At 72.9% G+C, this 54,768-nt stretch carries 53 protein-coding genes (1 of these 53 only partly in view); 32 read left to right on the top strand and 21 right to left on the bottom strand.

Annotated features, from left to right (window positions below; translation table 11 throughout):
• On the bottom strand, positions 1–371 hold the 5' portion of the coding sequence (locus ACFFIC_RS11125; RefSeq protein ID WP_377050233.1) for a MarR family winged helix-turn-helix transcriptional regulator. It extends 166 nt beyond the left edge of the window; only the first 371 of its 537 coding nucleotides appear in the window; its start codon is at positions 369–371; its stop codon lies beyond the left edge, outside the window.
• 202 nt (positions 372–573) lie between these two features.
• Here ACFFIC_RS11125 and ACFFIC_RS11120 point away from each other — a divergent pair, with 202 nt between their 5' ends.
• From ACFFIC_RS11120 to ACFFIC_RS11105, 4 genes are read left to right on the top strand one after another with little or no spacing between them, the layout of a single operon-like run.
• A complete protein-coding gene (locus ACFFIC_RS11120) occupies positions 574–1,734 on the top strand; it encodes an ATP-grasp domain-containing protein (RefSeq protein WP_377050232.1) in 1,161 nt (386 codons plus the stop codon).
• Positions 1,731–2,609, top strand: a complete 879-nt coding sequence (locus ACFFIC_RS11115) for a CoA-binding protein (RefSeq protein ID WP_377050231.1) — start codon at positions 1,731–1,733, stop codon at positions 2,607–2,609. Before ACFFIC_RS11120 ends, ACFFIC_RS11115 begins: the two co-directional genes overlap by 4 nt.
• Complete coding sequence (locus ACFFIC_RS11110) at positions 2,606–3,535, top strand: hydroxymethylglutaryl-CoA lyase (RefSeq protein ID WP_377050230.1); 930 nt, start codon at positions 2,606–2,608, stop codon at positions 3,533–3,535. Before ACFFIC_RS11115 ends, ACFFIC_RS11110 begins: the two co-directional genes overlap by 4 nt.
• Positions 3,528–4,325 (top strand): enoyl-CoA hydratase/isomerase family protein, encoded by a 798-nt coding sequence (locus tag ACFFIC_RS11105; protein ID WP_377050229.1) that lies wholly within the window; start codon positions 3,528–3,530, stop codon positions 4,323–4,325. The genes ACFFIC_RS11110 and ACFFIC_RS11105 overlap by 8 nt, the downstream gene beginning before the upstream one ends.
• A gap of 4 nt (positions 4,326–4,329) precedes the next feature.
• Here the strand turns inward: ACFFIC_RS11105 and ACFFIC_RS11100 are convergent, their stop codons facing one another.
• On the bottom strand, positions 4,330–5,319 hold the full coding sequence (locus tag ACFFIC_RS11100) for a Bug family tripartite tricarboxylate transporter substrate binding protein (protein ID WP_377050228.1): 990 nt from the start codon (positions 5,317–5,319) through the stop codon (positions 4,330–4,332).
• A gap of 140 nt (positions 5,320–5,459) precedes the next feature.
• Here ACFFIC_RS11100 and ACFFIC_RS11095 point away from each other — a divergent pair, with 140 nt between their 5' ends.
• From ACFFIC_RS11095 to ACFFIC_RS11070, 6 genes are read left to right on the top strand one after another with little or no spacing between them, the layout of a single operon-like run.
• Positions 5,460–6,455, top strand: coding sequence for a Bug family tripartite tricarboxylate transporter substrate binding protein (locus tag ACFFIC_RS11095; RefSeq protein WP_377050227.1), 996 nt, complete (start codon positions 5,460–5,462; stop codon positions 6,453–6,455).
• Positions 6,452–7,435 carry an NAD(P)H-dependent flavin oxidoreductase gene (locus tag ACFFIC_RS11090; protein ID WP_377050226.1) on the top strand — a complete coding sequence of 328 codons (984 nt, stop codon included), beginning with the start codon at positions 6,452–6,454 and terminating at the stop codon, positions 7,433–7,435. The genes ACFFIC_RS11095 and ACFFIC_RS11090 overlap by 4 nt, the downstream gene beginning before the upstream one ends.
• Positions 7,432–8,088, top strand: a complete 657-nt coding sequence (locus ACFFIC_RS11085) for an enoyl-CoA hydratase/isomerase family protein (protein ID WP_377050225.1) — start codon at positions 7,432–7,434, stop codon at positions 8,086–8,088. Before ACFFIC_RS11090 ends, ACFFIC_RS11085 begins: the two co-directional genes overlap by 4 nt.
• A complete protein-coding gene (locus ACFFIC_RS11080; protein WP_377050224.1) occupies positions 8,085–9,281 on the top strand; it encodes a CaiB/BaiF CoA transferase family protein in 1,197 nt (398 codons plus the stop codon). The genes ACFFIC_RS11085 and ACFFIC_RS11080 overlap by 4 nt, the downstream gene beginning before the upstream one ends.
• The gene (locus ACFFIC_RS11075) at positions 9,278–10,027 is read left to right on the top strand and encodes an enoyl-CoA hydratase/isomerase family protein (protein WP_377050223.1); all 750 of its coding nucleotides are present in this window, start codon (positions 9,278–9,280) and stop codon (positions 10,025–10,027) included. The genes ACFFIC_RS11080 and ACFFIC_RS11075 overlap by 4 nt, the downstream gene beginning before the upstream one ends.
• Positions 10,024–11,643: an AMP-binding protein gene (locus ACFFIC_RS11070; RefSeq protein ID WP_377050222.1), complete on the top strand. Its 1,620-nt coding sequence runs from the start codon at positions 10,024–10,026 to the stop codon at positions 11,641–11,643. Before ACFFIC_RS11075 ends, ACFFIC_RS11070 begins: the two co-directional genes overlap by 4 nt.
• A 6-nt stretch (positions 11,644–11,649) precedes the next feature.
• On the opposite strand, the gene ACFFIC_RS11065 is transcribed toward ACFFIC_RS11070, so the two are convergent.
• Together ACFFIC_RS11065 and ACFFIC_RS11060 are read right to left on the bottom strand one after the other, a co-directional pair.
• Positions 11,650–12,870 (bottom strand): NAD(P)/FAD-dependent oxidoreductase, encoded by a 1,221-nt coding sequence (locus ACFFIC_RS11065; protein WP_377050221.1) that lies wholly within the window; start codon positions 12,868–12,870, stop codon positions 11,650–11,652.
• The gene (locus ACFFIC_RS11060) at positions 12,867–13,190 is read right to left on the bottom strand and encodes a 2Fe-2S iron-sulfur cluster-binding protein (protein WP_377050220.1); all 324 of its coding nucleotides are present in this window, start codon (positions 13,188–13,190) and stop codon (positions 12,867–12,869) included. The genes ACFFIC_RS11065 and ACFFIC_RS11060 overlap by 4 nt, the downstream gene beginning before the upstream one ends.
• Positions 13,191–13,314: 124 nt before the next feature.
• Here ACFFIC_RS11060 and ACFFIC_RS11055 point away from each other — a divergent pair, with 124 nt between their 5' ends.
• Positions 13,315–14,094, top strand: a complete 780-nt coding sequence (locus ACFFIC_RS11055; RefSeq protein WP_377050219.1) for an IclR family transcriptional regulator — start codon at positions 13,315–13,317, stop codon at positions 14,092–14,094.
• Between the two features lie 25 nt (positions 14,095–14,119).
• Here ACFFIC_RS11055 and ACFFIC_RS11050 read toward each other — a convergent pair whose 3' ends face one another.
• From ACFFIC_RS11050 to ACFFIC_RS11015, 8 genes are all read right to left on the bottom strand, one after another.
• Entirely contained in the window at positions 14,120–15,076 is a 957-nt protein-coding gene (locus ACFFIC_RS11050) for a tripartite tricarboxylate transporter substrate binding protein (protein WP_377050218.1), read from the bottom strand.
• A 100-nt stretch (positions 15,077–15,176) separates the two neighbouring features.
• On the bottom strand, positions 15,177–16,862 hold the full coding sequence (locus tag ACFFIC_RS11045; RefSeq protein WP_377050217.1) for an FAD-dependent oxidoreductase: 1,686 nt from the start codon (positions 16,860–16,862) through the stop codon (positions 15,177–15,179).
• An 18-nt stretch (positions 16,863–16,880) separates the two neighbouring features.
• Positions 16,881–17,069: a hypothetical protein gene (locus ACFFIC_RS11040; protein ID WP_377050216.1), complete on the bottom strand. Its 189-nt coding sequence runs from the start codon at positions 17,067–17,069 to the stop codon at positions 16,881–16,883.
• 25 nt (positions 17,070–17,094) lie between these two features.
• Positions 17,095–17,661, bottom strand: coding sequence for a 3-phenylpropionate/cinnamic acid dioxygenase subunit beta (locus tag ACFFIC_RS11035; protein WP_377050215.1), 567 nt, complete (start codon positions 17,659–17,661; stop codon positions 17,095–17,097).
• Between the two features lie 16 nt (positions 17,662–17,677).
• Positions 17,678–18,469, bottom strand: coding sequence for an SDR family NAD(P)-dependent oxidoreductase (locus tag ACFFIC_RS11030; protein WP_377050214.1), 792 nt, complete (start codon positions 18,467–18,469; stop codon positions 17,678–17,680).
• Between the two features lie 5 nt (positions 18,470–18,474).
• Positions 18,475–19,821, bottom strand: coding sequence for an aromatic ring-hydroxylating oxygenase subunit alpha (locus ACFFIC_RS11025; protein WP_377050213.1), 1,347 nt, complete (start codon positions 19,819–19,821; stop codon positions 18,475–18,477).
• A 149-nt stretch (positions 19,822–19,970) separates the two neighbouring features.
• The gene (locus tag ACFFIC_RS11020) at positions 19,971–20,384 is read right to left on the bottom strand and encodes a hypothetical protein (protein WP_377050212.1); all 414 of its coding nucleotides are present in this window, start codon (positions 20,382–20,384) and stop codon (positions 19,971–19,973) included.
• A gap of 33 nt (positions 20,385–20,417) precedes the next feature.
• Positions 20,418–21,398, bottom strand: coding sequence for a Bug family tripartite tricarboxylate transporter substrate binding protein (locus tag ACFFIC_RS11015; RefSeq protein ID WP_377050211.1), 981 nt, complete (start codon positions 21,396–21,398; stop codon positions 20,418–20,420).
• A 141-nt stretch (positions 21,399–21,539) separates the two neighbouring features.
• Here ACFFIC_RS11015 and ACFFIC_RS11010 point away from each other — a divergent pair, with 141 nt between their 5' ends.
• The 5 genes from ACFFIC_RS11010 to ACFFIC_RS10990 all read left to right on the top strand — a co-directional run bounded on the left by ACFFIC_RS11010 (position 21,540) and on the right by ACFFIC_RS10990 (position 27,463).
• A complete protein-coding gene (locus tag ACFFIC_RS11010; RefSeq protein WP_377050210.1) occupies positions 21,540–23,321 on the top strand; it encodes a mandelate racemase/muconate lactonizing enzyme family protein in 1,782 nt (593 codons plus the stop codon).
• A gap of 12 nt (positions 23,322–23,333) precedes the next feature.
• Positions 23,334–24,053: a dioxygenase family protein gene (locus tag ACFFIC_RS11005; RefSeq protein ID WP_377050209.1), complete on the top strand. Its 720-nt coding sequence runs from the start codon at positions 23,334–23,336 to the stop codon at positions 24,051–24,053.
• Between the two features lie 9 nt (positions 24,054–24,062).
• The gene (pcaG, locus tag ACFFIC_RS11000; RefSeq protein ID WP_377050208.1) at positions 24,063–24,680 is read left to right on the top strand and encodes a protocatechuate 3,4-dioxygenase subunit alpha; all 618 of its coding nucleotides are present in this window, start codon (positions 24,063–24,065) and stop codon (positions 24,678–24,680) included.
• A 70-nt stretch (positions 24,681–24,750) separates the two neighbouring features.
• Complete coding sequence (locus tag ACFFIC_RS10995; RefSeq protein ID WP_377050207.1) at positions 24,751–25,725, top strand: Bug family tripartite tricarboxylate transporter substrate binding protein; 975 nt, start codon at positions 24,751–24,753, stop codon at positions 25,723–25,725.
• 61 nt (positions 25,726–25,786) lie between these two features.
• Positions 25,787–27,463 (top strand): thiamine pyrophosphate-dependent enzyme, encoded by a 1,677-nt coding sequence (locus ACFFIC_RS10990; protein ID WP_377050206.1) that lies wholly within the window; start codon positions 25,787–25,789, stop codon positions 27,461–27,463.
• A gap of 34 nt (positions 27,464–27,497) precedes the next feature.
• Here the strand turns inward: ACFFIC_RS10990 and ACFFIC_RS10985 are convergent, their stop codons facing one another.
• The 3 genes from ACFFIC_RS10985 to ACFFIC_RS10975 all read right to left on the bottom strand — a co-directional run bounded on the left by ACFFIC_RS10985 (position 27,498) and on the right by ACFFIC_RS10975 (position 30,461).
• Positions 27,498–27,680: a hypothetical protein gene (locus tag ACFFIC_RS10985; protein WP_377050205.1), complete on the bottom strand. Its 183-nt coding sequence runs from the start codon at positions 27,678–27,680 to the stop codon at positions 27,498–27,500.
• A gap of 76 nt (positions 27,681–27,756) precedes the next feature.
• Positions 27,757–29,760 carry a PHA/PHB synthase family protein gene (locus ACFFIC_RS10980; RefSeq protein WP_377050204.1) on the bottom strand — a complete coding sequence of 668 codons (2,004 nt, stop codon included), beginning with the start codon at positions 29,758–29,760 and terminating at the stop codon, positions 27,757–27,759.
• A 260-nt stretch (positions 29,761–30,020) separates the two neighbouring features.
• Positions 30,021–30,461, bottom strand: coding sequence for a hypothetical protein (locus tag ACFFIC_RS10975; RefSeq protein ID WP_377050203.1), 441 nt, complete (start codon positions 30,459–30,461; stop codon positions 30,021–30,023).
• A 141-nt stretch (positions 30,462–30,602) separates the two neighbouring features.
• On the opposite strand from ACFFIC_RS10975, the gene ACFFIC_RS10970 reads away from it, so the two are divergent.
• Complete coding sequence (locus ACFFIC_RS10970; RefSeq protein ID WP_377050202.1) at positions 30,603–30,923, top strand: hypothetical protein; 321 nt, start codon at positions 30,603–30,605, stop codon at positions 30,921–30,923.
• Between the two features lie 42 nt (positions 30,924–30,965).
• Here the strand turns inward: ACFFIC_RS10970 and ACFFIC_RS10965 are convergent, their stop codons facing one another.
• The 3 genes from ACFFIC_RS10965 to ACFFIC_RS10955 all read right to left on the bottom strand — a co-directional run bounded on the left by ACFFIC_RS10965 (position 30,966) and on the right by ACFFIC_RS10955 (position 33,832).
• Positions 30,966–31,943: a phosphoribosylaminoimidazolesuccinocarboxamide synthase gene (locus ACFFIC_RS10965; protein WP_377050201.1), complete on the bottom strand. Its 978-nt coding sequence runs from the start codon at positions 31,941–31,943 to the stop codon at positions 30,966–30,968.
• Between the two features lie 61 nt (positions 31,944–32,004).
• Entirely contained in the window at positions 32,005–32,457 is a 453-nt protein-coding gene (locus ACFFIC_RS10960; protein ID WP_377050200.1) for a secondary thiamine-phosphate synthase enzyme YjbQ, read from the bottom strand.
• Between the two features lie 61 nt (positions 32,458–32,518).
• Positions 32,519–33,832: an O-acetylhomoserine aminocarboxypropyltransferase/cysteine synthase family protein gene (locus tag ACFFIC_RS10955; RefSeq protein WP_377050199.1), complete on the bottom strand. Its 1,314-nt coding sequence runs from the start codon at positions 33,830–33,832 to the stop codon at positions 32,519–32,521.
• A 250-nt stretch (positions 33,833–34,082) separates the two neighbouring features.
• On the opposite strand from ACFFIC_RS10955, the gene ACFFIC_RS10950 reads away from it, so the two are divergent.
• From ACFFIC_RS10950 to ACFFIC_RS10935, 4 genes are all read left to right on the top strand, one after another.
• The gene (locus tag ACFFIC_RS10950; protein ID WP_377050198.1) at positions 34,083–35,684 is read left to right on the top strand and encodes a flavin monoamine oxidase family protein; all 1,602 of its coding nucleotides are present in this window, start codon (positions 34,083–34,085) and stop codon (positions 35,682–35,684) included.
• On the top strand, positions 35,684–36,145 hold the full coding sequence (locus ACFFIC_RS10945; protein WP_377050197.1) for a c-type cytochrome: 462 nt from the start codon (positions 35,684–35,686) through the stop codon (positions 36,143–36,145). Before ACFFIC_RS10950 ends, ACFFIC_RS10945 begins: the two co-directional genes overlap by 1 nt.
• Positions 36,146–36,186: 41 nt before the next feature.
• The gene (locus ACFFIC_RS10940; RefSeq protein WP_377050196.1) at positions 36,187–36,681 is read left to right on the top strand and encodes a RidA family protein; all 495 of its coding nucleotides are present in this window, start codon (positions 36,187–36,189) and stop codon (positions 36,679–36,681) included.
• A 488-nt stretch (positions 36,682–37,169) separates the two neighbouring features.
• Positions 37,170–37,661, top strand: coding sequence for a septal ring lytic transglycosylase RlpA family protein (locus ACFFIC_RS10935; protein WP_377050195.1), 492 nt, complete (start codon positions 37,170–37,172; stop codon positions 37,659–37,661).
• Positions 37,662–37,944: 283 nt separating this feature from the next.
• Here ACFFIC_RS10935 and ACFFIC_RS10930 read toward each other — a convergent pair whose 3' ends face one another.
• Together ACFFIC_RS10930 and ACFFIC_RS10925 are read right to left on the bottom strand one after the other, a co-directional pair.
• Positions 37,945–39,675 carry a PAS-domain containing protein gene (locus tag ACFFIC_RS10930; protein WP_377050194.1) on the bottom strand — a complete coding sequence of 577 codons (1,731 nt, stop codon included), beginning with the start codon at positions 39,673–39,675 and terminating at the stop codon, positions 37,945–37,947.
• Positions 39,676–40,022: 347 nt separating this feature from the next.
• Positions 40,023–41,102: an AI-2E family transporter gene (locus ACFFIC_RS10925; protein ID WP_377050193.1), complete on the bottom strand. Its 1,080-nt coding sequence runs from the start codon at positions 41,100–41,102 to the stop codon at positions 40,023–40,025.
• Positions 41,103–41,188: 86 nt separating this feature from the next.
• Here ACFFIC_RS10925 and ACFFIC_RS10920 point away from each other — a divergent pair, with 86 nt between their 5' ends.
• The 9 genes from ACFFIC_RS10920 (at position 41,189) to ACFFIC_RS10880 (ending at position 50,714) form a co-directional block, all read left to right on the top strand.
• Positions 41,189–42,766 carry a hypothetical protein gene (locus tag ACFFIC_RS10920; RefSeq protein WP_377050192.1) on the top strand — a complete coding sequence of 526 codons (1,578 nt, stop codon included), beginning with the start codon at positions 41,189–41,191 and terminating at the stop codon, positions 42,764–42,766.
• 88 nt (positions 42,767–42,854) lie between these two features.
• Positions 42,855–43,811, top strand: coding sequence for a radical SAM protein (locus tag ACFFIC_RS10915; RefSeq protein WP_377050191.1), 957 nt, complete (start codon positions 42,855–42,857; stop codon positions 43,809–43,811).
• Between the two features lie 11 nt (positions 43,812–43,822).
• Complete coding sequence (locus ACFFIC_RS10910; protein ID WP_377050190.1) at positions 43,823–44,683, top strand: phosphate/phosphite/phosphonate ABC transporter substrate-binding protein; 861 nt, start codon at positions 43,823–43,825, stop codon at positions 44,681–44,683.
• Positions 44,683–45,429: a phosphonate ABC transporter, permease protein PhnE gene (phnE, locus tag ACFFIC_RS10905; RefSeq protein WP_377050189.1), complete on the top strand. Its 747-nt coding sequence runs from the start codon at positions 44,683–44,685 to the stop codon at positions 45,427–45,429. Before ACFFIC_RS10910 ends, phnE begins: the two co-directional genes overlap by 1 nt.
• Positions 45,426–46,061 (top strand): phosphonate ABC transporter ATP-binding protein, encoded by a 636-nt coding sequence (locus tag ACFFIC_RS10900; RefSeq protein ID WP_377050188.1) that lies wholly within the window; start codon positions 45,426–45,428, stop codon positions 46,059–46,061. The genes phnE and ACFFIC_RS10900 overlap by 4 nt, the downstream gene beginning before the upstream one ends.
• Positions 46,058–46,891 (top strand): metallophosphoesterase family protein, encoded by an 834-nt coding sequence (locus tag ACFFIC_RS10895; protein WP_377050187.1) that lies wholly within the window; start codon positions 46,058–46,060, stop codon positions 46,889–46,891. Before ACFFIC_RS10900 ends, ACFFIC_RS10895 begins: the two co-directional genes overlap by 4 nt.
• A gap of 107 nt (positions 46,892–46,998) precedes the next feature.
• Positions 46,999–48,078 (top strand): lytic murein transglycosylase, encoded by a 1,080-nt coding sequence (locus tag ACFFIC_RS10890; protein ID WP_377050186.1) that lies wholly within the window; start codon positions 46,999–47,001, stop codon positions 48,076–48,078.
• A 60-nt stretch (positions 48,079–48,138) separates the two neighbouring features.
• Complete coding sequence (locus ACFFIC_RS10885; protein ID WP_377050185.1) at positions 48,139–49,344, top strand: MFS transporter; 1,206 nt, start codon at positions 48,139–48,141, stop codon at positions 49,342–49,344.
• Between the two features lie 98 nt (positions 49,345–49,442).
• Positions 49,443–50,714 carry a hypothetical protein gene (locus ACFFIC_RS10880; RefSeq protein ID WP_377050184.1) on the top strand — a complete coding sequence of 424 codons (1,272 nt, stop codon included), beginning with the start codon at positions 49,443–49,445 and terminating at the stop codon, positions 50,712–50,714.
• A 6-nt stretch (positions 50,715–50,720) separates the two neighbouring features.
• Here ACFFIC_RS10880 and ACFFIC_RS10875 read toward each other — a convergent pair whose 3' ends face one another.
• The gene (locus ACFFIC_RS10875; protein WP_377050183.1) at positions 50,721–51,428 is read right to left on the bottom strand and encodes a PEP-CTERM sorting domain-containing protein; all 708 of its coding nucleotides are present in this window, start codon (positions 51,426–51,428) and stop codon (positions 50,721–50,723) included.
• Between the two features lie 218 nt (positions 51,429–51,646).
• Between ACFFIC_RS10875 and ACFFIC_RS10870 the strand changes: the two genes are divergently transcribed.
• Positions 51,647–53,674 carry a M3 family metallopeptidase gene (locus tag ACFFIC_RS10870; RefSeq protein WP_377050182.1) on the top strand — a complete coding sequence of 676 codons (2,028 nt, stop codon included), beginning with the start codon at positions 51,647–51,649 and terminating at the stop codon, positions 53,672–53,674.
• Complete coding sequence (locus tag ACFFIC_RS10865) at positions 53,671–54,624, top strand: MYG1 family protein (protein WP_377050181.1); 954 nt, start codon at positions 53,671–53,673, stop codon at positions 54,622–54,624. Before ACFFIC_RS10870 ends, ACFFIC_RS10865 begins: the two co-directional genes overlap by 4 nt.
• The last annotated feature ends 144 nt before the right edge of the window (positions 54,625–54,768 follow it).

Raw genomic sequence — 54,768 nt, 5'->3', positions numbered from 1 at the left:
TCCGCTTCGCCGAGCGCGCCAAGGAATGCCTGGTCGCGTGCCCGTGCCGCCTCCATCAATCCCTCGAAGGTGCGGCGACCGGTGGCGGAGAGGCGCAGGCTCACCTCGCGCGCGTCCTCCCGCCCGGCGGAGCGGGTCACGAGGCCGCGGCTGACAAGGCCGCTCACCGCGCGGCTGGCCAGGCTCTTGTCCAGGCCACTCTGGCGCGCGAGGTCCTTCAGGGTCATCGGCGCGAAATCGCCCAGCAGGGCCAGCACGCGCCATTCCATCAGGCTGACGTTGAACTCCGCCCGGTAGCGGCGCGCGGCGCCCTGGCTCAGCGCGTTGGCCAGGCGGTGGATCCGGTACGACAGCAGGTCCTTGATGGTCATGCCGGGGCCCGGTTCGCCGGCGTCACGAAGAGGGGTCTTGCTGGGCAAACGATGGCACTCCAGGGCAACGGCTTCGCCGGGGCGGGCCAGCCGGCATCGGGTCCGTAATGGTAGCACGGGTCCGGCGCGGGCGCTGCCGGTTGACCCCGGCCGGGAAGATAGTTTACTCAGTCAACCAAATCCAGGCGGGACGGAAGCGTCGATGCGTCTCACGGAGGCGGAGGGCAAGGCATTGCTGCGGCGGCACGGGATCTCCGTGCCCCGTGGCCTGCTCCTCCCGGAGGAGGGCTTGCCCGGGCAAGCCGCCGGCTGGGCCGGACTGGTGCTGAAGGCGCAGGTGGCGGAGGGCGGCCGGGGCAAGCGGGGCCTGGTGCGCCTCGTGGCTCCGGAGGAACTGCATGCCGCGCGCGACGCCATGCGGGCGTTGCTGGGCGCGCAAGGGGCTGCAGTGGGCTTCCTCCTGGAGGAGGCGGCGCCGGTTTCGCGGGAGCTGTTCCTGGCGCTGAGGATCGACGGCACCGCGCAGGGCATCGAGCTTCTCTTTGCCGCCGACGGCGGCGTGGCGGTGGAGGAAGGGGATGCCCCCCTGCGCCTGCTGCTCGACCCCGGCGCGCCCGGCCTGGCGGAGGTGATCCACGCCGCCCTGCGCGGGCACCTGCCGGGCGAACTGGCGGCGCGGGTGGCGCGTCTCGCCGCCCGCCTGGCAGGCGTGATGCGAGCCGAAGACCTGGAGCTGCTGGAGGTCAACCCCCTGGCCGTGCTGGAGGATGGCGGCCTGCTCGCCCTCGACGCCAAGCTGGTGCGCGACGACGCGGCGCTGGGCCGGCACGACGCGGCGGCCACGGAGGCGAGCGCCGCGCTGGAGGAGGCCGCCCTGAGCCCGCTGGAGCGCGAGGCACGGTCGCGTGGCTTCACCCTGGTCGAAATGCCGGGGGATGTTGCCCTGATCAGTGCCGGGGCGGGGCTGGGGATGCTGCTTGTGGACCTGCTGGCGGATCACGGCCTCTCGGCGGCGTCGTTCATGGACAACCGGCGGGGCGGGGCGGCGGAAACCACGGAGGCGCGGCTGGAAGCGGCCTTCGCGCTGGCGGCACGCCCGGGCGTGCGCGCGATCCTGTTCTACACCACCCTGGCCTCGCGCCCGGTGGCGGAGCGGATCGACACCCTGCTGGCCTTCCTGGCGCGCCATCCGGCGCCGAAGCCCCTTTACGTGGGCTTCGCGGCCGCGCCCTCGGCCAGCCGCGGCTTCGACGCGGCGGCGGCGGCGGAGCGCCTGCGCGCGGCCGGGGTGGCCCGGCTGGGGGACGATCCGCTCGCCCTGGTGGGCGCCATGGCCGCCGATCTCGGGGCGCGGGCGGCGTGAGCGTGCCGCCCTTCCTTCTCGCGCCGCCCCGGCGGGTGGTCGTGCTCAACCCCACCGGGCGCTATGCGGCGCGGCAGGTGGCGGAGATGCGGGCGGCCGGCACGCCCATCCTGGCCGGCATCGCGCTCGGGCGCGGCGGCGGGATGCTGGACGGGCTGCCCCTGCTGGACAGCCTGGCGGAGTTGGAGGAGCCCGCGGACGCCGCCGTGCTCTACACGCCGCCCGAGGGAACCGGCGATGCCATCCGCCAGTGCGCGGCGGCGGGGATCGGCACGGTGGTGGCCGCCGCCGAATATGTGCCCGTGCACGACGCGCTGCGCGCCGCCCATGCGGCGCGGGAGGCGGGAAGCTGGCTGCTGGGGCCGAACACGCTGGGCTTCTGCATCCCGGGAGAGGGCGGGACGCTGCTGGGCTCGGTTTCCCCGGCCTTCTGCACGCCCGGCTCGGTCACGCTGCTGGGGCGCAGCGGCACGCTGACACTGGCCACGGCGCGGCTGCTGACGCGGGCGGGCATTGGCCAGCGCGCGGTGATCCACCTGGGCGGCGATGCCGTGATCGGGCGCAACCCGCACGAATGGCTGGCCGCCCTGGCGCAGGATCCGGCCACGCGCGCGGTGCTCTATTGCGGCGAGATCGGCGGCGACAAGGAATATGCCCTGGCAGAGGCGGTCGCGGCCTTCGCGAAGCCGGTGGTCGCGACGATCGTCGGGCGCCACGCGCCGGCAGACCGGCAGATGGGCCATGCCGGCGCGCTGATCGGCGCCGAACGCGAGACGGCGGCCCGCAAGCTCGCGGCGCTGCGCGCGGCGGGCGCCCATGCCGCCGCCACGCCCTACGCCGCCATCGACATTCTGAGGGAGCTTCTCGCGCCATGACCGACGTGCCCGCCGTGATCCTCTGCGAGTGCTTCGCGCGCGACGGCCTGCAGCACGAGCCAGGCGTCGTGCCGGCGGCCGCGAAGGCCGCGATGCTGGAGCGGATCGCCGGTTGCGGCTTCCGGCGGATCGAGATCACCTCCTTCGCGCACCCGAAATACATCCCCCAGTTCGCGGATGCCGAGGCGGTGCTGGCCGCGGTGCGGCCGCGCCCGGGCGTGCTGTTCAAGGCGACCTGCCCCAACCCCGCCGCGGTGAAGCGCGCGCAGGAGGCGCGGGCGCGGGGCCGCGGGCCGGAGGAGATCAGCTTCCTCGTCTCGGCCTCCGAGGGGCACACGCGGAAGAACCTCCGCCGCTCCCGCGCGGAGCAGTGGGAGAACGTCGAGGAAATGGCGCGGCTGGCCGGCGCGGACTTCACGCAGGTCGGCACGGTCTCCGTCGCCTTCGACTGCCCCTTCGACGGGCCGGTGCCGGCAGAGCGCGTGCTGGAGGACGCGCGGCGCTTCCAGTCGCTGGGCGTCACGCGCATCGCGCTGGGCGACACGATCGGCAGCGCCACGCCCCCCCGCGTGCGCGCCCTGGTCGGCCTGCTGCGCGACGCCTTGCCGGAGGCAACCTTTATCGCGCATTTCCACGACAGCCGCGGCACCGGCCTCGCGAACTGCGTGGCCGCCCTGGAGGCGGGGCTGCGGCACTTCGACACGGCGCTGGGCGGCACCGGCGGCCACCCCGCCGGCATCGCCTATGGCGAGGGCTTCACCGGCAATGTCTGCACGGAGGACCTGGCCACGCTGCTGGAGGCGATGGGTGTGGACACCGGGCTGGACCTGGACCGCCTGCGCGCGGCGGGCCTTGCGGCAGAGGCCCTGCTCGGGCGCCCGCTGCACGCCCGCACGCTGCGGATGGGGGAAGCGGCCCATGTCTGACGCACCCCTGCTGGTTTCGCGCGGGGGCGGGGTGGTGCGCGCCACGCTGAACCGCCCGGCCCGGCGCAACGCGCTGAGCCGCGAGATGGTGGCGGCGTTCGACGCGCTGCTGGCGGAACTGCGCGACGACGCCTCGGTGCGCGTGCTGGTGATCACCGGGGCGGGCGGGCATTTCTGTGCCGGCCTCGACCTCGATGAGGCCGGGGGCAGCGGCGCGACGGCGGAGGAGCGGCTGGAGGCCGCCCTGGCGCGCAACCGCCGCACGGGCGAACGCCTGGCCGCCATCGCCGCCCTGCCGCAGGTGGTGGTCGCGCGGATCGAGGGCTCGGCCTTCGCGGGCGGTCTCGGCCTGGTCTGCGCGGCCGACATCGCGCTGGCGAGCGCCGAGGCGCGCTTCGCGGCGCCGGAGGTGCGGCGCGGCCTGGTTCCGGCACAGATCCTGCCCTGGCTGGTCCGGCGCATGGGGCGCAGCGCGGCGGGCCGGCTGGTCCTGCAGGGCGGTGCCATCGACGCGGCCGCCGCGGCGCGCGCCGGGCTGGTGCACGAGGTGGCGCCCGACGCCGCGGCGCTGGACGCGCTGGTGGAGGCGACGCTGCGCGATATCCGCGCCGGCGGCCCCGGCGCGCTGGCCGAGACCAAGGCGCTGCTGGCGGCACTCGGCGAGGTGGCGCCGCCCGCCTATGCGGAAGCGGGCGCGCGCGCCTTCAGCCGTTGCTCGACGGGCCCGGAGGCGGCGGAGGGGATCGCGGCCTTCAAGGCGAAGCGCCAGCCGAACTGGGCCGCAGGCTGAAGGCCTATTCGGGACGGATGCCCGCCGCGGGGAGCACCTGCTTCCACAAGGCCACCTCCCGTGCCAGGCGCTCCGCCAGCGGGGCGGGACCGTCCAGCAGCAGGCGGGCGCCGCCCTCGGCCATGCGTTTCGCCAGCGTGCCGCCGTTGCGGAGCGGCGCGACCTCCCGCGCCAGGAGGTCCACCACCTCGGGCGGGGTGCCGCGCGGCGCCAGCAGGGCGTACCAGATCACCAGTTCGTAGCCCGGAACCGCCTCAGCCAGGGCAGGCACCTCCGGCAGGGCCGGGCTGCGCTGCGCGGAGGTCAGGGCGATGGCGCGCATGCGCCCCTCCCGCACATGGGGGATGGTCTCGATCAGGCCGGTGACGAGAAGGTCGGTGTCCCCGGCCAGCAGGGCGCCGGTTGCCTGCCCGGCGCCGCGATAGGGAACGTGCATGATGTCGATCCCGGCCCGCACCTTCAGCAGTTCTCCCGCCAGGTGCGTCGTGGAGCCCGCGCCGGAGGAAGCGAAGGAGAAAGGGCGCCCACGGGTGCGGGACTGTGCCAGGAAATCCGCGAGGTCGCGCACGGGCCAGTCCGCGCGGGCCAGCAGCGCCATCGGCGCCTCGGAGACAAGCGTCACCGGCACGAGGTCGCGCAGCGGATCGTAGCCAGGGTTGCGCTGCATCGCCGGCAGGGTCGCGACGGAGGACGTGGTGAACAGGAAGCTGTGGCCATCATGGGCTGCCATCACCGCCTGGATGCCCAGCGCGCCGCCGGCCCCGGGGCGGGTTTCCACGATAACGGTCTGGCCCAGGCGCTGCGCCAGGTGCTCGGCGATCAGCCGGGCCGGGATCTCCACGGGGCCGCCGGGTGCGAAGGGAACCACGAAGCGGATGGCGCGGCCGGGCCACCCGCCCGCGCGCGCCGTGCCCTGGGCCCGTGCGGAAGAAGCGGCGCCGAGCAGGGTGGCGGCACCCAGAAAGCCGCGCCGCGACAGCGGGAAAGGGATCATGAACCGTTTCCTCCGCCCTGGCCGGCGGCTTGTTGGTTGACATCATCAACGGATTACGGCATCGCCCATCCGTCCGGGAAAATCAACCGAATTGCTGTGCGGCGGCCTTCGCCGGCCGCGTCTTCGAGGGGAGCGATGTCATGCGGCGACGGAGGTTGCTGGGCGCGGCCGGGGCCCTTGGCCTGCTCGCCGCGCAAGGGCGCGCGAAGGACGCCGCGGCCCAGTCCGCTGCCTGGGCGCCGGACAGGCCGGTACGCCTGATCGTTCCCTTCGCCGCTGGCGGACCCGCCGACATCTTCGGACGCCTCTTCGCGGAGGCGCTGGCGCGGAACCTGGGGCAACCGGTGGTGGTGGAGAACCGCACTGGCGCGGGCGGGGTGATCGGGCACGACGCGGTGGCCAAGGCGGCGCCGGATGGCGCCACCCTCGGCATCACCGGTCCCGGTGCGCTCTCCATCGCGCCCGCCCTTCCGCGCCAGCGCATGCCCTTCGACGTGTACCGCGACCTCGTCCATCTCAGCCTCGTCGTGCGCGTGCCGGAGGTGGTGGTGGTGAACGCGCGCACGGGCCCGCGTGACCTGGCCGGGCTGATCGCCGCGGCGCGCGCCCGGGCGGGGGAGGTGACCTATGGCTCGGCTGGCGTCGGCTCGATCACCCATCTCGCCAGCGCCCTGCTCGCCTCGGAGACGGGGATGGAGGCGACGCATATCCCGTATCGCGGAGCCGCCCCGGCGGCCACGGACCTGCTGGGCGGGCGCTTCACCTTCATGACGGCCGACGTGCCCGTGCTGCGCCCGCATCTCGACAGCGGCGACCTCCGCCCCCTCGCGGTCACCACCGCGCACCGGGTGCCGGCCCTGCCGGAGGTGCCGACAACGGCGGAACTCGGCTTCCCGCGCGTGAACTCCGACAACTGGTACGGCCTGGCCGCGCCCGCGGGCCTGCCGGCACCCATGCGGCGGCGGCTGGAGGCGGCGGCCACCGCCGCGCTGCGCGACCCCGCCCTGGTGCAGGGCTTCGCGGCGCAGGGCGGCGAGGCCGCGCCGATGGAGGGCGAGGAATACCTGACCTTCCTCCGTGCCGAGGGCATGAAGTGGGAGCCGCTCGTGCGCCAGTCCGGGGCGGAGTCGCTGTGAGCGGCGGGATGGGCTTTCCCTCCCGCCTGCCGGCGATGCTGGGGGTGCGGCACCCGATCGTGCAGGGCGGCATGAGCTGGGCTTCGTCATCGGCCCCGCTGGCGCTGGCCGTCTCGCGGGCTGGCGCGCTGGGCGTGATCGCGGCGGGGCCGATGCGGCCCGACGACCTGCTGGCCGCGATTCGCGCGGTGCGCGCCGGCACCGGCACCGGCACCGGCACCGGCCAGCCCTTCGCGGTGAACATCCCGCTCTACAACAAGCGCTCCGCCGAATTCCTCGACATTGCGGAAGCGGAGCGGGTGCCGGTCGTGATCGCCTCGCAGGGCGGGCCCAAGGCGCTGCCGCGCTTCCATGCCTATGGCGCGAAGTGGCTGCACGTCGTCGCTTCGCCCGCGCACGCGGCCAAAGCGGAGGCGGCGGGGGTGGACGGCCTGATCGTGGTGGGCGGCGACGCCGGCGGCCATCCGGCGCCGGACGAGGTGTCCGCCATGGTGCTGGTGCGCGCCGTCGCCCGCGCCTCGGGCATTCCCGTGATCGGCGCGGGCGGCGTGGCCGACGGCGCGGGAATCGCCGCCATGTTCGCGCTGGGGGCGGAGGGCGTGCAGCTCGGCACGCGCTTCCTGATGACCGAGGAGGCGAGCGTGCACCCCGCCTACAAGGAAAGCGTGCGCCGCGCCGGCCTGTCCGACACGGCGCTGGTGGGCCGCGGCGGGCTGCCGGTGCGCCAGATCCGCAACCTCTTCACCGCCGAGGTCGATGCCGCCGAGCGCGCGGGGCGGGGCAAGGAGGAACTGGCCGCCCTCTACATGAGCCGCACCCTGAAGCACGCGGCGCTGGACGGCGACGTGGACTGGGGCAAGGTGGAGGCCGGGCAGAGCGCCGGGCTGATCGACGACATCCTCCCGGCCGGGGAGCTGGTGGCGCGGCTGGTGGCCGAGGCCGAGGCGGTGCGCGCGCGGCTGGCCGGGGCGGCGGCATGACGAACATCCTGACGGAAACGCGGGACAACGTCCGCGTGATCCGGCTCGACCGGCCGGAAAAGCGCAACGCCCTGACCGGGCCGATGATCGAGGCGCTGCTGCGCGCGCTGGAGGCGGCGGCGGCGGAGGAGGGGATCGCCGCCATCCTCCTGGCCGGCAACGGCGCCGGCTTCTGCGCGGGCGCGGACCTGGCCGAGATGAAGGCGCTTCGCGACGACCCGGAGTGGATGGCGGCGCGGCGCGCGCTGAGCGCGCGCCTGCTGGAGGCGCCCGGCCGGATCGGCAAGCCGGTGGCGGCCGCGGTGCACGGCAAGGCGCTCGGCGCCGGCGCCGCGCTGGCGCTCGCCTGCGACGCGACCGTGCTGGCGGAGGAGGCGACGCTCGGCTTTCCCGAGGCGCGGCACGGCATCCTGCCGGCGCTGATGGCGCCCGCGCTGCTGCGCCACCTGCCGCCGCGCCGCGCGCTGGAACTGCTGGCGACCGGCCGCGACATCCCGCCCGGCGAGGCGCTGGCGCTCGGCCTCGCCACCTCGGTGGTGCCGGCCGCGTCGCTGGAAGCGGCGGCGCTGGCGGCGGCGCGCGGCATGGCGCTGCTGCCGCCGGGGGACCTGCTGCGGCTCAAGCGGCTCTGCCGCGGGGAGGACGGCGCATGAGGCCGCTGGAAGGCCTGGTCGTGCTGGACCTGTCGCGCGTGCTCGCCTGTCCCTTCGCCACCATGGTGCTGGCCGAGATGGGCGCCGAGGTCATCAAGGTGGAGCAGCCCGGCAGCGGCGACGAGACGCGGGGCTTCGAGCCCTTCGCCCAGGGGCCGGGCGGCGAGGTCAGCGGCTATTACATGGCCTGCAACCGCTCCAAGCGATCGATCACGGTGAACCTGCGGAGCGAGGAGGGGCGCGAGGTCATCCGCGGGCTGGCGGCGCAGGCGGACGTGCTGGTGGAGAACTTCCCCGTCGGCACGCTCAAGCGCCGCGGGCTGGATTACGGCGCGCTCTCGGCGCTCAACCCGCGCCTGGTCTATGTCTCCTGCACGGGCTTCGGGCAGGACGGTCCCTATGCGCGGCGCAAGGGCTACGACACGGTCTTCCAGGCGATGAGCGGGCTGATGAGCCTGACCGGGGAGCGTGGCGGCGGCCCGGTGAAGCCGGGGCTGCCGGTGGCGGACCTTTCCTCCGGGCTCTGGGTCGCCATCGCCATCCTCTCCGCCCTTCAGGGGCGGGAGCGCACGGGAAAGGGCGGCCATATCGACGTGTCGATGTTCGACGCGCAGGTGGCGCAGCTCACCATCGCGGCCGCGCGCTACTTCGCGCTCGGCGAGGTGCCGTCACGCCTCGGCACGGAGCATCCGGGCCGCGTGCCCTCGGCCAGCTTCCGCTGCCGCGACGACAAATGGCTGCACATCACCGTTTCCGACCAGCACTGGCAGCCCCTGTGCCGGGCGCTGGACATGCCGGCCCTGGGCACTGATCCCGGGCTCGCGACCAATGCCGGGCGGCTGGCGCGGCGGGAGGAGGTGATGCGCGCGATCACCGAAGCCATGGCGCGGCTGACCCGCGCGGAGGCCTTCGCGGCGCTGGACGGCGCCGACGTGCCGGCCGGGCCGCTGCTCTCGCTGGACGAGGTGATGGCGGACGAGCACGTTCGCGCGCGAGGCCTGGTGGAGCGCTTCGCGCACCCCGTGCTCGGCGACTTCCCCGGCCTGCGCGTGCCGCTGCGCTTCGAGGGATGGGAGGATCCACGACTCGGACGCCCTCCCTTGCTGGGCGAGCATACGGATGAGGTGCTGCGGGAGCGGCTCGGAATGAGCGCGGCCGGTATCGCCGCCTTGCGGGAGGGCGGCGCCCTGTGACGGACGAGGTGCTCTGGGACCTTTCGGAGGGTGGCGTCGCGACGCTCACCCTGAACCGGCCGACGGCGCGGAACGCGCTGAACACGGCGCTGGCGGAAGCATTGCTGGCCGGAACCCGCCGCGCCGTGGCCGAGGACGCGCGGCTGGTGGTGATCCGCGCCCAGGGCCCGGTCTTCTGCGCGGGCGCCGACCTGAAGGAGCGCCGCGGCATGAGCGAGGACCAGGTGCGCGCCCGCCGCCTCAAAGGCTTCGCCGCCTATGACGCGATCGAGCGCCTGCCCATGCCCAGCCTTGCCGTGGTGGAGGGACCCGCGATCGGCTCGGGCGTGGAGATCGCCGCGGCCTGCGACTTCGTGGTGGCGACCCCCGCGGCCAGCTTCCGCACGCCCGAAGCCCTCTGGGGCACGGTCGGCGCCACGCAGCGCCTGCCGCGAATCCTCGGCAAGCGGCTGGCGAAGGACCTGATGTTCACCGGCCGCACCCTTTCGGCCGAGGAAGCGCGGGAAGGCGGGCTGGTGGCGCGCATCCTGGCCCCCGACGCGCTGGAAGCCGCGCTGGCGGAGATCGCCGGCACCATCGCCGGCGCGCCGCCGGCCGCCATGCGCTTGGCCAAGCGCTGCGTGGACGAGGGGCTGGAGCGCGACCCGCGCGGGGCGCTGGCGACGGAACTCATGGCCATCGAGGAAAGCCTGGCGGGCGGCGAATGGCGCAAGACCATGTCGGCCTTCGGAAAGGAAGGCGCGTGAGCGGCTTCACCCTGGAAGGCCTCTGCCCGCTGACCACGGCGGAGGCCCTGCGGCGCGCCGCGGCCATCGCGCCGGACGTGGAGGCCGTGGTCGCCTCCTCCGGCCGCATCACCTTCGCGGCGCTGGAGCGCGAGGTGGCCGCGATCCGCGCGGCGCTGGTCGCGGCCGGGGTGCGGCGCGGCGAGCATGTCGGCCTGCTGATGGGCAACGGGCCCCGCTGGGTGTCGATCTTTCTGGCCCTCGGCTCGGTGGGCGCGGTGACGGTGCCGGTGAACACGCGCTTCCGCGCGGAGGAAATGGCCTATGCCCTCCGCCAGTCGCGCGTGCGGCGGCTGTTCATGGCGGACCGCTTCCTGCGCATCAACTTCGTGGCGATGCTGCGCGGCATCATCCCCGCCCTGGATCGTGGCTTGCCCGACGCCGCGCTGCCGGAACTGGCGGATGTGGTGGTGGTGGGCGGCGACGTGCCGGCCGGCGCCCGGTCCTGGGATGCGTTCCTGGCCGGCGGCACGAACCGGGAGGCGCCGCCCTTCTGCGCGCCGGAGGACGTGCTGCTGATGCAGTACACCTCCGGCACCACCTCCTTCCCGAAGGGGGTGATGCTGGCGCACCGCTCCATGTGCGCCAACGCCTTCTTCTCCGGCGGCCGCATGGGCCTGCGGGCCGCGGACCGCTTCCACAGCGCGCGGCCCTTCTTCCATGTCGCGGGCTCCACCCTTTCCGTCCTCTCCTGTCTCCAGCACGCCACGACGCTGGTGACGATGGACCGGTTCGAGCCGGGGGAAGCCTTGCGCCTGATGGAGGAGGAGCGCTGCACGCATTTCTCCGGCAACGACACCATGGCGCTGATGCTGCTGAACCACCCGGATCGTCCGGCGCGGAAGCTGTTCCTGCGTGGTGCATGGGCCGCGGCCTCGCCGAGCATCGTGCAGCGGATCATCGGCGAGATGGGCGCCCGCGACTGCGTGGTGGGCTATGGCCTGTCCGAGGCGGCGCCAAACGTCGCGCAATCCTGCTGGTGGGAACCGGAGGATGTGCGCGTCAGCGGCCGCATGCGCCCGCAGCCGGGCGTCGGGATCCGCATCCGCGACCTGGAGAGCGGCCGGGACCTGCCGCCGGGCAGCACCGGGGAAATCCTGGTGCGCGGCTGGAACGTGATGCGGGGCTACTTCGACAAGCCCCGCGAAACCGCGGAGGCGCTGGACGCCGAGGGATGGCTCGCCACGGGCGACCTGGGCCGGCTGGACGAGGAGGGCCGGCTGGAATTCGCGGGCCGCGCGAAGGACCTCGTGCGCGTGGGCGGCGAGAACGTGTCGCCGCAGGAGATCGAGGACATCCTGCACCGCCACCCCGCCATCCGGCAGGCGGTGGTGGTGGGCGTGCCCGATCCACGCCTGATGGAGGTGCCCTGCGCCTTTGTCATCCTCAACGAGGGCCATTCGCTGGAGCCGGAAGCGCTGATCGCCTGGAGCCGCGAGGCCATGGCCGGCTTCAAGGTGCCGCACTACGTGCAGGTGGTGGAGGGCTTCGAGGAGATCGGCATGACAGCCAGCTCCAAGATCCAGAAGCGGCTGCTGGTGCAGCACGCGGTCAAGCTGCTCGGCCTGCTCTCCTGAGTTCCGTCAGGCGCCTGCCAGCGCGCGCAGGTCGGTGCCCTCGTCCGCCGCGGCCTCGGGGGTAATGCGGCCAGGCGTGGCGACCAGCTTGCGCGCCTGCAGATGCTCGCCGGGCCGGTTCACCGTGTCCACCGCGATCAGCGTGCCGGCGCGGAAGTAGTAGATGGCGAAGCGTCCGTCTTCCATCCGCCCGCGCACCACGTGCCGGTCGTAACCCGTGGGCAGGCCGGCCATCTGAAGCTTCATGTCGTACTGGTCCGACCAGAACCAGGGCACGACCGGCGCCGCCCCGGGCCGGCCCGCGAGCGTGCGCCCCGCCGCGCGGCCGCCGTCGGTCGCGTTCTGGATCGATTCCAGCCGCAGCACCGCCGCGCCCTGGCGAATGCAGGCGCAATCCCCGGCGGCGACCACCTCCGGCTCGTTGGTGCGCCCGCAGGCATCCACGATGATGGCCGCCTGGTCGCAGCCAAGGCCGGCGGACACGGCGATCTCCCCGTTCGGCACGGCGCCGGCCGCGATCAGCACGAGGTCGGCGGGGCGGGACATGCCGTCGGTGCACTCCACCGCCTCCACGCGCCCATCTTGGCCAGCGATGCGCACGGCTTGCACGCCCGTCACGATCTGCGCCCCGCGGGCACGATGGGCCGCCTCCACGAACGCTGCGAGGGGTGGCGCGGCGGCGCGGGACAGCAGGCGGTCGGAGGCCTCCAGCACCGCGACGCGGCAACCGGCGAGAACGAGGCTGGAGGCGACTTCCAGCCCGATATACCCGCCGCCGATGATCACCGCGCGCGCGGCGCCTTCCATGGCGGCGCGCAGGCGCCGGGCATCCGCGAGCGAGCGCAGCGAGAGGACGCCGCCGAGATCGGCGCCCGACAGGGGAATGGCGCGGGCGCGGCTCCCCGTGGCGAAGGCCAGCCGGTCGAAGCGGTGCCGGCTGCCGTCCGCCAGCACCACGGCGCGCCCGCGCCGGTCCACCGCGGCGGCGGGGGTGCCGAGGTGCAGGGCGATGCGCTGCTCCGCATAGAAGCCCGGCGCGCGCAGCGGCAGGGCGTCCTCCTCCACCTTTCCCGCCAGGTAGCCCTTGGAAAGCGGCGGGCGATGGTAGGGGGCATCGGCCTCGTCGCCGATCAGGAGGATCGGTTCCCCGTAGCCGTGCTCCCGCGCACTGACCGCGATCTGCACGCCGGCATAGGAGGCGCCGAGGATGACGAGGCCGTCGCTCACCCCTGGGTTTCCGGCATGGCGACCCGCAACCCGTCGAGATCGGCTTCGACGGTGATCTGGCAGCTCAGCCGGCTGTTGGGGCGCCGCTCGGCCGCTGTGTTCTCCAGCATGTCCTCCTCGTCCTCCCCCGCCGGGGGCAGGCGGTCCAGCCAGGCGGGATCGACATAGACATGGCAGGTGGCGCAGGCGAGGCAGCCGCCGCACTCCGCCTCGATCCCGCGGACGCCGTTCTGGATGGCGCCGAGCATCACGGAGCGTCCCGCCGGCACGTCGACCCGCCGTTCGCTGCCGTCATGGGCCACGTAGATAACGTCAGGCATGTCGCCTCCTTGGGGTGGGGTGATCCGGTGCGGGGCGTTGCGGCAGGGGCGCGGCCTGGCTAAGTGTCCGCCTGACGGACATCGCGCTCGGGCGATGGGCAAGGGGCAGGGAAGCGGCGCAGGCATGGCCAGCGGCACGGCGGAGGCGGGGGAGGGGGACAGCGTGCGGGCCGTGCAGCGCGCCGTCGCGATCCTGCAGGCTTTCACCAGCATCCAGCCGCGCCTGACCGTGCTGGAGCTGCAGCGCGCCACGGGCATCAGCCGCCCCACCCTGTACCGCCTGCTGCAAACCCTTTCGGCCAGCGGGCTTGTGCAGGCGCAGGGGGAGCCGCAGCGCTTCGGACTGGGCCCGGCCGTGATGGGCTTGGCGCATGTGTGGAGCGCCGGCCTCGACGTCGCGCAGCTCGCACGCCCGGTCCTGGAGCGGCTGCGGGACATGACGGGTGAGACGGCCGCACTGTTCGTGCTGCAGGGCGACCGGCGCCTCTGCCTGGTGGAGGTGACGAGCCGCCACGTGCTGATGATCTCCCGCGGCGTGGGCGAAACGGAGCACATCAGCCGTGGCGCGAGCGGCAAGGCGATCCTGGCGCACCTGTCCGGCGAGGCGGCCAGCGCCGCCTGGCGCGGCCTGCCGCCCGAGGTGAACCGCGCCCGCCTGACGGAGGAGCTGGCCCGCTGCCGTGCCGAGGGCATCGCGATCAGCCGAGGCGAGGTGTTCCGCGGCGCCGTCGCGATCGCCGCGCCCTATTTCGGGCCGGGCGGGCAGGTGGCGGGCTCCATCGGCCTTTTCGGTCCCGAGGCGCGGGTGGACGAGGCCCAGGCGCGACATTGCGGCGCTCTGCTGGGCGAAGCGGCGCGCGAGCTGACCGCCGCCCTCGGCGGCACGCCGCCCGCTGCCGCGTGAAGGACGTGGCGCGCCCCGCACGTCGCTACTCCGGATTGAAGCGCGCGGCGCGCAGCAGCGCCGTGCTGCGGCGCAGGTCGGCGTTGATATAGGCCACGAACTCGGCCGGGCTTTCCGTCACCGGTTCGAAGCCGAGCGATGCCAGCCGCTCGATCACCTGCGGTTCGCGCATGGACTGGTTGAGCGCCTCGTTCACCCGCGCGACGACCTCCGCGGGAAGGCCGCGCGGCCCCCAGACGCCGTACCACGACACGATCTCCAGCCCGGGCAGGCCGCTCTCGGCCGCCGTCGGGATCCCGGGCGCGATGGGGCTGCGATGCGGGCTGGTGACGGCGAGCGCCTTCAGCCGGCCGTCGCGCACATGGGGCAGGGCGCCGATGATGGGATCGATCATCAACTGCACCTGCCCGCCCAGCAGGTCCGTCAGCGCCGGAGCGGAGCCGCGATAGGGCACGATGAGAAGGTCGAGGCGCGCGAGCCGGTTGAAGTCCAGCACCGCCAGGTGGTTGGCCGCGCCGAGAGCGGAGAGGCCGAAGGAGAAACTGTTCGGCCGCGCGCGGATCGCCGGCAGGGCCTCCGCGATCGTGCGGCCGGGCACGCCGGGATTGGCCAGGACGAGCAGCGGCCCCTGGCCGAAGCGCGCCACCGGCGTGAAGTCGCCGATCGGATCATAGGGCACGTTGCGCATCACCTGCTGCCCCATGATGTGCACGCTGGGCGCGACGAGCAGGGTGTAGCCATCGGCCGGCGCCACGTGCACGGCTTCCGCCCCCACGGTGCCGCTGGCGCCGGAGCGGTTCTCCACCACGGTTGTGACGCCCAGGCGCTCGCCGATCTTCTGCGCGGCCAGGCGCCCCATGATGTCGGCCGGGCCGCCGGGGGGGTAAGGCACGATCAGGCGGATCAGGCGGTTGGGCCAGGCATCCGCCGCGGCGGCCGGCAGTGCGACGACGAGGCCAAGGAGGAGAGCCAGCCAGCGCATTCCTGTTTCCTTCCCTGCTGCTACGAGGCGCCCCGAGGAGACCCGCCCCGAGGAGACCGGCCCCGAAGAGACCGGCCCCGAGGCCCGTCGTCCTGCCGCGTCACGCGCCCGCCATGGCGGGCACGGGCCGGGGCGCTTCCGCATCCGGCGCGGCACCGCGCAGGAGATCGACCAGCGCGAGCGGATCGGCGGGCAGGCGCTCGCCCCGCCACGCGACATGCTGGTCCGGCCGCGAGAGCACCAGCCCTCGTGCATAGGGGGCCGGCGCATCCGGCAGATCGAGCACCGCGAGCGGCAGCCCACGCCGCGCGGCCGCGTCCACCAGCGGGGAAACATCGATCGCCGGATCGGTGCGCAGCAGGGTGAAGCCGGGCCCGAGCCGGTCGTAGAGGGACACGCCGTCCGCCAGCCAGACATGCGGCGTGCGGCACCCCGGCACGGTGGAGGGCGTGAACCCGGCCATCGTGTATCCCGGAGCGGCCTCCCCGTCATAGGCGATGATCGGCGAGTGGTCGTAGAAATAGCCGAAGTTCAGCCCGCCGCAGCAATACTGGTTGACGTTGAGGTCATAGGCCTCCCGGCCAAGGCGCCGGCGCGCCGCCTCGCCTTCCGCGTCAGGTGCCTCGATGTTGTCGGGCACGCCGCTGCGCTGGCTGCTGAGTGCCTGGGAATGCGCCATGGCGAAGCGCGAAACCTGATCGGTGATCGGCAGCCGCTCCGCCTCATAGGCGTCGAGGATCGCGGGCGCGGCCCAGCCGGACAGCGCGCCGGCGAGAAGCCAGGACAGGTTCATCGCGTCGGCGATGCCGGCATTCATTCCGTAGCCGGCCATCGGCACCCAGATGTGGGAGGCATCGCCGCAAAGGAACACGCGCCGGTCGCGGAAGCGATCGGCCACCAGGCGGCGCCCGATCCAATCCTCCTTGCTGATGACATCGTAGCGGAAGTCCTCGCCCACACCGAGGATGAGGCGGATGCAGCGGTCGCGATCCACTGCCTCGAAGTCGGTCTCATCGGGGCGCAGGTAGTTGTGGATCAGCCAGGTCTCGCGCCCGTCGATCGCGTACATGTTGCCGCTGCGGCGCGGGTTGAGCGAGAAGGTGGCCCAGGCCGGGCGCGCCGGCATGCGCGACAGCAGGTCGGGTGCGCGAATAAAGGTGGACTGCACGCGCTGCACCACCGGATCGCCCTGGAAGGTCGCGCCGATGGCCTTGCGCGTGGGGGAAGCACCGCCGTCGCAGCCGACCAGATAGGCGCAGGCGATGCGCAGCCGCGATCCGTCCTCCAGCCGCTCCGCGGCCGCGCTGACCCCGACCTCGGATTGCTCGAAGCCGAGCACCCGGACGCGGTTCAGAACGCGCAGCCCTGGCATGGCGGTCGCGTGTCGGAACAGGATGGGCTCGAGAAAGATCTGGTTGATGCGGTGCGGCGGCTCGGGCGTCGGCCAGTGTGTGTCGGGCCCCTCCGTGGCCGTATAGCGGTCGGCGCGGCAGGGAATGGGAATGCGCGACAATTCCTCGCCGGTCGCGGTGATGCGGTAGGAGATATCGTTCGGGTAATCCGCGGGCAGCCCCGCGTCGCGCAGCGCGGCCGCGACGCCAAGGCGCCGGAAGATCTCCATGGAGCGCGCCGAGACGTGGTTGCATTTCACGCTCGGTGGCTCGCCCTCGGCGCGAAGCTCCGCCACCGTCACGTTGATGCCGCGCCAGGCAAGGTCCATCGCGAGCGTCAGGCCGACGGGCCCCGCCCCGATAATCAGCACGTCCGTCTCGATCGTCTCCGTCATGGGCCGCCCCTTCCCGCTTCAGCCGGCGTCCGCGACCTGCTCGGCATGGCAAAGTTCCTCCGTGCCGACGAGGTCGGGATCGGCGGGGGACACGATGTAGCGGATCATGATCCACATCCCGTCCTGCGGGTTCTCCACGACCTCGCCGGTGCTGCCGTCCTTGAGTTGAACGGTGTCACCGGGCTTAAGCGCCACCAGGTTGATCATGCTTCTCTCCCGCGATGAGGGCGCATCAGAAGAACACCGTCAGGTTCTTCGCCAGAAGCACGTTCTGGTCGAGAATGATCTCGCGCTTCGCGATCTGCCATCCATCAGCCGTGCGGCGCAGCACGTCCGTCCGCTTGCCGACGAAGAAGTAGGTCTCGTACTCCACCCGGTTCTGGTAGACGAGAAACCGGCTGCGCGCCGTCACCTCGCGTGCCTCCTCCGGCGACGGGGAGACGTCCAGGAGCTGGACATTGGTGACCATGTGGCACACACGGGAAAGCGGTTCCTCGGCGTAATGCACGCCGGTCAGGATCTGCTCCACGCGCTTGGTCAGCGTCCATTTGTCCTCGTCGAACCAGCTGATGCCGGCACCGAGCTTCGTGTTCTCGCGCTCGGCGTGCTGGCCGAACTTCACGTTCCGGCGCATCGGCATGAAATAGGTGATGTCCTCGGCCAGCAGGCCCAGCCATTCCTCGAAGCGCCGGTCGTCCAGCATCTCCGCCTCGGCGTAGAGGAACTCCTCCACCTCCTGCTTCAGCGCGAACCAGGCAAGGCCGCGCTTGGCTTGCCCGGCGGTCATGACGTCGCTCATGGCGTTCCCCTTGGCTTCAGGCCGCGCGCGCGGGCGGCACGGGGCCGCCCTGATGCGCGAAGCAGCCCACATCGATCACGGTGCCGGAGATCACCGCCGCGTCGTCCGACAGCAGGAAGGCGACGGCGCGCGCCAGGTCATCCCCCGTTGCCACGCGGCCGGCGGCGGTGCCGGGCGCGCCGCGGCCGAAGCTTGCGGGATTGCCGTCGGTCCGTCCGAGGCTCATTCCTGTCACGATGCCGCCGCCGCCGGGTATCACGGTGTTGACCCGCACGTGGTCACGGAAGTGATCATAGGCCAGCGCCATGGTCAGCGCGTGCAGCCCGCCCTTGCTGGTGCTGTAGGCCGCCATGTTCGGCTTGCCGTAGCCCGCGCCCGAGCCGACGTTCACGATGACGCCGCCGCCCTGGCGGATCATGTGCGGCAGCACCGCGCGGGCGCAGAGATAGGGGCCGCGCAGGTTCACCGCCATGATGCGGTCCCACAACGCCTCCTCCGTGTCCAGCACGGTGCCGAGCGGCCCGATGGCGGCGTTGTTCACCAGGGCGTCGATGCGGCCGTGGCGCTCCAGCGCGGCTTCCATCACGCGTTGCACGTCGCCGGCCTGGCTGACATCCGCTTCCATCACGTGGGCTTCCAGTCCCCGGCGCTCCAGCTCCTCCCGCAGGGCCGGGATGGCGTTCTCGGCGGTGCTGGACACCTGGCGGGCCTCGATGCCGAAGGCCACGACCTCGTGGCCGCGCCCCGCCAGCTCCAGCGTGATCGACCGGCCGATCCCGAAGGTCCCGCCGGTGACGATGACGACCACCGCCCTTACTCGGCGGCTGCGGGCTGGGCGGCGTCCTGGCCGAGCAGCCTCGGCCAGCCGGCGTCGTGCATGTAGGCGTCCCATGCACCGTAGTAGCCACGCGCCATTTCCTCGGTGATCTGGGTGCTGACCTTGCCAGGCACGTGCTCGTTCATGGTGGAGGCGTGCAGGGACTGCTGGTAGTTGAAGGGGTGACGACGCGCGATGGTGCCCGTGCTGGCCCGCGTGGCGTAGAGCCAGTTCTCCATGTCGTCCTGCTCGGTCATCCCCGCCGGGCCGGAATAGCGCATGTAGTAGTGCCGCAGGTATTCCTTCACCTGCGCGGGCGCGTCGGCGTCCACCAGGAAGAACCGCCAGGCCTCCGTCTCGGTCGGGCTGTGCGGATGCCAGGTGCAGAGCCCGCGCGGCTGGCGCCCGTGGTAGGAGGTGTTGGGAAAGATCGTGCCGGTGAAGGGCAGCAGCCGCGCCTGCTCGCCCATTCGGCGCTTCCTTTCCTCGAAGCAGTGGCGGAAATACTCCTCGATCTCCGGATTGCTCACGAAGGAGTTTACGTACTCGTTGTTCTCGGGCGCGATGGCGCTGTGCACGCCGTGCCCCTGGGGAAAGCTGACCCAGATGTGCTTGGCCTTGGCCAGCTCGTCGTCGCGGCGGCCCTTCACGCCGGCGGCGGCGCTGGGGCCGATGCCGATCAGGTCCACCGAACGGTGGCTCGGATTGTGGTAGGTGTCGCCAAGGAAGTTCTCGGCCGCGAACTTCCAGTTGGCGGGGAACACCCACTTGTGCACGCCGATCACCTCCGACCCGCCCTCGCGCCCGTCGCGGCAGTCCAGCGCCTGGTCGAGGTGCTGCTTGGCATCGCCGAGATAGGTGAAGAAGTCCGGCGCCTCGGCGTCCCAGGATGCCCAGACGGTGCTCTTGTAGATCACCAGCCGCGGCACCTCGATCAGCGAGTGCTCGGAGCGGTCCAGCACGCCGTCATACAACGACTTGTAGAGCGGCACGCCCTGCAGCTTGCCGTCCGTCGCATAGGTCCAGCTGTGATAAGGGCAGGTGAAGAGCGAGGTGTTGCCCTGCTCGTAGCGGCAGACCTTCATGCCGCGGTGCCGGCAGGAATTGAGGAAGACGTGCACCTCGCCCTTCTTGTCGCGGCAGAGAATCACGGATTCCTCCCCCATCCGGGAGGTGAAGAAGTCGCCGGGATTGGGGATCTGGCTTTCATGCCCCACGAAGAGCCAGGCGCGGGTGAAGAGCTTCTCCAGCTCCCGCTGGTACACTGCGGGATCGACGAAGATGTCGCGGCTGATGAAGCCGCGCTTGCTGTCCACCCAGCCGCTCCGCGCACCGTCGCTCATCGCTTGTTCCTCCTGGCCGGGCGGGGCGCACCGTCTGCTCCGGCGCCCCTCCTCCTCCTGACAGCGTGTCCGCTAGACGGACATCATTCTCGTATTTCTTCAGACGTATGGTTGGTGGAACGTGGTGTCAAGCCGTGTCGCGCACCGCCTCAGCGCTCGGAAACAAGGAAGCTGTCGCTGAACTCTCCGCGGGAGGCCTTCACCGGAATTCCCTCGCGCGCGTTCGCGGCATCGGGGCCGAGCATCTCGGAACCCGCCGGGGAATCCGGCGAGGCGAGGGTGTAGAGCTGCTCCGCGAAGGCGCGGGCCTGATCGGGTGAGAGCAGCCATTCGAGCGCCTCTCCCTCCCCGGTCCGGCGCATGCCGGCGCGGTCCGAGGCCGGCCGCAGGAGGATGGTCGTGCCGCCGTCGGGCGTCGCGAAGCCCAGCTCCTCGAAGCGCGCCTCCCGCGGCTCGGCGGCGAAGTGGCGAAGCGTGCCGCCCAGCAGGCGAAGGTCCTCGGCCTCGCCCAGCAGCAGCACCATCGGGTTGTAGTCGCTCGGCAGGAAGCTGTAGCGCAGCATGGCGGATGTCCTTACCTCTGCAATCCCGTTCCTTCAGCGCTCCATCCGGATGTTGGCTTCGCGCGCCACCGTGCGCCAGAGATCGATCTCGCGCGCGATGAGGGCGGAGAACTCCTCCGCGGTGCTGCCGACGGAGGTGAGGGCGAGCATGTCCATACGCTGGCGCGTGTCGGGCTGGCGCATGATCGTGGCCAGGGCTGCCTGAAGCTTCTGCACGATCGGCACGGGCGTCCCGGCGGGCGCGAGCAGGCCGGTGAACAGCTCCACCTCGCTGCCCTGGATGCCCAGTTCGGCCAGGGTCGGCACGTCGGGCAGGGTTGCGAGGCGGGCCGCCGAGGTGACGGCCAGGGCACGCACGCGCCCGCCCTGCACCGCGCCCACCACGCCCGCGGAATCGCCGAGACACATCGTCACCTCCTGCGCCGCGGCGGCATTCACCGCATCGGCCGTGCCGCGATAGGCGACGTAGCGGAAGGTCGCGCCGACCTTCTTGGCGAAGAGCTCGGTGGCCAGCTGGAAGCTGGCGGCGGGGGATCCGTAGGTGGCCCGCCCCGGCTCCTCCCTCGCGTAGGCGACGAGTTCCTGCACGGAGCGGATGGGCGAGGCCGCCGACACGACGAGCACCAGCGGGAACGAGACCAGCAGCGAGACGGGCGCGAAGTCGCGCAGGGTGTCGTAGGGCAGGCGGTCGTAGGTGGCGGGGTTGAAGACCATGGGGCCGCTCGCCCCCATGAGCAGCGTGTAGCCATCGGGTTTGGCGCGGGCCACCGCCTCGGAGCCGACGATGGCCTGCGCGCCGGAGCGGTTCTCGACCACCACGGAGACCTGCCCGAGTTGCTCGCTCAGCTTCGTCGCGACGATCCGCGCCACCAGGTCGTTCGTTGCGCCGGGCGCATAGGGAACGACGATGCGGAGCGGCCGGTCGGGATAGGCTTCGCCCTGCGCGCGCGCCACCGGCGCCCATGCCGACAAGCCGGTGCCGGCGAGCAGCCCCAGGGATTGGCGTCGCGTCATGCCCATCACCGCGTTTCCTCCATCATGCCGTTGCAGGCCCCCTTGCCGGGGGTCTCTCTGAGCGGGCTGACCATGAAATAGATGGTTGACTATGTAAACCATATTCGGCGTGATGGCGGGGCTTGGGGTTCGCCAGTGTCGATGGTTCAGCAAGAAAGCGGGTCGGGTGTCCGCATCGCCGGGGTGGTCCTGCGGGATGGTGCGGTGGTGGTGCGCGCCCTGAACGGCGCCGAGGGCGCCTGCGCCCTGCCGCCGGGGGCCTCCACCCAGGGGCTGGCCGCCCTGGCAGCCGGCATGGCCGGGCAGGCTCTGGCGGACGGCCCCGCCAGCGGTGCCCTGTTGCGCTGGGCAGCGCTGCCCGCGGCCGACCGCCCGCTCTTCGGCGCCGTATGGACCGCCCTGCACGCGCTGCGGGCGAGGGTGGCGGGCGAGGACATGCACGACGCCCGGGGCGGCCCGGCGGCCGATCCCGTGCTGATCGAGACCGGTGCGGCACCGGACACGGAGCCCGTGCAGGCCTGCCTCGATCCCGCGCGGCGGCTGGTGGTGGCGACCCTCGCCACGGGCGGGCCGGAGGGCGTGTCGGAGCTCGCCGCGCTGGCCCGTGCCTGCGGCGTGCAGCTGGCGGTGGCGCCCCTGGCGCCCGGCGCCGTGCCGCTGGAGCAGGCGGCCCGGACCGCCGCAGCGCTCGGCGTCTCACTCGCGGCGCCCGAGCTGCCGGCGCTGCACGGCAGCACCCGGGGTGGCTGCGCGGTGGAGGAGGTGCGGCTGCACCGCGTTTCCCTGCCGCTCCGCGACCTCTACGTCAGCGCCATGTACCTGACCGACCGGCAGGCCCGCACCGTGGTGGAGATCCGCACGCGCGACGGCACCACCGGCTGGGGCGAGACGGTCGGCGCGCCCGAGGTGGCGGCGCTCGCCGCGAAGCTCGCCGCGGACTGGATCGGCCGGGACCTCCGCGCGGAGCGCAACGCGCTCCGGCGGGACTTTGCGCGCATCGGCTTTGAGAACCGCAACGGCCGCAACGGCCTGGCCGCCTTCGCCGCCCTGGAACTGGCGGGCTGGGACGCGGTGTCGCGGCAGGACGGGCGCTCCCTGCGCGCGGCGCTGGGCGACGGGCGGCGCGGCGGCTCCGTGCCGATCGCCTGCCCGCTTCCCGCCGCCGTGCCCGGCCGCAAGGTCACGCGGGCGGAACTGGCGGCGCACATGGCCGACCCCGCCCAGGCGGCGCGTGTGGGCGAACTCGCCGCGGGCATCGCCGAGCGCTGGGACGTGGCCGCCTTCAAGTACAAGAGCGCCGGCACGGGACAGGCCTGGGACCTGGCGGCCTTGACCGCCTTGCGCCGCAGGCTCGGGCCCGCCGCCAGGCTGCGCTTCGATCCCAACGCCGCCTACGAGACGGAGGAGGCGACGCGCCTGTGCCAGGCGCTCGAACCGCTGGAACTGGAGTTCTTCGAGGACCCGACGGACGGCATCGAAGGCTTGGCGCGGCTTTCGGGCGCCGTCTCCACCCCGCTGGCGACGAACATGTGCGTCACCCAGCCCGAGCACATCGTGGCGGCCGCCCGCCGCGGGGCACCGCACATCGTCCTGGGGGACCTCTTCCTGTGGGGCGGCGTGGCGGGGCTGCGGGACATGGCCTCGGCCGCGCGGCTCTGCGGCCTCACCCCTTCCATCCACAGCTTCTACGAAACCGGGCTCGCGACGGCCGCCAACGTGCAGATGGCCCTCGCGCTCGGCATGGATGCCCCGCACCCCATGGATTGCGGCTGGCCCCTGCTGGCCGAGGACATCGTGGCGCCCGACGCGCTGCGCGTGGAAGGCGGGCGCCTGCACTGCCCGGACGGCCCGGGCCTCGGCCTCGTGCCCGATCCGGCCCGGCTCGCCGCGCTTCGCCTCGCCGAACCCGTCGTGATCCGCTGAAGGAGGCGCGCCGTGATCCCCCGCACCGACCTGCCCGACCGCTTCCTGCCCTATGACGAGGGCGGCCAGCCGCAGGTGCCGATCGAGGGCTATGCCAACACGGTCAGGCGCAACCCCTCGCGCCCGCCCTTCCGCCGGCCGGTGACGCGCACGGAGTTGACCGGCCCGCTCGACCTCACGGCCAAGCTCCGCCCGGGGGACGACAACCTCGCGCTGTCCCCCGAGGGGCGCCCCGCGATGGGCCAGCTCATCCACATCGCCGGACAGGTGCTGGACGAGGACGGGCGGCCGGTGCGCCACGCCATCGTGGAGATCTGGCAGGCCAACGCCGCCGGGCGCTACCGCAACCCGCTGGACCGGCGGGACGCGCCGCTCGATCCCGACTTCATCGGCAACGGGCGCGCGCTGACCGATGGGGAAGGGCGCTACGCCTTCTTCACCATCCGGCCCGGAGCCTACCCCGTGCCGGATTCCGGCCGCTGGTGGCGCCCGCCCCACGTGCATTTCTCCGTGCTGGGGCCGGGCAGCCTCTCGCGCCTGGTCACGCAGATGTACTTCCCGGGGGACCCGCTGAACGCGCGCGACCGGCTGCTGAACGCCCTGCCCGATCCGGAGGCCCGCGCGCGGCTCGTGGCGCAGGCGGTGCCGACCGAGGAGGTGGAGGGCGAGTGGCTGGCCTATCGCCACGCGATGGTGCTGCGCGGCCGCCACGCCACGCCGCCGCTTCCCTGAGAACCACCCATGGCAAGGCCCAACGCCCCCATGCCCGCCACCGGCTGGCACACGATCGGCCCCTTCTTTCCCCGCTCCTTCTTCCAGGAAGGGGACAACGACCTGACGCGCCTTTCCGCAGAAGCCGCGCCCACCGCGCGCGGCGAGCCGATCCTGCTGCACGGCCATGTGCTGGAGGAGGGCGGCGGCCCCTGCGTGAACGCGGTGCTGGAAGCCTGGCAGGCCGATGCCGCCGGCCGCTTCCGCCACCCGCTCGATCCCCATTGGCGGGAGGCCGACCCGGATTTCCTGGGCTGGGGCCGCGCCTGGACCGACGCGGCCGGCCACTACAGCTTCCGCACGGTGATGCCGGGCGGCTTCGCCGACGGAGCGGCGACGCGCGCCCCGCACGTCAACCTCGGCATCCTCGGCTCCGGCATCATGCGGCGCCTGGTCACCACCGTGTTCTTCCCGGAGCAGGAGGCGGCCAACGCGGCGGACCCGGTGCTGGGCGCCCTGCCCGACGCCGCGCTCCGCGCCCGCCTCGTGGCCAAGGAGGAAGCACCGGCGGACGGCCTGCGCCGTTTCCGCTTCGACCTGCTCCTGCGCGGAGATGCCGCTTCGGAGACGCCCTTCTTTCTTGACTGAACCCGGTGCCCGGTCGCGGGGCCAGGGGAACGAAGGCCGGAAAACCGGCGGCGCGACGGAGGAAACGGGAATGACGCCAACCAGACGCCGGGCGCTGCTGGCCCTCGCGGCCCTGCCCGCCACCTTGCCCACCACTGGGCGGGCACAGACCGGCGCGCGCCCTCCCGGGCAACTCATCATCCCCTTCGCCGCGGGCGCCTCGGCCGACGGCGTCGGGCGCCTGATCGGGGCGGGGCTGGGCCCGCGCATCGAGCGCAACCTGGTGGCGGACAACCGCCCCGGCGCCGGCGGCACCCTCGGGCTCACGCTGCTGGCGCGGGCGCCGGCGGATGGGAGCGTGCTCGGCATCGGAGCCACGGGGGCGGTGGTGATCAACCCCCACACCCCGGATGCCACGCCCTTCGATCCGCTGGCGCAGCTCGCTCCGCTGGCAAGGGTGGCGGAGATCCCGCTCGTGCTGGTCGCCGGCGCCGCCTCGGGCCTGCGCAACCTGCCCGACGTCATCGCCCGCGCGAAGGCGGAGCCGAACGGCCTCAGCTTTGGCACCACCGGCACCAACAGCGCACAGCACCTGGCCATCGTCACGCTGGCACGGACGACGCGATCGAACCTCGTGCACATCCCCTATCGCGGCAGCGCGCCGGCCGTGACCGACGTGCTGGCCGGCAACCTGCCGCTGGCCTGCGTGGACCTGACCTCGGCGCAGGCACACATCCAGGCGGGCACGCTGGCCGCGATCGGCCTCACGGGCGGCCGGCGCGCGCAACTGGCGCCGGACATCCCGACGATCGCCGAAGGCGGCGTGCCCGGCTTTTCCGTCACGGCCTGGATGGGCCTGTTCGGCCCGGCAGCACTGCCGGAGGCGATGCGCCAGCGCATCTCCCGTGCCGTGGGCGAGATCGTGGCGGAGCCGGACGCGCAGCGCGGTCTGCTCGCTCTCGCGACGGAGCCGGATTTCCTTGGCCATGCGGAGTTCGCGCGCTTCCTGTCGGCCGAGTCCGCGCGCTGGCGGGACCTTCTGGGAACGCTGGGGCGGACCGAATGAGCGCGCCACGCGCCGCCGAACAGCGGATGCCCGTCCGGGCAAGCAGGAAAGAGAAACTGGCATGACGATGACAGGAGGCCAGGCCCTGGCCGGGCAGCTGATCCAGGAAGGGGTGACGGATGTCTTCGGCATCCCCGGCGTGCAGCTCGACTGGGCGGTGGACGGGCTGCGGCAGGCGGCGGACCGCATCCGCCTCACCGTGCCGCGGCACGAGCAGGCCACCTCCTACATGGCGGACGGCTTCGCGCGCGCCACGGGACGCTTCGGCACCTGCATGGTGGTGCCGGGGCCGGGGGTGCTGAACGCCGCGGCAGGCCTCGCCACGGCGTTCGCCTGCAACTCCCCGGTGCTGTGCATCGCCGGCAACATCTACGGCCCGGCGGTGGGCAAGGGCTTCGGGCTGCTGCACGAGATCCGGAACCAGACGGGCGTGCTGGCCTCCGTCACCAAGTGGCAGGGCAGCGCCTCCACGCCGGCGGAGGTGCCCGCCCTGGTGCGGGAGGCGGTGCGCCGGATGACCTCCGGCCGCCCCGCCCCGGTGGCCATCGAGATCGCGCACGACGTGCTGAGCGCGAGCGGCGAGGTGAAGCTGCTGCCCCCCGGCCGGGAGGACCTCCGCCTCGCCCCCGATCCCGGCTCAGTGGAGCGCGCCGCTGCCCTGCTGGACGGCGCGCGCTTCCCGGTGGTCTTCGCCGGCGGCGGCGCCGTCGGGGGAGAGGCGCCCGAGGCCCTTCGCCTGCTGGCCGAGCGCCTGCAGGCCCCTGTGGTGATGGGGGAGAACGGCCGCGGTGCCCTCTCGGACCGCCATCCGCTGGCGCTCAACGCACTGGGTGGCCGGGCCGTCTTCGCCCATGCGGACGTGGTGCTGGTGGTGGGCAGCCGCTTCGTGGACACGGCGGTGGCGACCCCCGCCTGGCCGAGCGCCGCCGCCCGCTATGTCTTCCTCAACATCGACCCGGCCGCCTGGGCGCCCCCGCGCGAGCCCACGGTCGCGATCGAGGCGGACGCCGCCCTGGGCCTGAAGGCGCTGGCCGCCGCCGTCGCCCGCCGCCTTCCGCGCGGGGACGACCTGGACCGCGTTCGGGCCTGGGCGGCCGCGCAGTCGGACGCGATCGAGCCGCAGCACGGCTTCGTCCGCGCCCTCCGCGCCGCCATCCCGGAGGACGGCATCCTGGTGAACGAGCTGACCCAGGTCGGCTACTACGCGCGCTTCGCCTACCCGGTGTACCGGCCCGGCACCTTCATCAACCCGGGCTACCAGGGCACGCTGGGCTACGGCTTCCCCACCTCGCTCGGCGTGGCGGCGGGCGCGGGCGGGCGGGCGGTGGTGGGCATCACCGGCGATGGCGGCTTCGGCTGGGGCATGCAGGAGCTGGCGACCGCCCGCAAATACGGGCTGCGCGTGGCCACCGTGGTGTTCAACGACGGCCATTTCGGCAATGTCCGGCGCATGCAGGGCGACCAGTTCGGCGAGAGTTACGGCACCGGCTTGCAGAACCCCGATTTCGCGCGCCTGGCGGAGGCCTTCGAGGTGCCCTTCGCCCGCGCCGACGACGGCCCGGCGCTGGAGGCCGCGCTGCGCCACGCGCTGGAGGCGGAAGGCCCCAGCCTGATCGAGGCGCGGGTGGGCGAGATGCCGAGCCCCTGGCACCTCATGCGCCTCAGCAACCCGCCCTTCGTGAAGGCGCGGCCCGCCCCACCCAACCCGCTGGGCGAGCCGGCGCCGCGCCTGGCATAGCCCGGCATCCGCCCCTTCGCGCCGCGAGCCCGCTTCAGGCGTTCTCCGGCTCGCGCGCGGCGAAGGGGGCCTTGAACAGGTTCGACATGGCATCCTGCATCTGCGCGGGGGGCCAGGGCGAGAACGGCAGCCATGCCCGGAGCATCGCCCCGGGCGTGAGGCTGGCCACGGCGTCGCTCATCTGCTGCCCCATCCTGGCCAGGGCGGCGTCCTGCATGGCTCGACGTCCGGAAGGCCGAAGGCGTGCCGGGCTTCCTCGGGCGTGCGATCGACCTCGATGGTGAACTTCATCCTCACGTCTCCAGCACGTAGAGCCCGGGCGCATCCTCCAGCGGCGGATGGGCCGCGCTGCCCATCGGGGGCGGGGCGGCCCTCCGGCCGGACCGCGCGGCGAGCCAGCCGCTCCAATCGGCCCACCAGCTTCCCTCGTGCCGCTGCGCGTCCCGCCGCCACTCGGCGGGCGTGGCGGCGGGTGCCGCATCCGGCGGCTGGGTCCAGTGGGCGCCCTTTCCCCCCGGCGGGTTGATGATCCCGGCAATGTGGCCGCTGGAGGCAAGGACGTAGCGGACCTGGCCGCCGGCCAGCCGCGTGATCTGCCAGGCCGCGTCCCACGGCACGATGTGGTCCTTCTCCGCCCCCACGGCGTAGATGTCCTGGCGGATGCGGCCGAGGTCGACCGCCTCTCCCTTGAGCTGGATGCGGCCGGGCACGACCAGGTTGTTCTCGCGGTAGGTGTTGCGCAGGTACCAGGTGTGGGCGGCGCGCGTCATGCGCGTGCCGTCGCTGTTCCAGTAGAGCAGGTCGAAGGCCGGCGGCTTCTCGCCCATCAGGTAGTTGTTGACCACGTTCGCCCAGATCAGGTCGTTGGAGCGGAGCAGGTTGAACATGTTCGACATCTCTCGGCTGTCGAGATAGCCGCGCTCCATCATCTGCTGCTCCACCAGCCCGATGGATTCGTCGCCCATGAAGACGGCGGTGTCCCCCACGCGCGAGAAGTCCTGCAGCGAGACCATGAAGGTCACCGCGCCGAAGCGTTCGTCGCCCTTCGCCGCCAGCCAGGCCAGCGTCATCGCCAGCAATGTGCCGCCGATGCAGTAGCCCATCACGTTCACCGTCGGGCTGCCGGTGATCTCGCGCGCCACGTCGCTCGCGGCCAGCGGGCCGAGTTCCATGTAGTCCTCGATGGTGATGCCATCCATCGAGGCGTCCGGGTTCTTCCACGACACCATGAACACGGTGAAGCCCTGCTCGGTCAGGAAGCGGACCATGCTGTTCTTCGGCTGCAGGTCCAGGATGTAGAACTTGTTGATCCAGGGCGGCAGGATGAGCAGCGGCGTCCCATGCGCCGTCCCGCTCGCCGGGGCATACTGGATCAGCTCGATCAGCCGGTTGCGGTGCACGACCTTGCCGGGGGAAAGGGCCAGGTTCCGCCCGGGGGCGAAGGCCTTGGTGTCCACCAGGCTCAGACGACCCGCCTGCAGGTCGCCGAGCAGGTTGCGCGCCCCTTCCGCCAGGCTCGCACCGCCCGTCTCCATGGCGCGGCGCAGGGCGGCGGGATTGGAGAACAGCAGGAGCGAGGGGCTCATCGCATCCACGAACTGCCGGAGATGGAAGGTGAGCCGCTGCCGCTCCGCCTCGTCCAGGTCCTCCGCCTCGCCCTGGCGCAGCAGCCAGTCGGAGGCGAGCAGATAGGCCTCCTTCAGGGTGCGGTAGGCCGGGTGGTTCTGCCATTCCGGCGCCGCGAAGCGCTTGTCCGCCGGCCGTGCCGCCGAACCCGCCTCGGGCGGCGCGGCGACGCCCATCCAGCGCTGCCCCGCCTGGTTCCAGCTCTCCAAGGCCGAGCGCCAAAGATCCGCGTTCATCCGCACCGCCGAGGACAGCATGTCCGCGGGGCGCCCAAGGCCGCGGAGCCAGACGGTGCGGAGCGCCCGCACCACCTCGGCCCAGTCCACGGGAACCACCTCGCGCATGGGGTTCGCGTTCCACATGCTGTCCACCGAGCGCAGCAGCGGATCGCGCGCTATCTGCTCGGCCATGCTCGCGGCAGCGCCGGCGAGGGGCGCGGCCGCGAGATCATCGGCGAAGAGGCCGCGCCACGGCGTGGCCTGCGCCCAGGGCTGGCCGGCCGCCGACATGGCCTTGGCCCAGTTGGCCCAAAGGCCCGGCATCGCGTCCGGCGCGGCCGCGGTTCCGCTGGAGCCGGTGGCGGGCGCGGCCTTCGCCTCCGCACCCTTCGGGTCGTCCGTCACGCCCTCTCCGCCCTGGGGCAGGTCCCGCGCTTTCTTGCCTGAAGGCATGGCGCTTCTCCCTTGCTGCCACCCTTCTCTGGAGCAGGGGGTGGCCTTTGGTTCTCACGCGGCGCCCCGGAAGCGGCCATCCCCTGTGTTGGTGGAACTGCGGGGCTGCAAACGAGGAGCCTTCGGCGAAACGCATGGGAAGCCGAAAGGTCAGGGGAAGGGCGGGCGGCCTTGCCCCTCGGCGCGCCCGGCCCGTGCCGGGTCCACTGCCTCCGCTTGGCCCTGGCACGGCTCCGCCAGGACCGGCGTCGTCCCGGCGGTCAGGCCTGTTCTGCGCCGGTGCCGGGAAGGATGCGCAGGCTTCCACCGACCTGCTGGGCTGCCAGGCGCAGCTCGGCCGCGCAGGCGCGGAGCGAGGCCGCCACCATCGCCGGCGCCGGCCCCTGGCCCTCGGCCACCGGAAGGGGCGCGGTGAGCCGTTGAAAGGAGATGGAGCCTTCCCCCAGCCCGGCCCACCAGTGCCAGAAGGGCTGGCCATCCCCCACCCCGTGCACCGCCCAGGCCGCGGGATCGCGCAGGGATGCATGGAGCGCGGCGAGCCCCTCCGGCATGACGCCGGCGGCTCCGGACCAGGCCGCCTGCAGGAAGGCCTCGGCCACGCCGTCCAGCCCGGCCACGACCTCGCAGCGCGCCACCCTGCCGTTCACCGTCGCGATGAACAGCGCGTCCTCGCCAGGAGCGCCCGGGTCCTCATGCTTCATGGTTGCCCTCATGCCACAACGCGCGGAAAGGCGCAGGACCCGCCGCAGCCACCCGTCCGCCCCGGCGTTTTCCCAGGCCGAACAGAGCGGCAGGCCGCCGCGCGCGGGCCGGCACGCGGCAGCCCAGCCCAGGAGGATGCGATGTTCATCGCGCGCTTCTCGTACGACGTGCTGCCCGTCAACCGGCAGCGGGCGCTGGACTTCATCCGCCGGGAGGTCGAGGCCGCCCGGTCGACGGGGCTCAACGCCCGGTTGCTCGTGCCCCTGACGCGGGGCCAGGGCGGCGCCGGGCTGCAGTTCGAGGTGGAACTGACCAGCCTCGACCAGCTGGAGGAACTCCGGCATCGCGGCGCGCGTGGCGCGCCCTCGGAAGGCGAGGACTGGATGCGCGCCTTCAGCGATATCCTCAACGCGCCCCCGCTGGTCGAGATCCTGCGGGTCGACGGGGCGTCCCCGCGCTGAACCGCAGGGCGGAGGAGAACCAGCCCGTGCCCGGCCACCGGCTCAGGCGTTGAACAGGGGCGAAAGGCGGCTGCGGATGCGTTCCAGCACGCTGCCGCCGGCGGGATCCGGCTCAAAGGCCTGTCCCGTGATGGTCTCGAAGGCTTCGACGTAAACGGCCGCCGTTTCGAGGATCATCTCCGCGGGTATCTCGGGGATCGGGTCCGCGTAGGGATCGCAGCGCGCCGCGACCCAGGAGCGCACGAAGTCCTTGTCGAAGCTCTCGGGCCTCTCGCCGGCCTCGAAGCGCGCCTCGAAGCTTCCGGCCTTCCAGTAGCGGCTGCTGTCGGGCGTGTGGATCTCGTCGGCCAGCAGGATGCGGCCCTGCGCGTCCGTGCCGAACTCGTACTTGGTGTCGGCCAGGATCAGGCCGCGCTCCGCCGCCATGGCCTGCCCGCGGGCGAACAGCGCCAGGGCATGGCTGGTCAGCTCTTCCCACTGGGCCGGCGTCACCAGCCCGCGCTCCAGGATCCCGGCGGGGGTGAGCGGCTCGTCGTGCCCGCCGTCGAAGGCCTTGCTCGTGGGGGTGATGACCGGCTGCGGCAGGCGCTGGTTGTCGCGCATGCCGTCGGGCAGGCGGATGCCGTACATCTCGCGCGCGCCCGCCTTGTAGAGCGTCAGGATGGAGGTGCCCGTCGTGCCCGCGAGGTAACCGCGCACCACGATCTCCACCGGCAGGATGTCCAGGCGCTGGCCGATGACCACGTTCGGGTCCGGATAGTCGAGCACATGGTTGGGGCAGATGTCGCGCGTCGCCTCGAACCAGTGGCGTGCCGTCTGGGTCAGCACCTGCCCCTTGAAGGGCACGGCGCAGAGGATGCGGTCGAAGGCGCTGAGGCGGTCGGTGGCGATGATGACGCGCCGCCCGTCCGGCAGGTCGTAGTTGTCGCGCACCTTGCCGCGGTAGTGGTTGGGCAGCTCGGCGATGGTGGCGTCGCGCAGCACGCGGTCCGCCTGGGCGCGGAGGATGGCGGGGTCCATGGGTGTTCGGTTCCTGGCGCGGCGTGGTCGTGGCCGAACCTAGCCGCTCCGGCCGGTGCTGTCAGGCGGGGGCCCCTGCCGCGCCTCGCGCGGCCTCGCCGATCAGGTGCAGCACCACCTCCCGCCGGTGCGGCCCGGCGCGGTGCTCGTAGAGGTAGATGCCCTGCCAGGTGCCCAGCACCGGCCGCCCGCCCTCCACGGGGATGGAGAGCTGGGTCTGGGTGAGGGCGGCGCGGATATGGGCGGGCATGTCGTCCGGCCCTTCGTCGTCGTGCCGGTAGCGCCAGGCCCGGCCATCGGGAACGAGGCGTTGCAGGAACTCCTCCAGGTCCGTCCGCACCTCGGGGGAGGCGTTCTCCTGCACGAGCAGGGAGGCCGAGGTGTGGCGGCACCAGATCGTCAGCAGCCCGGTGGCAATCCCCTGCCGCCCCGACCAGTCGCGGACGGGGCCGGTGATCTCCTCCAGGCCCTGGCCGCGCGTCTGGACGGAAAGGTGGTGAAGCTGCTGGCGCATGCACCAGCTTCACCGGCCGCGGGCCGCTCCACAAGCGGTTCGCGGCCGGATGCCACGGCCGTCACTCCGCCGCGAGGCGCCGCGCGTCGCGACCCGCGCGATCCAGCGCCTGGGCGAGGTCCGCCAGGATGTCGTCGGGGTGTTCCAGCCCGATCGAGAGCCGCACATAGCCGGGGGAGACGCCCGTCGCGAGCTGGTCCTCGGGCGAGAGCTGCGAATGGGTGGTGCTGGCCGGATGGATCGCCAGGCTCCGCGCATCCCCGATGTTCGCGACGTGGTAGAGCAGCGCGAGCGCATCGATGAAGCGCCGCCCCGCCTCCAGCCCGCCGGCCAGCTCGAAGCCCACCAGCCCGCCACACCCGCGGGTGAGGTACTTCGCCGTGCGCGCCGCGGCGGGGCCGGTCAGGTGCTTGGGGTGGATCACGCGGCTCACCTCGGGCCGCCCGGCCAGGAAGTCGGCCACGATCTCGCCGTTGCGGCTGTGCTCGCGCATGCGCAGCGCCAGCGTCTCGATGCCTTGGAGGGTGAGAAAGGCGTTGAAGGGCGACATGGCCGCGCCGAGGTCGCGCAGCAGCGTCACGCGCGCCTTCAGGATATAGGCGATGGGCCCCATGGGCTTCGCCGCCTCCGCCCAGACCGCGCCGTGGTAGGAGGGATCGGGGCGGTGCAGGGCCGGCTGGCGCGCCGCATGCGCGGCCCAGTCGAAGTTGCCGCCGTCCACGATGATGCCCCCGATGCTGGTGCCGTGGCCGCCGAGGTACTTGGTGGTCGAGAGGATCACCACCGCCGCCCCATGGTCGAAGGGCCGCACGAGCACGGGGGCCGCGGTGTTGTCCATGATCAGCGGAATGCCGAGCGGGCGCCCGAGCGCCGCGACCTCGGCAATCGGGAACACCTCCAGCTTCGGGTTCGGCAGGGTTTCGGCGTACCAGGCGCGCGTGCGATCGTCGGAAGCGCGAAGAAAGGCCTCGGGATCGGCCGGGTCCACGAAGCGCACCTCGATGCCCTGGTCGCGGAAGGTGTTCGCGAACAGGTTCCAGGTGCCGCCATACAGGTTGGTGGAGGAGACGATGTTGTCCCCGGCATGGGCTAGGTTCTGCACGGCCATGGCCGAGGCCGCCTGCCCCGAGGCGACGGCCAGCGCCGCGACGCCGCCCTCGAGCGCTGCCACGCGCTTCTCCAGCACGTCCGTCGTCGGGTTCATGATGCGCGTGTAGATGTTGCCCAGCTCCTGCAGCCCGAACAGGCGCGATGCATGCGCGGCATCGTCGAACTGATAGGAGGTGGTCTGGTAGATCGGCACCGCCACGGCCTTGGTGGCGGGATCGCGCCGCCAGCCCGCGTGCAGGGCAATGGTTTCGGGATGCTCGGACATGGGGTTCTTCCTCCCTGTTGGGGTGATGGGCCGCGCGGGCAGATTGGCGCATCCAGCCCGCTTCGCCACAAGGCCGTTCCGCAGGGCCGGCCCGCCCGCTCGCGCGCCACGCTGCAACACGGCCGGAATGATCGCGCAGGCGTGACGGGCGCGCGAAACGGAAGGCGCCTTGCTGCCGGTCAGCCTGCGTGATCTCGTCGCAGGCAGCTCCCGTCGCAAAGACGGGGATTCGAAATGGGGGAAGCGGAGAATGGCGGAACAGGCTGACGGCGCGGGCGCTCCGCCCAGCCGCCGTGCGCTGCTCGCGCGGATCGGCGCGGTGGCGGGCGGCGCCGCGATGTACCAGGCGATGAGCGCGCTCGGCGTGGCCGCGGAGTCCACCTATTCCGGCCCGATCCGCCTGGAGGGCGACCCGCGCGGCGCTTCCGTCGTGATCCTTGGCGCTGGCCTCGCCGGCATGGTCGCGGCGATGGAGCTGCGGCGTGCCGGATACCGCGTGCAGGTGCTGGAATATGCCGACCGCGCCGGGGGCCGCTGCTGGTCGTTGCGCGGAGGCGACCGCTACACCGAGATGGGCGGCGAAACCCAGGTGGTGAACTTCGATCAGGGCCTGTACTTCAACCCCGGCCCATGGCGCATTCCCTACAACCATCACGCCGTGCTCGATTACTGCAAGCGCCTGGGCGTCGCGCTCGAGCCTTTCGTGCAGGTGAACTACAACGCGCTCGTGCACGGTAGGGCCGCCTTTGGCGGCAAGCCGCAGCGCTACCGCGCGATCAACGCCGACTACCAGGGCGGCATTGCGGAACTGCTGGCCAAGGCGACGAAGCAGGGCAAGCTGGACGAGGCCGTGGGCAAGCAGGACCAGGAAATCCTCCTGGAATCGCTGCGCGCCTGGGGCGCGCTTAACGCCGATATGACCTACGCGAAGTCCCTTCTCACCTCCGACCGCCGCGGCTTCGAGCGCGACCCCGGTGGCGGGCTGACGGCACGCCCCAGCTTCTCGGAGCCGGTGGCGCTGAAGGACGTGCTGTCCTCGCGCCTGTGGTCCTATCTCGTCACCGGCTCTCTCTACGAGTTCCAGACCACCATGTTCCAGCCGGTGGGCGGCATGGACATGATCGCCAAGGCCATGGCGCGGGAGGTGGACGGACTGGTCCGCTACAACGCCAAGGTCACTGCCATCCGCCAGGACGGCAATGGCGTCAGCATCACGGTGCAGGACGCGGGCGGCGGCGCGCCGGAGCAGGTGCGGGCGGACTGGTGCGTCTGCACCCTCCCGCTCTCCATCCTCAGCCAGATCGAGATGAATGTCGGCGCGCCCATGGCGGCCGCGATCGGCGCGGTGCCCTACTCGGCTTCGGTCAAGGTCGGACTGCAGTTCAAACGGCGCTTCTGGGAGCAGGACGAACACATCTATGGCGGCATCTCCTACACCGACCTGCCGATCCGCATGATCTCCTATCCTTCCACCGCCTACGGCTCCCCGGGCAAGGGCGTGCTGCTCGGAGCCTATGCCTTCGGTCCCTACGCCTACGAGTTCACGGCCCTTCCGGCGGCGGAGCGCGTGCGTCGCGCGCTGGACTGGGGCGCCACGCTGCACCCGCAGTACCGCGACGAGTTCGACGGCGGCGTTTCCGTCGGCTGGCATCGCGTGCCCGGTGCCATGGGCTGCAACGGCGCCTGGACGGATGCCAAGCGCGCCGAGCACTACGACAATCTCTGCGCCATCGACGGGCGGATCGTGCTGGCCGGCGAGCACGCCTCCTACATCCCCGCCTGGCAGGAGGGCGCGATCCTGTCCTCGCTGGATGCCATTTCACGCCTGCACCGCCGCGTGGTGTCCGCGTGATGCGCGCGCACCGGCACGGTGCCGCCGCGGCACTTCTTCTCGCGGGCCTGGGCGCTGCCCTCTCCCTTCCGGCGCTCTCGCAGGACGCGCCGCCGCGATCCGCTCAGCAGCGCACGGGCGAAGCCACCTCCGACAGCCACGGCTTCGTTTCCGCAACGCGCTTCGGCCAGCAGGACGGCGGCGCGCTTTATGCCGCGATCTGCGCGGGGTGCCACATGCCCGATGGCCGCGGTGCCGCGGGCGCCGGTGCCTATCCGGCGCTGGCGGGCAACGTGAAGCTGGAGCACGCGGCCTATCCCGTCAGCATCGTGCTCAACGGGATGCACGGCATGCCCGGCTTCGCCACGCAGCTCGACGACCGGCAGGTGGCGGCGGTGGTGAACTGGGTCCGCACCAACCTCGGCAACGCCTATGCCGCCGAACCCGCGACCGCGGACGAGGTCAAGGCCGCGCGCCAATGATCCCGCCCCCTTCCATCACGCCATCCGGGAGACTTCGACCCATGCGCCTTCCCCTGCTTCTCGCCGGCCTCCTGGCCGCCGCGCCCTTCGGCCAGGCCGTGGCCCAGGACATCGTGCGGCACCGCACCCCCGGGTCGAACTTTCCCATCGCCATGGCCGTGGAGGTCCCGCCCGGCGCCACCACGGTCATGGTCAGCGGCATGGTGCCGCCCGTGGCAGACGCCGCCGCCCCGCGTAACAGCCTCGCCAGCTTCGGCGACACGCGGACCCAGACCGCGGGCGTGCTGTCGCGGATCGAGGCGAGCCTGAAGTCCATCGGGCTGTCGCTCGGCGATGTCGTGCGGATGCAGGTCTTCCTGGTCGGCGATCCCGGCAGGGGAGGGCGGATGGACTTCGACGGCTTCATGGCCGCCTACACCGAGCACTTCGGCACACCGGCGCAACCGAACCTCCCGGCGCGGTCCGTGATGCAGGTGGCTGGCCTGGTCAATCCGGGATGGCTGGTCGAGATCGAGGTGACCGCCGCGCGCCGCTGAGAGGCGGAACAGGCTCAAAGCCCGGGCATTGGGCGCTGGCGCCGCAAACGTTTCCGGCGCCGGTTCGTTGCGGTGCCGTTCACTCGAAGCCGCCGCCGTCCATTCACCAAAAGGTGAGGAACGGCGACTTTTAGGTTGCCACACCGGCCGTGAGCCCATACCACGGGTGCAGCGCACACCGGCGCGGCGGCCTTCACCGCCCGCGCCCGCCCGAGCCAGGCCGGTTTTCGGCGTGGCCACGGCCAACCGGACGCAGGGCATGCTGCCCTCGGCCGCTCTTTCGCTCCAGGTGGTGCCCGGTCCCCTCGCGGTGATCCCGGGCGCCCGCCGAAGCCTCAAGGAGACGCTGCAATGGCGATCGATCGCCCGCGCGCCGAGACCAACCTTGCGAACGCCACCGCGGCCCGAATGGGACGGACTGGCAAGCGGGGCCCCGCGGTTTGAGGGCCGCCGCCCGGCGCGCGGCAGGTGCTTGCGCCGTTCTTGGCTTGCTGATCCTGGTGGTGGGCTGTGCCCCCCCGGCCGATGAACCCCTGTTCACCTCCATGGCGGCCGCGCCCGAGAGCCGGGCCGTGCCCCCGCCGGCCGCGGCGGCGGAGGAGCCCGACAGCCCGGCATCCGCCCTGCTGCAGCAGCGGGGCCTCAGGCCGGCGGGCGAGCAGCAGCTCGGCAACGCCTCCTATTACGGGCCCGAGTTCACCGGAAGGAAGATGGCCAACGGCCGCCCCTTCGACCCGCGCTCCGCCACCGTCGCCCACCGGACGCTGCCCTTCGGGACCCGGGTGCTGGTGACGCATCTCGGAAACGGGCGCTCCGCCATGGCGACGGTGGAGGATCGTGGACCCTTCATCCGCGGCCGCATCATCGATCTCAGCCCGAGGCTCGCGGAGCGGCTGGGCATGACGTTGCAGGGGGTCGCGGCCGTGGAGGTGACGCCGGTCGAGACCGCGCCGGTCGAGATCGCCGAGGCACCGGGCTGAGCAAACCCGGCCCGGCTAGCCCGGGCCGGGCCCGGCCACCAGCTGTCTGTCCTGCACCGGGGGCGCGGCGGGAAGCGCCGGCTGCTCACCGCGCCTGACACCCTCCAGTTCCGCCATCCTTCCTCCGCCTTCCGCCCCACCAGGGAGGTTGGACGCCTCGTGCTCCGAACGGGGCAGGGCCGGTGCGGCCAGGAAGGGAAGGCGTACGTTCAGGCCGGGGCCTGTGCGTGGCGGCCACGGCCTCCGGCGGCCATAACGCCCCTCCCGGCGCGCGAAGCATGTGTCAGGAGCCGCCGCCCTCCGCCGGGCGTGCGGGCACGGCGACGCGCGTGTCCAGCACCGCACGGATCGCCTTGGACAGCCCGGGAAGCTGGTAGGGCTTGGAAATGTACGAGGCGGGAGGCGCCCCTTCCTCCGGCGGCGCCTCCGCCGGCCCGCCCGATGTGGTGAGCACGGCAAGCCCGGGCCAGCGGCGCGAGGCCTCGGCGGCGAGCTGCCGGCCGGTGATGCCGGGCAGCACGAGATCGGTGAAGAGCAGGGCCACGTCCGGCCTGGTCTCGAGCACGGTGAGGGCGGTGGAGGCGTCCCGCGCGCCCAGGGCGTGGTAGCCCAGCGCTTCCAGTCCCTCCGTCGTGCAGGACAGGATGTCGGGCTCGTCCTCCACCACCAGCACGGCCTCGCCATGGCCGATGAGGCGGTCCGCGTCGCCCGGCCAGGCCTGCACGCCGTCGGGCATGGGAACCAGGAGGCGGGGGATCAGGATGGTGACGGCCGTCCCTGCCCGGAACTGGCTGTCGATCACGAGATGGCCGCCCGCCTGGGTCACGAAGTCCACCACCTGATACAGGCCGAGGCCCGTGCCCTTGCCGGGCTCCTTGGTGGTGAAGAACGGCTCGCAGGCGCGGGCGGCCACCTCCGGCGACATGCCGGCGCCGGTGTCGCGCACCGTGACGCGCATGAACTCGTCGCCGGGGATCGGGATCGGATCCGGCGCGCCGGGGCCGCCGCGCCGCACCTTCGCGCTCTCGACCAGCACGGCTCCGCCATGGGGCATGGCGTCGCGCGCGTTGATGACGAGGTTGAGCAGGGCGATCTCGAACTGGTGGGGATCGGCCAGCACCACCCAGGGGCAGTCGGCGAGGGTGAATTCCACGGCGTTGCTGCCAGCGGTGGACTGGCGGATCAGGTCGGCCATGCCGGTGATGAGGGCGTTCACGTCCACCGGCCGCGGCTCGCGCGCCTGCCGCCTTGAGATGGCAAGCAGGCGCTGGGTCAGCGCGGCGGCCCGCTGCGCGCCGCTCCGCGCCTGCTCGATGCCCCGCCCGACCCGGTCCAGGTCGAGGTCGCGCAGCGAGCGCTCCGCCCGGTCCAGATTGCCGAGGATGACCATGAGCAGGTTGTTGAAGTCATGCGCCACCCCGCCGGTGAGATGGCCGATCGCTTCCATCTTCTGCGCCTGCCGCAGCTGATCCTCGGCCTGCCGGCGGGCTGTGATGTCGGTGTAGAGCGTGACGAAGCCGCCGTCGGCCAGCGGGTTGCGGCGCAGCTCCATGACGCGGCCATCGGGGCGGCGGCGCTCGATGGTGCCGGAGCTCGCCCCGGTGCGCAGCCGTTCCAGCCGGCGGGCGACCTCGGCCTCCACGTTCACCTCGCCGAACTCCCCGGCCTGGGCCTGGGCGCGGAGGATCTCCTCCATGGGCAGGCCGACGCGGAGCAGGTCCTTGGGAATGCCGGTGAAGTCCGGAAAACGCGCATTCCATTCCACGAGGCGCAGTTCCGCGTCGATCATCATCACGCCGTCAGTCATGCCGCTGAGCACGGCCTCCAGCCGGTCCGCCTTGGAGTCGCGGGAGTCGGGGGCGGCGGAAACAGCCACGGAGCCGGCCGTTGCGGGCGCCATGCCGGCGGGGCCGTTCGCTGCGGGAACACCGGACAGGCCACCTTCCACCACCTCGGCGGGTGCCAGGGAACGCCCGCGGCGCAGGCGCCTGCCTGCGGCCGAGAGCAGATCCATCCCTGCGCGCCTCCATTTCGACAATGCTCTTCCCTTGTCAGCTCCAGCCCCCACCAGCTCGTTGAACCGCCCTCCCGGACGGTGACCGAGACACCGGCATCTTCAACGCCATAGGGCGAGCTTGGCTGCGCCTGACCCGCCCTACGGAAATGAACGCCGGTGCCGTTTGTCACGGGAAGGCCGCTTCACGCCGGCACCGGCTGGAATACCCCGGAACTTCGAAGACGCGAGGGGGGTTTGCACGGGCCGCCAGGAATTTTGCTGCTGGACGGCCCCGGAGGCGTCATTTGTCTGCCTGCCGACGGCAGCGGCAGGGTGTGCGCCGGTATGCGCGACTTTCCTTTGCGCTACCCGCCGGGCTCTGTTCCTGCCGCGTCGCGCCAGAGCAGAACCAGCACGGCCATCACCGCCGGGCCGACGAACAAGCCGAGCAACCCCAGGCTTTCCACCCCGCCGAGGATACCCAGAAGCACCCAGAGGAAGGGCAGGCGCGTCGCGCCGCCGATCAGCGCCGGGCGGATCAGGTGGTCGGCCAGGAACAGCACCACCATGCCGAACGCAAAGACCGCGCCCGCCGCCGCCAATGCGCCGGAGGCCACCAGAAGCAGCGAGGCCGCGCCGAACACGACCGGTGCCGCGAAGGGGAGCATGGCCGCGATCGCCGTCAGCGCCCCCAGCATCACGGGGTGGGGCACCCCGGCCAGGCCATAGGCCAGGCCCAGCAGAATGCCCTCTCCGAGCCCCACCAGGACCAGGCCGCTGACCGTTCCGCGGACGGAGGCGACCGCCTGGTGTCCCAGCCGCTCGCTGCCCGGCCCCAGCAGGCGGTCCGCCACCCGCTGCGCCTGGGCGGCCAGCAACGCGCCGTCGCGGAACAGGAAGAACAGCGTCACCAGCGAGAAGGCGAAAAGCACCGCGCGGCGGGCCAGCGACTCCCCGAGGCTGCGGCCCAGGCCGATCAGCTCGCCCTCGCTCAGCCGGTGCAGGAAGCCCGCCCCGGCCCCCGGCGCCGAAAGCGCCTGCGTCCACCAGCCCGAAGCCTGCGTCCCCACGAGAGGGAGGGCGGACACCCAGGCGGGCGCCGCCGCGCCATGGGCCTCCGCATCGCGCAGCCAGCCCAGCGCCAGGCGCGCCTCACGCCCCAGCTCCAGTGCCGCGATGCCCAGGGGCAGAAGAAAGGCGGTGGCCAGGGCCAGCGTCGCCAGGGCCGGCAACACCACGCGGGAGGGCGCGGCACGGAAACGCTGCGCGCGCTGCAGGAGCGGCCAGGTCGCGATGGCCAGGATCGCCGCCCAGGCCAGGGCGGGCAGGAACCCCCGGAGGATCCAGCCGCCCAGCGCCACCAGCCCCAGGCCGAGGGCGGTCCGGGCCAGAAGCTGTAGCCGGGCGGGAGGCGGCGGCGGGGCGGGCTGCATCCGGGGGACCATGCCGCACCCGCAAAGGGAGGGCCACGCCCCCGGGGGAAGGCAGCGCCGCGCGGCCGCGGTAGTCTGGGCCATCAGGAGCTTTCGCGATGTCTGCTTGTTCCGCCCGGCTCCGCCTCGCCCTCGTCCTTGTGCTGGCCTTGTTCCCCGCCGCGCGTTCCGGCGCGCTGGAAGGGCCACGTCCCGCGGGCGCGGCGGAGGCGGCGCGATGCGACGAGGCGCCGCCGCGCCCGCCCGGCGTCACGCGCCCGCTGGAACTGTCCCTCGCGGGGCTGGTCCCCTTCGCGCGCGACATCCTGGCCCACCATGCCATCCGCAGCCGGCTGCAGGATTCCGGCCGCCAGTTGCGGCTGGAGCTGCAGCTGGGCCCGGTGCAGGACCTGCGCCTGCCAGAGGGCAACCCGGCCACGCTCTATCTTCCCGATGCCAGCGCCGCGGCCGTGCTGGAGGACCGCCGGTCCTCCATCGCCGCGCTCTGGCGGCTGGACGAGGCGACGGTGCTGGCGGCCGACATCGCCTACGACATCCGCCTGCCCACGGGGGAGGGGCCGCCGGTCCTTGCCCCGGAAAGCGCCGCGCAGCTCGCGGATTACCGCCTGGCGGCGCTCTACGCCGACGATTTCAGCGGCTTCGCGGCCGCCGCCTTCGAGGCCCGCCCGGAGCGCGGCCTCGCCCCGCACCGGATCTACGCCATCGCCGGCACGCATGTGTTCGAGCACCGGGACTTCCGGAGCTGGGCCTCGGGGCTGACCTTCGGCCGGGCACAGTTCACCTCCACCGCCGCGCTGCGGATGATCGGCGACGCGGCCGCCTATGCCCGCGACCCCCGGGGCGGGGAGGTGGTGCTGACCGGGCAAAGCCAGGGCGGGCTGGTGGCGCAGGGCGTGGGGATCATGCTGCAAACCCTGCTGGACGCCGAGGCCCGGGCCCATCGCCTGGCGCATGTGGTGTCCTGGGGCGCGGCGGGGGCTGAGGAGGTGATCCTGCGCATGATCGGGGAGGCCCGCGAGGATGGCGGGCGCGGCAACGGCCAGGACCTGGAGCGCCACTGGGCCGCCTCCCAGCCCGGCTATGCCGGGGCGGCGGCGGTCTGGGCGGCGCTGGTGCGGCAGTGGAACGCCGTCCCGGCGGGCAGCGAGGCGGCGGCCGTTCGCGCGGCGGCGGCGCGGATGCGGGTGGTGGGCTACTTCTTCGAGATCGACCTCTTCGCGCGCGCCGGCACCTTCCCTGGCACCGCCCTGGCCTTCCCCACCGCGCTGATCCTGCCAAACGGGTGCGACATGACGGTGGTGGAGGCCCTGATCGGCACCCGGGGCGGCGCCTTCGGCGTGCGGCTCGAATCCCACTTCCTGAAGGGCTACCGCCGCGCCGTGTCGCGCGGGGCGATCGCCCTGGCCCGCCCCGCCCTGCCGGCCAAGTGGCCCTGGGCCACCGACGTGCTGCCGGCGCTGGAGCAGGCCGGCAAGGTCTGGATGGAAACGCTGTACCTGGAAGGGCCCGCCGCCAGCCCCGGCAACTGGCGGCGCTGCCTGTCCGCGCCCCGCTGGCTGACCCAGCGCAACCGCTCCTGCCGGGAGGCCTTCTGGCCCGGCTGCGCGGGGGAGGAAGCGCCCTGGTGCCTCATCCGCGACGCGGGACCGGGCGCTCCGGCGCCCATTCCCGGATGAGCCGGCGGGCCGGGCCGGGGGAGGGGCCCTTTGCAGGGGGGGTGAAAGGGGCAACATCAGGGGCCGAAGCCCTCGCGGAACCCGCGCCTTGACGATCCCCGCCGCCCTGCCCGCCGAAAGACCTCCCGCCAAGTTCCGCGACCCCGCCCGGACGGCGAAGGGGGAGCGCCGCGCGGCGGTGGCGCTGGGGGCGCTGCGGACGCTGTGGTTCAACACCGGCACGCTCTGCAACCTGGCCTGCGCCAACTGCTACATCGAGAGCTCGCCCCGCAACGACGCCCTGGCCTACCTCCCGGCGGCCGACGTGGCCGGCTATCTCGACGAGATCCGCCGCGACGGCCTGCCGGTGGAGGAGATCGGCTTCACCGGCGGCGAGCCCTTCATGAACCCGGACATGCCGGCGATGCTGGAGGATGTGCTGGGCCGCGGCTTCCGCACGCTGGTGCTGACCAACGCCATGCGGCCGATGATGCGGCACAAGGACCGCCTGGCGGCGCTGAACGCCGCGCATCCGGGGCTGCTCACGCTGCGCGTCAGCCTCGACCACTACGGCCCAGCCCTGCACGACCTCGAACGCGGGCGCGGCACCTTCGAGAAGACCATGCAAGGCATGGCCTGGCTGATGGAGCAGGGCTTCGCGGTGAACGTCGCCGGCCGCGCCGCCTTCGGGCACGAGCCGGAGGCGGTGCTGCGCGCCGGCTACGCGCGCCTTTTCGCCGCGCGCGGCATCCCGCTCGACGCCTCCGACCCGGTGGCGCTGATGCTGTTCCCGGAGATGGACCCCGAGGCCGACGTGCCGGAGATCACCGAGGCCTGCTGGGGCATCCTCGGCAAGTCCCCGGACAGCGTGATGTGCGCCTCCTCCCGCATGGTGGTGCGCCGGCGCGATGCCCGGGCGCCCACGGTGCTGGCCTGCACCCTCCTGGCCTACGACCCGCAGTTCGAGCTGGGCACGACGCTGGCCGAGGCCAGCCGGCCGGTGCCCCTGAACCACCCCCACTGCGCGCGCTTCTGCGTGCTCGGCGGCGCGGCGTGCAGCCGTTGAAAGGCGCATCCATGAAGGCTGCCCGGCGCGCCCTGCTGCTCGCCGCTCCCGCCCTCGCGCTGGCGCCGCGCGCGCGGGCGCAGGGTGCGCCGCTGCGCTTCGCCGTGGGGCCGTTCCAGCCCACCGCGGGCGACACGCGCCGGGCCTACGAGCCCTTCTTCGCCCATCTGGCGCGGGCGGCCCGCCGCCCTTTCGAGCTGACGGTCACCACGGACTGGGCGGGCATCGCGGTCGCCCTCGCGAACGATCAGGTGGACTGCGCCTGGATGGGCCCCTGGGGCTACGTGCTGGCCAAGGACCGTGCCGGGGCGGAGGCGCTGGCGGTGGTGCAGTACCAGGGGCGGCCCACCTACCAGGCCATCATCATCTCGCGGCCGGAACTGGACTTCCCGAACTTCCCCGCGGATGCGCGCGGCCGCTCCATCTCCTTCGCGGATGCCGGCTCCACCTCCGGCTGTTTGATCCCGGGCTACTGGTTCCGGATGCAGGGGATCGATCCCAAGACCTTCTTCCGCTACCGCGACGGCGCCTCCCACCCCGCCAACGTCACGGCGGTCGCCAACGGCCAGGTGGACCTGGCCACCGACTACGACCGCAACCTGGCCGCCATGATCGCGGCCGGTCGCGTGCGCGAGGACCAGGTGCGGATCGTCTGGCGCTCCGCCCCCCTGCCGAACGACGCGCTGGCAGTGCGGCGCGGGCTGGATGCCGCCACCCGGCTCGCGTTGCTGGATGCGGCGCTGGGGATCGACGGCCCCACGGCCGCCCGCGTCATGCCCGCGAACTACACGGGCTGGGAGGCCGCCTCGCCCGCCAGCTACGCCATGATCGAGGCCGCCGGCCGCGCGCTCGGGCGGATCGGCGGGGGGTGATGCGGCGCTGGGCCGGCTGGCTGGCGCTCGCCGCCTTCCTGGCATGGTGCACCTGGATCGTCTCCCCGGATCCGGGGCGCCTGTTGGCGGGGCTCCCGCGGCTGGCGCGCTGGCTGGCCGGCGCCTTCCCGCCGGACTTCTCGGGGCCGGAGGACCTCCTGCGGCGGGCCTCCGAAACGGTGGCGATCGCGAGCCTCGGCACGGCGGTCGCCGCCCTTCTGGCCCTGCCGCTCGCGGTGCTGGCGGCGCGGCCGGTGGCGCCGCTGCCGGTGCTCTACCACCCTGTCCGCGCGCTGCTGGATACGCTGCGCGGCGTGGACGGCTTCGTGTTCGCGCTCATCCTCGTCGCGGCCGTGGGGCTCGGGCCCTTCGCGGGGATGCTGGGCGTGGCGCTGCACTCCACGGGCTCGATCGCCAAGCTCTGGTCGGAGGCGCTGGAAACGGCGGAGCTTTCCGCCGTGGAGGCGGCGCTCTCGGCCGGGGCCTCGCGCGCGCAGGCGGCGGCCGTGGTGCTGGTGCCGGAAACCCTGCCGCAGACCGCCTCGGCCGTGCTGTATGTGTGGGAGTTCAACATCCGCGCCTCCACCGTGCTCGGCGTGGTGGGAGCCGGGGGGCTGGGGCAGGAGCTGAAGAACGCGGTGGACCTGCTCGACTTCGCGCGGGTGCTGGCCATCCTCCTCATCATCGTCGCGATGGTGCTGGCGGCGGACCGGCTGTCGGGCGCGCTGCGCCGCGCGCTGCTTTGAGCGGCGGCCTCCGGATCGAGGGACTGGGCGTCTCGCTCGGCGGCCGCGCCGTGCTGTCGGACGTGACCCTGGCCGTCTCGCCCGGCGAGGTGCTGGCGATCGAGGGCGAGTCCGGCGCCGGCAAGACCACGCTGCTGCGCGCGGCCGCGGGGCTGGTGCCGCATTCGGGCACGGTGCGCTGCGGCGGCGGGCGGCCCGCCCTGGTGTTCCAGCACCACGCGCTCGCGCGGCGGCTGACGGCGCGGAGCAACGTGCTGGTGGGCGCGCTGGGGCGCATCGGCTTCTGGCGCGCGGCGCTGCGGCTCTGGCCCGCCGCCGAGCGCGCCTTCGCGGCGGAATGCCTGGGTCGCGTGGGGCTCGAGGCGGTCGCGGACCGGCGGGCGGACACGCTCTCGGGCGGCCAGAGGCAGCGCGTGGCCATCGCGCGGGCGCTGATGCAGCGCGCCCCCGTGCTGCTGGCGGACGAACCGGTGGCGAGCCTCGACCCCGCCAACGCCGAGGCGGTGCTGGCACTGCTGCGCGACCTCGCGCGCGGAGGGCTTGCCGTGGTGGTCAGCCTGCACCAGCCGGAACTGGCGCGGCGCCACGCGGACCGGCGGCTGCGGCTGGAGAAGGGGAGGATCGTGGCGTGACTGTGCCGGTTCTGCGCGCGGAGGGACCCGTGCTCGTCTTCGGCGGCCCCTATTCGAACCTCCAGGCCACCACGGCGCTGTTCGCGGAAGCGGAGCGGCTCGGCATCCCGCCCGCGCGCATCGTCTGCACCGGGGATGTGGTGGCCTACGGCGCCGATCCCGCCGCGACGCTGGACCGGGTGATGGAAAGCGGCTGCGCCGTCATCGCCGGCAACTGCGAGGAAAACCTGGCCGGGGGGCAGCCCGATTGCGGCTGCGGCTTCGGGGAGGGCACGGCCTGCGACCTGCTGTCCCGCGCCTGGTACCCCTATGCCGCCGCGCGGCTGAGCGGCGCGCAGCGGCGCTGGATGGCGGCCATGCCCGCGCGGCTGGTGCTGGAGATCGGCGGGCGGCGGCTGGCCGTCATCCATGGCGGAGTGGCCGAGACGGCGCGCTTTCTTTTCGCCTCCGCCCCCGAGGAGGCCCTGGCCGCCGAGATCGCGTCGGCCGGGTGCGACGGCGTCGTCGCCGGCCATTGCGGCATCCCCTTCGCGCGGGTGGCCGGCGGCGGGCTCTGGCTCAACGCGGGCGCCATCGGCATGCCCGCGGATGACGGCACGCCGCGGAGCTGGTTCGCGCTCCTCTGGCCAGGGGGCAGGGGACTTCGCGCCGAGATCCGGCCGCTTTCCTACGACCACGCCGCCGCGGCCGCGGCCATGCGCGCGGCGGGCCTGCCGGAGGGCTATGCCACGGCCCTCGGCAGCGGGATCTGGCCCTCCTGCGACGCGCTTCCGCCGGCCGAGCGCGCCCGGCGCGGGCAGCCCCTGGCGCCGCCGGCCCTGGATTGGTGATGGCAAGCGTGCCGCGCGTGCCACGCCCGGTGCCGCGCGCGTGCGCGCGGCCTCGCAAGGACCCACCGGCGGTTGCGCCCTCGCGTCCCTCCTGCCAAGTCTCCGGCATGCTCTCCCGCCGCTTCCTCCTCGCCAGCGCAGGCCCCGTCATCGCGGGCTGCGCCTCCTCCACCCCGCCCGCCCGGACGGCCGCCCCGACGGCTGCCCCGACGGCCGCCCCCCTGGTGGTGGTGCCGCCCCCGGTTGCGGCACCTGCCGTCGCGGCGGCTCCGCAGGAGGCCGTGCTCGATGCCGCCGGCTTCGACACCTTCCTGGACGGGCTGCGCGCCGATGCCCGCCGCGCCGGGGTGTCCGCGCCCACCGTGCAGCGCGCCCTGTCGGGGATCCGCCCCCTGGCCCGCGTGCTGGAGCTGGACCGCAAGCAGCCCGAGGGCGCGCTGAGCTGGGAGCAGTACCGCGACCGCATCGTGTCCCAGACGCGGATCGAGAACGGCCGCCGCGCCTATGCCGAGAACCGCGCCGTGCTGGAGGCGATCCAGTCCCGCTACCAGGTCTCGCCCCGCGTGGTGGTGGCGATCTGGGGCATGGAAACGAATTACGGCTCCAACACCGGCGGCTTCAGCGTGGTGGAGGCGCTGGCGACGCTGGCCTGGGAAGGCCGCCGCGCCGCCTTCTTCCGCGGCGAGCTGCTGGCGGCGCTGCGGATCCTCGATGCCGGGCACGTCTCGCCCGAGGGCATGCGCGGCTCCTGGGCCGGGGCCATGGGCCACCCGCAGTTCATGCCGACCAGCTTCGAGCGGCTGGCCGTGGACTTCGACGGCGACGGCCGCAAGGACATCTGGGGCAGCCGCGCCGACGCGCTGGGCTCCATCGCGAACTATCTCGCGCGCTCCGGCTGGCAGGCCGAGCGCGGCTGGGCCATCGAGGCCCGCCCGCCCGCGGGTTTCGACATCGAGCGGGTGGACACCGACACCAAGCGATCGGTCGGTGAGTGGGCGCGGCTCGGCTGGCGCCGGGCCGACGGATCGCCCCTGCCGGGTGGCGACACCGAGGCCACGCTCGCGGTGCCCGCGCGCAGCGGCGGGCAGGTGTTCCTGGGCCTGCCGAACCTCCGGGTGATCCGGCGCTACAACTCGCCGATCAACTACGCCCTGGCCGTCGGGTTGCTCGCCGACCGCGTTGCCTGATAGGAGCCCCGCCCGCCGGCCGCCCCACTGGGCGGTGCGGCGCCAGAGGGGGAAACGACCTTGGATGCACCCGTAACGCCGGAAGCGCGCAAGGCGCTCTGGGGCTCCGCCGTCGGCTACGCGATGGACGGGTTCGACCTGCTCATCCTGGGCTTCATGCTGCGCGCCATCGCCGGGGAACTCGGTCTCAGCCAGCCCGAGGCGGCCTCCCTCGTCACCAGCACGCTGGTCGGCGCCGTGCTGGGCGGGCTGATCTTCGGCATGCTGTCCGACCGGCTGGGACGGGTGCGGGTGCTCACCTGGACCATCGTGCTGTTCGCGGTTTTCACCGGGCTCTGCGCGCTGGCGCAAGGCTATTGGGACCTGCTGGCCTACCGCACCATCGCCGGCATCGGCCTGGGCGGGGAATTCGGCATCGGCATGGCCCTGGTGGCCGAAACCTGGCCGGCCTCCAAGCGGGCGCGGGCCTCCTCCTATGTGGGGCTGGGCTGGCAGGCGGGCGTGCTGCTGGCGGCCGTCGCGACGCCGCTGCTGCTGCCCATCATCGGCTGGCGCGGCATGTTCGCGGTGGGTGTCCTCCCGGCCTTCGTCGCCTGGGCCATCCGCCGCACCCTGCACGAGCCGGAGATGTTCACCGCCCGCAGCGCCGCGGCCGTGCGCGAAGGGTTTCCCCTGCGCCTGCTGGTGAAGGACGCGGAAACCACGAAGATCAGCCTCGGCCTGGTGATCCTCTGCTCCGTGCAGAACTTCGGCTACTACGGCGTGATGATCTGGCTGCCGAACTACCTGAACAGCCGCTTCGGCTACGGGCTGACGCAATCGGCGGTGTGGACGGCGGTCACGATCCTGGGCATGGCCGTGGGTATCTACGCCTTCGGCCAGATCGCGGACCGCGTGGGCCGGCGCCCGGCCTTCCTGTCCTACATGATCGGCGCCGCCGTCATGGTGGTGGTCTACGCGCAACTGACGGGCCCGACGGCGCTGCTGATCGGCGGCGCGGTGATGGGCTTCTTCGTCAACGGCATGCTCGGCGGCTACGGCGCGCTGATGAGCGAGCTCTACCCCACCGCGGCGCGGGCGACGGCGCAGAACGTGCTGTTCAACATCGGCCGGGCGGTCGGCGGCTTCGGCCCCGTGGTGGTGGCCGCCATCGCCGGCACCCACGGCTTCCAGTTCGCCATCGCCGCCCTGGCCGCGCTTTATGTGCTGGACATGCTGGCGCTCTGGCTGCTGATCCCCGAGCGCCGTGGGGCCGAGCTGGCCTGACGCGACACGTCCGGGCGGGGCGCATCCCGCCCGGTGCGCGCGGCGTTGACGCCGCGCCCCGGTGTGTCCCGGGGCGCACCGGGAGAAACGGAGCGCGCATGCGGATCCTCGCCATCGGCCCACGCGCCTATCTGGGCGACGTCTACCTCACCCTCCTGCGGGAGGGGCACGAGGTCCGCGTCCATGCGGAGGACCCGCCGGAAGACCGCGCCTTCGGTGGCCTCATCGATTGCGTCCCCGACTGGCGCGCGGAGCTGGACTGGGTCGGGCGGGACGGCATCGTCTTCTTCGAGCGCATCGGCCGCGGCGCCATACAGGACGCGCTGCGCCGGGAGGGCTATCGCGTCGTTGGCGGCAGCGCATTCGGCGACCGGCTGGAGCAGGAGCGCGACTTCGGCCAGGCCGTGCTGCGCGAGGCCGGGCTGGCCGTGGCCGAGAGCCTGTCCTTCGAGCACCCCTCGCTCGCCCTCGAATGGCTCGGGAAAAATCCCGGCCGCTTCGTCCTCAAGCACGACGAGGTCGGGCGCAACACCTTCGTGGGCGACCATCCCACGGGCGGGGACGTCGCCTTCATGCTGCGCCGCGCGGGTGAGGGGCGCGTGCTGCTGATGGAGCGGATCGAGGGCGTGGAGGTCGGCGTCGGCGCCTATTTCGACGGCACGGCCTTCCTGCGCCCGGCCTGCATCGACTTCGAGCACAAGCGCTTCTTTCCCGGCGAGATGGGCGAGATGACGGGCGAGATGGGCACGCTCGCCTCCTACGAGGATTCCGAGGCGCTCTTCGCCGCCACGTTGGACCGCATCGCGCCGCGCTTCGCCGAGGCCGGGCATGTCGGCTATGTCAACCTGAACCTGATGGTGAACGAGCGCGGCGTCTGGCCGCTGGAATTCACCTGCCGCTTCGGCAATCCCGGCTTCGCCGTGCTGGCGGCCCTGCAGCCGGATGGCTGGGGCGACCTGATGGGGCGCATGGCCGTCCCGCGTGAGCCGCGGCGCTTCAGCACACGCCCGGGCTGGTCGGTGGCCATCGTTCTGACCGTGCCGCCCTTTCCCGCCCACCACACCACCACCCCGCCCGAGGAGGACCCGCCCGTGTTCTTTCTCCGCCCGCCCGAGGGGGCGGAGCGGGACGGCTACCACTTCGTGGACATGCGCATGGAGGAAGGGCAGCTGCTCGGCCGCCGCCGTTCCGGCCACCTGATGATCGTCACAGGCACCGGGGACACGGTGGAGGCGGCGCAGGAGCATGCGCGGGAGCGGGCGCGCAACGTGGTCGCGCCCGAGCTGCGCTGGCGCGCCGACATTGGCGATCGCTTCCTCGCGGGCGAGCGGGAGCGGCTGCGCGCCCTGGGCTGGCTGCCGCCCGCCTGAGGCGCCTCAGCCGCCGCGCAGCCGCCGGCGCGCCGCCATCAGGCCCAGAAGGCCGGTTCCGAGCAGCGCGGCCGAGGCGGGCTCGGGAACGCTCGTGGGCGAGGACCGGGCCTGAACCACCACGGCGCTGCTGAGGTTGAAGAAGGCGAAGCTGTCGGCCGGGTCCGACCAGCGGACGCGGATGGTGTCGGTGGGCGCGAACACCTCGCCCCAGAAGCCGTTGTAGCGCGGCCCGAACTCGGGGTCGAAGAAGCTCCGGTCGAAGCCGAAGAAGGGCAGGGCGTCGGCGGTGTCGCCGGAGAAGCCGAAGCCGTAATCGAGGTTGCCGGCGATGCCCGTGATGGCGAACGGCAGGCGATAGGTGATCTCCGTTGCCCCGAGGCAGCCGGAATAGGCGCTGTTGCAGGTGAACAGCCCGCTCCACTCACCGGGGCCGGAAGCCGGAAGGTCCCCCAGGAAGCCCCGCGTCGCGAAGCCCGTGGGATTGTAGGGGTTGGCGTCCGGCCCGACGAAAACGGGTGTGTTCTGCGTGGCCGGCGTCCAGGGGCCGAAGTCGTCGCGCAAGGTGATGGCCTTGGGACCCGGAAAGGCCGCGACGGTGGCCGGGCCCCGGCCACTGATCGCGCCCAGCCAGCTCGCCGGGTCAAGAAACGCCGCTTTTGCCTGGGGGATGGTCAGCGCCGTCGCGAAGAAGAACGAAACGATGGTTGTCACAAACGAATTCATGCGGCGCAAAGCTCCCCCGGAAGACAAACAGACGCAGGCGTCGTGCCACGTCCGAAAAGCGCGCGGTTACAAACGGATTTGAGCCGTCGGGACGACCGGACGCAAGGCCGTGTAAAAACACCCGACGGATCGGGCGGCGTCCCCGCCGGCGGCCTCCCGGGCGCGGCACGGCTTGACCCGCCCCGCGCTTGGCCACCTATAGCGGCATGAGCGAGACCAACCCCCTGCTGGCACCCTGGGCCACGCCCTTCGGCCTGCCGCCCTTCGACCGGATCCGGCCGGAGCATTTCCCCCCGGCCTTCGCCGCCGCCATGGCGGAGCACCTGGAGGAGGTCGCGGCCATCGGGACAGATCCCGCCGAACCCGGCTTCGCGAACACGATCGAGGCGTTGCAGCGCAGCGGGCGCGGCCTAGCGCGGGTGGGGGCGCTGTTCTCCAACCTCGTCGTCAGCCAGGGCGGGGAGGCACTGGAGGCACTGGACCGGGAGATGTCGCCCCGCCTCGCCCAGCACGGCATGCGCGTCGCGCTGGACCCTGCCGTCTTCGCCCGTGTGGCCGCGCTGCACGCCCGGCGCGACGCCCTGGGGCTGGAGGAGGACCAGATGCGCCTGCTGGAGCGCACGCATCTGGGCTTCATCCGCAGCGGCGCCGCGCTGGACGCCGGAGCCAAGGCGCGCATGACCGCGATCTCCGAGCGGCTGGCGGTGCTGCACACGCAGTTCGGCCAGAACGTGCTGCACGACGAGACCTCCTGGCACCTCGCCCTCTCCGGGGACGACCTCGGCGGGCTGCCGGACTTCCTGCGGGACGGCATGGCGACCGCCGCGGCCGAGCGCGGGCTGGCCGGCTTCGCCGTCACCCTGTCGCGCTCCCTGATCGAGCCCTTCCTGGCCTTCTCGGCCCGGCGCGACCTGCGGGAGGTGGCCTACAAGGCCTGGATCGCCCGCGGCACCCATCCGGGCGAGCACGACAACCGCCCGCTCGTTCCCGAGATCCTAGCGCTGCGGCAGGAGCGCGCCCGGCTGTTGGGCTACGGCAGCTTCGCCGAGTTCCGCCTGGCCGACAGCATGGCCGGCACGGTGGAGGCGGTGCAGGGGCTGCTGGCCGAGGTGTGGGAGCCCGCCAAGCGCAAGGCCGCCGCCGAGCGCGACCGGCTGCTGGCCCTGGCCCGCGCGGAGGGCTTCGAGGGCGCCATCGCGCCGTGGGACTGGCGCTTCTATGCCGAGAAGGTCCGCCTGGCCGACTATGCGCTGGACGAGGCGGAGCTGAAGCCCTTCTTCGTGTTCGACAACATCCAGCAGGCCGCCTTCGACACCGCCACCCGCCTTTTCGGCGTCACCTTCACGCCACGGCCCGATGCGCCCGTTTATCATCCGGACGTGCGCGCCTACGAGGTGCGCGACGCCGATGGCCATGTCGGCGTCTTCCTGGCCGATCCCTATGCGCGCGCCGACAAGCGCTCCGGGGCCTGGATGAGCAGCTACCGCGACCAGGAGAACCTGGACGCGCCGGTCTCGCCCGTGATCGTCAACAACAACAACTTCGCGAAGTCCGAACCCGTGCTGCTGAGCTTCGACGACGCGGAAACCCTGTTCCACGAGTTCGGCCACGCCCTGCACGGCCTGCTGAGCCGCGTGCGCTATCCCGCGCAGTCCGGCACCTCCGTGCGGCGCGACTTCGTGGAGCTGCCCTCTCAGATCTACGAGCACTGGATGGCGCTGCCGGAAACGCTGCGGCGCTACGCCCTGCACCACCGCACGGGACAGCCGGTGCCCGAGGCACTGAGCGCGCGCCTGCTGTCCGCGCGCGGCTTCAACCAGGGCTTCGCCACGGTGGAATACGCCTCCTCCGCGCTGATCGACATGGCGCTGCACAGCCATCCCGCCCCCGAGACGATCGACATCGAACGGTTCGAGGCGGAGTTCCTGGCCGGCATCGGCATGCCAGCTGAAATCGGCATGCGCCACCGCTCCGCGCATTTCCAGCACCTGTTCGCCGGCGGCGGCTATGCCGCGGCCTATTACGCCTACCTCTGGGCGGAGGTGCTGGACGCCGACGGCTTCGAGGCCTTCACCGAGGCGGGCGACCCCTTCGACCCCGCGGTCGCCGCGCGGCTGCGCACCCTGCTGAGCGCGGGGGACACGCGCGACCCCATGGAGCTCTACGCCGCCTTCCGCGGCCGCGCGCCCAGCACCGCCGCCCTGCTGCGCGGCCGCGCCCTGGTGTCCGCATGAGCGCCGCGGCCCCCATGCCCGTGCTGGCGACGCATAGCGGCAAGTTCCACTGCGACGAGGTCTTCGCCTATGCCGTGCTGCGCCTCGCGCTCGGCCTGCAGGCGCCGGGCACCGACCACACCCTGCTGCGGACGCGCAAGCCCGGCCCGATCGAGGCGGCCGACATCGTGTGGGACGTGGGCACCGTCTTCGACGCGGCCCGCCAGCGCTTCGACCACCACCAGCGCGGCGCGCCGCAGCGCGAGGACGGCACGCCCTTCTCCTCCGCCGGGCTGATCTGGCAGGTCTACGGGGAACGCGCCGTTGGGCGGCTGCTGGAGCCCTCCGCCGCGGAATGGGCGCCGGCCATCGCGGCCGAGCTGGACCGCAAGCTCGTGCGCCGCATCGACGAGGTGGACAACGGCGTTTCCGTGAACGGCCCCGTGCTGGACGACGCGCTCGGCCTCGCGGCCCTGGTGGGCGATTTCAACCCCACCTGGGACGACCCGGCCTCGGACGGCCCGACCGCCGGCGACGCCGCCTTCCTGGAAGCGGCGGCCTTCGTGGAGGGCATCCTGGGCCGCCGGGTGGAGGGGCTGCGCGCCCGCCACGCGGCCGAGGCCTCGGTGCTGCAGTCTCACCGCGAGGGCGAGGACCCGCGCATCCTGGTGCTGGACCGCGGCATGCCCTGGAAAGGCGCGGTCTTCGCGCACGACCTGCCCGTGCTCTTCGCCGTCAGCCCGGCCTCCAACGGCAACTGGATGCTGGACACCATGCCGCCCGAGCCCGGCTCCTTCGCGCAGCGCCAGCCGCTGCCGGAGGATTGGGCGGGGCTGCAGGAAGGCGACCTCGCCGCGCGGTCCGGGGTGGAGGACGCCGTCTTCGTGCATGTCCGGCGCTTCGTCGGCGCGGCACGCTCGCGGCAGGGCGCCGTGGCGATGGCGCGCAAGGCGCTTCCGCCCGGCGCGTGACGCGGCCCCGGGCGCGCGGCCGGAAGGGGTGGCCACCTACCTGGGGGCCGCCTCAGCCTGCCTTGGGCAGCAGCCTTCCGGCCTCCAGGGCGGTTCTGACTTTGGTGGCGAGTTCGTGCCGGCGGTATGGCTTGCTGAGGAGGA

Source organism: Muricoccus vinaceus (assembly GCF_042433125.1).
Lineage (GTDB): Bacteria > Pseudomonadota > Alphaproteobacteria > Acetobacterales > Acetobacteraceae > Roseomonas > Roseomonas vinacea.
Note: the sequence above shows the minus strand (reverse complement) of the source record. Positions and strands in the feature narration are given on the sequence as shown.

Bases quoted from the DNA above. Each gene is read 5' to 3' on its own strand.
- ACFFIC_RS11120 (WP_377050232.1), top strand. From the start codon at position 574: ATGCGTCTCACGGAGGCGGAGGGCAAGGCATTGCTGCGGCGGCACGGG.
- ACFFIC_RS11110 (WP_377050230.1), top strand. From the start codon at position 2,606: ATGACCGACGTGCCCGCCGTGATCCTCTGCGAGTGCTTCGCGCGCGAC.
- ACFFIC_RS11105 (WP_377050229.1), top strand. From the start codon at position 3,528: ATGTCTGACGCACCCCTGCTGGTTTCGCGCGGGGGCGGGGTGGTGCGC.
- ACFFIC_RS11100 (WP_377050228.1), bottom strand. From the start codon at position 5,319: ATGATCCCTTTCCCGCTGTCGCGGCGCGGCTTTCTGGGTGCCGCCACC.
- ACFFIC_RS11095 (WP_377050227.1), top strand. From the start codon at position 5,460: ATGCGGCGACGGAGGTTGCTGGGCGCGGCCGGGGCCCTTGGCCTGCTC.
- ACFFIC_RS11085 (WP_377050225.1), top strand. From the start codon at position 7,432: ATGACGAACATCCTGACGGAAACGCGGGACAACGTCCGCGTGATCCGG.
- ACFFIC_RS11080 (WP_377050224.1), top strand. From the start codon at position 8,085: ATGAGGCCGCTGGAAGGCCTGGTCGTGCTGGACCTGTCGCGCGTGCTC.
- ACFFIC_RS11060 (WP_377050220.1), bottom strand. From the start codon at position 13,190: ATGCCTGACGTTATCTACGTGGCCCATGACGGCAGCGAACGGCGGGTC.
- ACFFIC_RS11055 (WP_377050219.1), top strand. From the start codon at position 13,315: ATGGCCAGCGGCACGGCGGAGGCGGGGGAGGGGGACAGCGTGCGGGCC.
- ACFFIC_RS11050 (WP_377050218.1), bottom strand. From the start codon at position 15,076: ATGCGCTGGCTGGCTCTCCTCCTTGGCCTCGTCGTCGCACTGCCGGCC.
- ACFFIC_RS11045 (WP_377050217.1), bottom strand. From the start codon at position 16,862: ATGACGGAGACGATCGAGACGGACGTGCTGATTATCGGGGCGGGGCCC.
- ACFFIC_RS11040 (WP_377050216.1), bottom strand. From the start codon at position 17,069: ATGATCAACCTGGTGGCGCTTAAGCCCGGTGACACCGTTCAACTCAAG.
- ACFFIC_RS11035 (WP_377050215.1), bottom strand. From the start codon at position 17,661: ATGAGCGACGTCATGACCGCCGGGCAAGCCAAGCGCGGCCTTGCCTGG.
- ACFFIC_RS11025 (WP_377050213.1), bottom strand. From the start codon at position 19,821: ATGAGCGACGGTGCGCGGAGCGGCTGGGTGGACAGCAAGCGCGGCTTC.
- ACFFIC_RS11020 (WP_377050212.1), bottom strand. From the start codon at position 20,384: ATGCTGCGCTACAGCTTCCTGCCGAGCGACTACAACCCGATGGTGCTG.
- ACFFIC_RS11015 (WP_377050211.1), bottom strand. From the start codon at position 21,398: ATGACGCGACGCCAATCCCTGGGGCTGCTCGCCGGCACCGGCTTGTCG.
- ACFFIC_RS11010 (WP_377050210.1), top strand. From the start codon at position 21,540: ATGGTTCAGCAAGAAAGCGGGTCGGGTGTCCGCATCGCCGGGGTGGTC.
- pcaG (WP_377050208.1), top strand. From the start codon at position 24,063: ATGGCAAGGCCCAACGCCCCCATGCCCGCCACCGGCTGGCACACGATC.
- ACFFIC_RS10995 (WP_377050207.1), top strand. From the start codon at position 24,751: ATGACGCCAACCAGACGCCGGGCGCTGCTGGCCCTCGCGGCCCTGCCC.
- ACFFIC_RS10990 (WP_377050206.1), top strand. From the start codon at position 25,787: ATGACGATGACAGGAGGCCAGGCCCTGGCCGGGCAGCTGATCCAGGAA.
- ACFFIC_RS10985 (WP_377050205.1), bottom strand. From the start codon at position 27,680: ATGCAGGACGCCGCCCTGGCCAGGATGGGGCAGCAGATGAGCGACGCC.
- ACFFIC_RS10980 (WP_377050204.1), bottom strand. From the start codon at position 29,760: ATGCCTTCAGGCAAGAAAGCGCGGGACCTGCCCCAGGGCGGAGAGGGC.
- ACFFIC_RS10975 (WP_377050203.1), bottom strand. From the start codon at position 30,461: ATGAAGCATGAGGACCCGGGCGCTCCTGGCGAGGACGCGCTGTTCATC.
- ACFFIC_RS10970 (WP_377050202.1), top strand. From the start codon at position 30,603: ATGTTCATCGCGCGCTTCTCGTACGACGTGCTGCCCGTCAACCGGCAG.
- ACFFIC_RS10965 (WP_377050201.1), bottom strand. From the start codon at position 31,943: ATGGACCCCGCCATCCTCCGCGCCCAGGCGGACCGCGTGCTGCGCGAC.
- ACFFIC_RS10960 (WP_377050200.1), bottom strand. From the start codon at position 32,457: ATGCGCCAGCAGCTTCACCACCTTTCCGTCCAGACGCGCGGCCAGGGC.
- ACFFIC_RS10955 (WP_377050199.1), bottom strand. From the start codon at position 33,832: ATGTCCGAGCATCCCGAAACCATTGCCCTGCACGCGGGCTGGCGGCGC.
- ACFFIC_RS10950 (WP_377050198.1), top strand. From the start codon at position 34,083: ATGGCGGAACAGGCTGACGGCGCGGGCGCTCCGCCCAGCCGCCGTGCG.
- ACFFIC_RS10945 (WP_377050197.1), top strand. From the start codon at position 35,684: ATGCGCGCGCACCGGCACGGTGCCGCCGCGGCACTTCTTCTCGCGGGC.
- ACFFIC_RS10940 (WP_377050196.1), top strand. From the start codon at position 36,187: ATGCGCCTTCCCCTGCTTCTCGCCGGCCTCCTGGCCGCCGCGCCCTTC.
- ACFFIC_RS10930 (WP_377050194.1), bottom strand. From the start codon at position 39,675: ATGGATCTGCTCTCGGCCGCAGGCAGGCGCCTGCGCCGCGGGCGTTCC.
- ACFFIC_RS10925 (WP_377050193.1), bottom strand. From the start codon at position 41,102: ATGGTCCCCCGGATGCAGCCCGCCCCGCCGCCGCCTCCCGCCCGGCTA.
- ACFFIC_RS10920 (WP_377050192.1), top strand. From the start codon at position 41,189: ATGTCTGCTTGTTCCGCCCGGCTCCGCCTCGCCCTCGTCCTTGTGCTG.
- ACFFIC_RS10910 (WP_377050190.1), top strand. From the start codon at position 43,823: ATGAAGGCTGCCCGGCGCGCCCTGCTGCTCGCCGCTCCCGCCCTCGCG.
- phnE (WP_377050189.1), top strand. From the start codon at position 44,683: ATGCGGCGCTGGGCCGGCTGGCTGGCGCTCGCCGCCTTCCTGGCATGG.
- ACFFIC_RS10890 (WP_377050186.1), top strand. From the start codon at position 46,999: ATGCTCTCCCGCCGCTTCCTCCTCGCCAGCGCAGGCCCCGTCATCGCG.
- ACFFIC_RS10880 (WP_377050184.1), top strand. From the start codon at position 49,443: ATGCGGATCCTCGCCATCGGCCCACGCGCCTATCTGGGCGACGTCTAC.
- ACFFIC_RS10870 (WP_377050182.1), top strand. From the start codon at position 51,647: ATGAGCGAGACCAACCCCCTGCTGGCACCCTGGGCCACGCCCTTCGGC.
- ACFFIC_RS10865 (WP_377050181.1), top strand. From the start codon at position 53,671: ATGAGCGCCGCGGCCCCCATGCCCGTGCTGGCGACGCATAGCGGCAAG.